This window comes from Kribbella sp. NPDC003557 (assembly GCF_040610805.1).
In the GTDB taxonomy this organism is placed as follows: domain Bacteria; phylum Actinomycetota; class Actinomycetes; order Propionibacteriales; family Kribbellaceae; genus Kribbella.
Window position 1 is genome coordinate 1 of sequence record NZ_JBEXMY010000008.1, and the last position, 56,177, is coordinate 56,177.

The following is a 56,177-nucleotide window of genomic DNA, read 5'->3' on the forward strand; positions in this document are numbered from 1 at the left end:
GCGCCGACGCCGGAGGCGTCGGCGCGGCGGGTGGTTGCGCGGGCGTTCGAGCTTGATGTGACGGATCTCGAGCGGACTGTGGAGGTGGTCTCGGGGCTCGAGCGAGTTGATGTGTTGGTGAGTGCTGCTGGTGTGGATGTCTGCGACACCGTGCCCAACACGTCACCGGACGAGTGGCGGGCGATTCTGGACGTCGACCTGACCGGGGTCTACAACTCGTGCCGGGCCGTGCTGCCGCGGTTCGTCGCGCAGGGCGGTGGGGCGATCGTGACGATCTCGTCCGCGATCGGCACGGTCGGCGAGCGGAACAGGTCGGCGTACTGCGCGGCGAAGGCCGGCGTCGAGAACCTGACCCGCGCGATGGCCCTCGACCACGGCCCGGCCGGCGTCCGCGCGAACTGCGTGGCGCCCGGCCTCATCGACACCCCGCTGATCCGCAACGGGAAGGTCGGCGGTGAGGACGACCCGGGCGCGATGCAGGCCATGGTCGAGCGGCACCACGCGCTCGGCCGGATCGGGCAGCCGTCGGAAGTGGCCGCCGCGATCGCGTTCCTGGCCAGCGACGACGCGTCGTTCATCACCGGCGCGGTCCTGCCGGTCGACGCGGGATGGACGGCGCAATGAACATCCTGGGCGGTTACCGCGTCCTCGACGTGTCGGTGGCGATGGCCGGTCCGCTGGCGGCGATGCGGCTCGGCGACCTCGGCGCGGACGTGGTCAAGGTCGAGCCGGTGACCGGCGAATGGCAGCGGCACACGTCCGCGGGCGGCGCCGCCGGCAACGAGGTCAACGCGTCGTTCCTCTCGCTGAACCGCAACAAGCGCAGCCTCGCCGTCGACCTCAAGTCCGACGAGGGCCGCGAGCTCCTGTACGAGCTGGTACGCACCGCGGATGTGTTCCTGCAGAACTACCGGCCCGGCGTCGCCGCCCGCCTCGGCGTCGACTACGACACGCTGCGCGCACTGAAGCCCTCACTGGTCTACGTCTCCATCTCCGGGTACGGCGAGAGCGGTCCGTACGCCGAGTGGCCCGGACAGGACCTGCTGGTGCAGGCGATGAGTGGTGCGCTGTTCAGCGCCGGCCGCCCGGACGAGCCACCCGTTGCCGCGCCGTACTTCCTGGCCGACGCGGTCACGGCGTACAGCGCGTTCGAAGGCGTACTGGCCGCGCTGCTGCACCGGGAGCGGACAGGGGAGGGTCAGCTCGTCCAGGTGAATATGCTGGACGCGGTGATCGCCCTGCAGATGCAGGAGCTGTCGGTGCACACCGTCGGCGGCGTGCCGCAGACGCGCTCCGAGGAGGTGCACGCGCACAGCTACATCCGTGCGCCGTACGGGATCTTCACCACGGCCGACGGATACATCTCACTGGCCTTCGCGAACCTCCCGGTGCTGGCCGAGGTGTTGGACGCACCACAGCTGGCCGGGCTGGACGCAGAGCGCGACGGGTTCGCCCGTCGCGACGAGATCGCGGCCGCAGTGTCAGCGGCGCTGCGACGGGAGTCGACCGAGCACTGGATGCTCAAGCTGCGTGAGCGTGGCGTGTGGTGCGGCCCGGTTCTGTCGTACGACGACCTGCGCACGGATCCCCAGGTGCTGCACAACGAGTCGTTCGTGACGTACGAGCACCCGACCGAGGGGACCGTGACGACACCGGGGTTCCCGTACCGCTTCAGCCGGACACCTGCCGAAGTACACCGGGCGGCTCCGCTGGTTGGTGAGCACACTGAGGAGCTGTTGGCTGAGCTCGGTGTCTCGCCGGCGCGGCGGCAGGCGCTGCTGGATTCGGGTGCGGTGGTCGCGCCGTGACCGTGGCGTTGCGCGGTCTGACCTGGGACCATCCGCGGGGCTATCGGCCGCTGGAGGTCTTCTCGCACCCTGACGTCGTGGTGGAGTGGGACCGGCAGCCGTTGTCCGGTTTCGAGTCGACGCCGTTGGTGGAACTCGCGGATCGCTATGACCTCCTGGTGATCGACCACCCCGGCCTGGGCGCCGCAATCGAGGCGGGTGCGGTACTGCCCGTCGAGGACGTCTTCGCGCCCGACGACCTGGCTCTGTGGGAGTCGCGTGCCGTCCCGCCCACCTGGTCCAGCTATCAGCTGGAAGGGCATGGGTGGGCGCTCCCGCTGGACGCGGCTACGCAGACGTGTGTCTACCGGGCCGACCGACTGCCTACGCCACCAAAGAGTTGGTCAGACGTCCTGCAGCTGTCTGAGCCTGTGGTGCTGTGCGTCGCAGGTCCACACGCCGGGCTGATGTTGCTGGGGCTCGCGGGAGATCGCGCAGGGGAGACCCTGCTCGACCGGCAGCGCGCGGTCGCGGCGTTGGAGTTGCTGCGTGCTGTGTGGAGGCGGAGCGATCAGACGGCGGCTGGGCTTGATCCGATCGGGGTCCATGAGTTGCTTGTGGCCGGGGAGGCGGACTGTTGCCCGCTCGTCTACAGCTACGCGTACTACGGGCAGACACTGAGCTGGTCCGCTGCGCCTCGGCTGTTCGATGCAGACGGGCCGGGGAACGGCACGCTGGGTGGTACGGGGCTGGCGGTTACGCCTCGGGCTTACTCGAAGGTGCTGGCTGTGACCAAGTACGTGCGCGGGCTGCTCGACGTGAAAACGCAAGTCGAGTTGGCGGCCGTGGGAGGGCAGTCGGCGACCGCCGCGGTGTGGGAGTCGCCTGACGTGGACCAGGCGTGGAACGGGCACTACTCGGCCACGCTCGAGACCGTGCGCGCGTCGTACGTCCGGCCGCGGTTCGACGGCTGGATCGGGTTCCAGGACGAGCTGGCCGAGCGGGTGCGGGAGCTGCTCGGCAACGACGACGACCTCGGCGCCGCGGTCGACCGGATCGAGGACGACTTCAAGAAGGTGCGCCATGGATGACGGCCGGATCCGCTTCGACCAGGACGGGTACGTCGGTGTGCTCACGCTCGACCGGCCCGCGAAGCTGAACGCGGCCACCCGGTCGATGAGCGCCGAGCTGCTCGAACTCATCCCGCGCATCGACGAGGACCCGTCGATCCGCGCGGTCGTGGTGACCGGCGCGGGTGAGCGCGCCTTCTCGGTCGGCAGCGACATCGGCGAGCTCGACCGGTACGACGGCCCGTGGCACTTCCGGAACCGGCGCGACTACTGCGACGCGCTGCGCTCGCTGCGGACGCCGGTGATCGCGGCGGTCAACGGGTACGCGTACGGCGGCGGGCTGGAGCTGGCGCTGTCGTGCGACATCCGGCTGGCCTCGTCGACCGCGAGCTTCGCGGCGGCCGAGATCAAGCTCGGCTGGATCGGCGGCGGGGGAGTGACGGCGCTGCTCGCGGCTTCGGTGCCGGCCGGCGACGCGGCGACGCTGCTGCTCACCGGCGATCCGATCGACGCCGTCGAGGCGCTGCGGATCGGGCTGGTCAGCAAGCTCCTGGCCCCGGACGACCTGTTGCCGGCAGCAACCGAGCTGGCGCACCGGATCGCCGCCCGCCCGCCGGTCGCGGCCGCCGCGGCCAAGGCGAACCTGCGGGCCGCTTGGTCGATGGGCCTGGAAGCCGCCATCCAGTACGAGCGCGAGTTGCAGGCGGTTGCCCTCGGCACCCAGGACGCCGCCGAAGGACGAGCGGCGTTCGCGGAACGCCGGACCGGAACCTTCGAAGGACGGTGAACCATGCCCGCTGAGATCGCACCGGGAATCCACCGGCTGGCGACCGACTACCCGCACGTGTGCGGCCTGCCGCTGTGGCTGCACGTCATCGACGCCGGCTCCGAGCTGGTGCTGCTGGACGCGGGGATCGCGTCGACCCCCGAGTCGACGACGGCGCCCGAGCTCGCCGGTATCGGCCTCGGGTTGTCCGACCTCACGCTGGTCGTCAACAGCCACGCGCACCCCGATCACATGGGCGGCAACGCTGTACTGCGTAAACACAGCGGGGCCCGGTTCGCGGCCCCCGCGCTGGAGGCAGCGTGGCTGGAGGACAACGAGCGGTTGCTGACCGAGCTGTGGGGCGCGGACCCGGACGCGCTGGACCTCTCGGAGGCCGAGCGGACCGAACTGCTCGACATGCTGGACGAACGGGTCCGCATCGACGTCCTGCTGCGCGACGGCGATCTTCTGCCCGGTGAGCGCCCGTTGCAGGTGATCACGACCAGCGGCCACAGTCCGGGGCACATCGCCGTACTCGACGAGACGTCGCGGACCCTGTTCACCTTCGACGACGTGCAGGGACGCGGCCGCCCGTACCTCGACAGCTCGGTCTGGCTCGCGCCGCTCTACACCGACGTCACGCGCTACACGAGTGGGTTGAGCCGGCTCCTCGAGCTCGACTTCGACGCCCTGGTGCCGTCGCACGGCGACGCGCTGGACGCGGCCGCCGGCCGGAAGCTGATCGAGGAGAGCCTCGAATGGGTCGCCGGCGTCGACGAGCTCACCGCCCGGCTGCTTCGCACGCGCGGTTCGCTGACTGTCCGTGACCTCGCGGAAGCCATCGGTACCGAGCTCGGGGCGTACGGCGGTCTCAACCTGCAGACCGTGCGGATGGCCCGCGCGCACCTCGAACACCTGGCCCGCCGCGGCGGCGCCGAGACCCGCTGGCACCACCGCACCTGACCGGTTTCCGCAAGACACTCCGACCGAAGCTGCGTGGCTCCCCAAGACACGACACAGTCGAACAAAGGAGAACGGAAAGCGTTCTCCAAGGTGGGGGGCTACGACCTGGGAGTGTCGCGTGGCTCAAACAGAACGAATCCCCAGCCGACCGACCACGGCCGGAGAACCGACAGGCTCCGGACCACCGGGCGCCGTTACGGACAGTAGATCCCCGGGGCGTCCGGCGGGGAAGCCGCTGACCTGGTGGGCGCGGGCCCGCCGGGACAAGATCCTGTTGCTGATGGCCCTGCCCGGGCTGGCGCTGCTGCTGGTGTTCCACTACCTGCCGCTGCTCGGGAACCTGATCGCGTTCCAGGAGTACCTGCCGTTCGTGCCGCTCGGCCGCAGCGCGTGGGTCGGGTGGGACAACTTCGCGGTGATCTTCAACGGCGACGCGGAGTTCCTCAACGCACTCAAGAACACGCTGCTGATCACGGTCGTCCAGGTGATCTTCGTGTTCCCGGCGCCGATCGCGCTGGCGCTGCTGCTGAACAGCCTGCTGTCCGAGCGGATCAAACGCGTCGTGCAGTCCGTGCTGTACCTGCCGCACTTCCTGTCCTGGGTGATCGTGATCGCGATCTTCCAGCAGATCCTCGGCGGCAGCGGGCTGATCAACAACTTCCTCCGCGAGCACGGGATGGGCACGATCGACTTCCTCGGCAACCCGGACGGCTTCATCGCGCTGCTCACCAGTCAGGTGATCTGGAAGGACACCGGGTGGGGGACGATCCTGTTCCTGGCCGCGCTCACGCAGATCGATCCGGGGCTGTACGAGGCGGCCCGCGTCGACGGCGCCTCGCGCTGGCGGCAGTTGTGGCACGTCACGGTGCCCGGGATCCGCGGCCTGATCATCCTGCTGCTGATCCTGCGGCTCGGTGACTCGCTGACCGTCGGTTTCGAGCAGATCATCCTGCAGCAGAACCTGGTCGGACGACCGGCGAGCGAGGTGCTCGACACCTACGTCTACAACAACGGTGTACTGGCCGGCCAATGGGGCGTCTCCGCCGCGGTCGGACTGGTGAAGGGCCTGGTCGGCGTCGCCCTGGTGATCGGCGCCAACAAGATCGCCCATATCTTCGGCGAAGCGGGGGTGTACAAGAAATGAGCACGCTGCAGAAGGGCATCGACGAAGGTCCCGGTACCGCGTCGCGGGCGGTGAAGGCCGTCGTACTGCTGGTGTGTTGTGCGGTCGTCATCATCCCGTTCATCGGCGTGATCTCGACCAGCATCGCCAGCCAGGAACACGTCACGAACTCCGGCGGTTTCGTGCTCTGGCCGGACGGGCTCAACCTGGACGCGTACGAGTCGATCTTCAACGGCGGCGTCGTCCAGCGGGCGTTGCTGGTCAGCATGGTGATCGCGACCGGCGGCACGCTGATCAGCCTGGCCGGGTCGACGATGCTGGCCTACGCACTCAGCCGGCCGGGGTCGTTCGGGCAGCGGCCGATCTTGCTGATCGTGCTGTTCAGCCTGCTGTTCAGCCCGGGCCTGATCCCGAACTACCTGGTGGTGAAGGAGTTCGGCCTGCTCGACTCGCTGCTGGCGCTGATCCTGCCGACGGCGATCAGTGGCTTCAACGTGATCGTGCTGCGCTCGTTCTTCATGGGCATCCCGGACTCGGTCCTCGACTCGGCCCGAATCGACGGCGCCGGCGACTTCCGGATCTTCTGGTCGATCGTGCTCCCGCTGTCCCGCGCGGTGCTCGCGGTCGTCGGGCTGTTCTACGCGGTCGGCTACTGGAACGCGTTCTTCAACGCGATGCTCTACATCAACGACACCGCGAAATGGCCGTTGCAGCTGGTCCTGCGGACGTACGTCATCAACAACACCGAGCTGAGCAGCGGTGACCTCGGCGGCGCGGCGGCCGACCAGTTGCCGCCGCAGGAGTCGATCCAGATGGCGATCCTGGTGGTGTCGCTGGTGCCGATCCTGATCGTGTACCCGTTCCTGCAGCGGCACTTCGCCAAGGGCATGCTGACCGGGGCGGTGAAGGGATGACGCTCAGCAGAAGGACGCTCCTCGGCGGATCGCTGGCCGCCGCGGCGGTCGGCATGACCGGCTGCTCGACCGTGACCCGGTCGACCGACATCGCGGCGCTGAACAAGCCGGTCGCGCTGCCGACGTACCGACGCTTCGACGGCCCCAAGCCGGACCTGCCACGCAGCCATCCGCTGATGCCGGACTGCTTCTACCGGTTCCCGGCGAACCCGACGAAGGCGACCAGCGGTACGCCGGGGGACGGGACCGACGTGGTCGGCTCGACCCTGACGTCGAACCCGATCCCGCCGACGGCCGACCGCAATCCGTACTGGCAGGAGCTGAACCGTCGGCTCGGGTCGCCGCTGGAGCTCACCATCACGGCGGCGACCGACTATCCGAACAAGTTCGCCACGGCGGTGGCCGGTGACACGCTGGGCGACCTGTTCAACGTGGACGGCGGGTTCGCGTACCTGCCGCAGTTCCTGGAGGCGCGGGCGCAGGACCTGACCGAGTACCTGTCCGGGGACGCGATCCTCGAGTACCCCTTCCTGGCGAACGCGCCGCAGGCGTCGTGGCGGGGCTGCGTGTTCTCCGGCGGGATCCGGGCGGTGCCGATCCAGCGCGGCGTGATGTCGTCGAACACGCTGCTGGTGCGGCAGGACCTGCTGGACCAGCTCGGGGTCGAGATCGGCTCGCCGACCGTCGACGAGCTGGTGAAGGTGGCCAAGGCGGTCACCGACGGCAAGAAGAACCGGTGGGGTTTCGCCGTACCGCCGACCGCGACGGTCAGTGCGATGCTCGGCCTGCCGAACGGGTGGGAGGTGCGCGACGGGAAGCTCGTGCACAGCCGGGAACTGCCGGAGCACAAGGAACTGCTCGCGATCACCCGGCAGATGGTGAAGGACGGCCTGATCCATCCGGACGGGGTCGCGAAGAACAACCAGAAGGTCTGGTTCACGCAGGGGTCGGCGGTGATGACACAGGACACGTACTCGTCGATCCAGAGCTTCTACCGGCGCGCGACGAACAAGAACTTCAGCATCACGATCCCGGTGCCGCGCGCCGACGACGGCAAGGTCGGGCGGGTCCTGCTCGGGTCGCCGAACAACTCGATCGCGGCGATCCGGCCGAGCTCACCGGAGCGGACGAAGGCGCTGCTGCGGATCCTGAACTGGTTCGCGGCGCCGTTCGGGACAGAGGAGTACCTGTTCCGGAAGTTCGGGTTGCCCGGGCGGCACTACACACTGAACGGCACCGACCCGCAGCTGACCAAGGACGGCGGGAGCGAGGTGTGCCTGGGTGAATTCCCGGTCCAGTACCTGGCCGACGGCCCGTACCCCGCGTACTTCCCCGGCCACCCCGAGGCGGTCGACACGGCGTACAACCACCTCAAAGCCGTCCTCCCGACAGCGATCCTGCCGCCGGCGTACGGCCTCTACTCACCCACCCAATCCACCAAGGGCAAGGTCCTCGACACCCGAATGGACGCCCTGACCAAGGACATCCAACTAGGCCGAGCAGACCTCTCCGCCTGGGACGAAGCCGTCACCAACTACCGAAAATCCGGAGCCGACGCCATCCGAGACGAACTGGAACAGGCCCTGGCCATCAAGGGCGACAAGTAGGTCCGTGCGCACCCGCCGGGGTCTGTGAACAAGCAATAGCCTGTTCACAGACCCCACCGGTTGTCGTAGCCCTGCTAGTTGCAGCGCAGCGCGTCGAGGTTCGGCGCCTCGCCCATGGCTTGGTTGCCGGCGTTGTTGGGGTGTAGGCCGTCTCCGCCGTCGTAGGGGGCGGCCAGGCGGGTGGGGTCGGCGGGGTCGCGGGTGGCGGCGTCGAAGTCGGCGACGGCGTCGAACTCGCCGCTGGTGCGGATGAAGGTGTTGACCGCCTGGCGGATCGCCTCCTTCTCCGGTGTGTACACGAACGAGCTGCCCATCGGCGTCAGCGTCCCGCCGACGATGCAGCGCCCGGACGCGTGCACCCGCGTGATCAGCTGCCGGTAGCCGGCGATCAGCTGTTCCGTCGTCGCCCCGGCGTAGATGTCGTTGATCCCCTCCAGCACCAGCACCGTCCGCACGCCGGGCTTGGTCAGCACGTCCTTGTCCAACCGGGCCAGCGCGCTCGCCCCGGCACTGCCCGCCTTCGCGACCCCGCCGAGCACCCGGTTCCCCGAGACGCCCTCGTTCGAGATCGCCAGCCGCCGCGGTTCCGGCAGCTGCGCGTACCGGGCGGCGAGGATGTCGGGCCACCGCTGGTCGGTGTCGATCGTCGTACCGACCGACGACGTGATCGAGTCGCCGAGCGTCGCGACGGTCTCCACCGGCTGCGACGCCTCGACGATCGCGGCGTTCAGGAAGAACCAGGCCGAGGACTCCGTCTGGTACGCCGTCGCGGACTCGTCGGCCGCGTGATCGCCGGACGTCGACTTGTAGCTGTGCTGCATCGCCCGGTTGTGCGCGGTGATCACGCCCGTCGTCCCGACCACGTGCAGGCTGACCGTCAGCTTGGTCAGCGCCGGCACCGCGCCCGGCAGCGGATCGCTGATCGCCATCGCACCGGGCGGGATCGTCACCGTCGTACTGCCGCCGAACGTCAGCCGCCGGCTGGACCCCGGCACCACGCTCGCGCCGCTGTCCTGCCGCCCGACGTACACCGAGTCCGACACCAGCGGCTGGTCCCCGTTCGCGTTGGAGATCCGGATCCGTAGGTCCTTCCCGCCGACGGATGTCCGCAGCACGTTCCGCACCGTCATGTCGCTCAACGTCCCGCCGGCGATGTCGTCGGCCGCACCCCAGGTCGTGACCAGCGCGCCGCGTCCACCCCCTTCGGTCGTCGCCTGGTCGCCGGGTGCGGCCGCCACCAGACCCGCCGCACCCACCGCCGTCACCAGCACACTCGCGCCCACCCGGCGCCATGAGGTAAATGTCATGCCCATCAAGTCACCCCTGAATAGAAATGCTTGCAATCGTTTGCACTGATTCTGTCGCCGAGCGGTCGGCAAACCGAGCCGAACGGTCGGTGGACGGCACCCGACGGACCGGTCCGGGGGCACCCGACCCGGGCGCACCGGCGGATTGCTCGGCCAGGGACAATGGGTGGCGATGACGCTGACTGAGAACGTTCCGGGGACGACCGAGCCCGACGACCTGTTCGACGCCTTCCAGGGATGGGTGACGGAGCAGGGGATCTCGTTGTACCCGGCGCAGGAAGAGGCGTTGATCGAGGTGATGACGGGGTCGAACGTGATCCTGTCGACGCCGACCGGGTCCGGGAAGAGTCTGGTGGCGACCGGTGCGCACTTCGCCGCGCTGGCGAACGGGCAGCGGACGTTCTACACCGCGCCGATCAAGGCGCTGGTGTCGGAGAAGTTCTTCGCGTTGTGTGACGTGTTCGGGGCGGACAAGGTCGGCATGCTGACCGGTGACGCCGCGGTCAACGCGGGCGCCCCGATCATCTGTTGCACGGCGGAGGTCCTGGCGAACATCGCGCTGCGCGAGGGCGCGGACGCGGACGTCGGCCAGGTGGTGATGGACGAGTTCCACTTCTACTCCGAGCCGGATCGCGGCTGGGCCTGGCAGGTGCCGCTGCTCGAGCTGCCGAAGGCGCAGTTCATCCTGATGTCCGCGACCCTCGGCGACGTCGAGCGGTTCAAGATCGACCTGTCCCGCCGGACCGCTCGCCCGACGGCGATCGTCGCGTCCGGCGAGCGCCCGGTCCCGCTGATCTACAAGTACGTCACCACCGCCCTGCACGAGACGCTCGAAGAGCTGCTCACCACCCACCAGGCCCCGGTGTATGTCGTGCACTTCACCCAGGCGGCCGCTCTCGAACGTGCCCAGGCGCTGATGAGCATCAACGTCTCCTCGAAGGAGGAGAAGGAGAAGATCAACGAGCTGATCGGGAACTTCCGGTTCAGCAAGGGTTTCGGCCGGACGCTGCAGCGGCTGGTGAAGCACGGCATCGGCGTGCACCACGCCGGCATGCTCCCGAAGTACCGCCGGCTCGTCGAGCAGCTCGCGCAGGCGGGGCTGCTGAAGGTCATCTGCGGCACCGACACTCTCGGCGTCGGCATCAACGTCCCGATCCGCACGGTCGTCCTCACCGCGCTCAGCAAGTACGACGGCCGCCGCCAGCGGATCCTGAAGGCGCGCGAGTTCCATCAGATCGCGGGCCGCGCCGGCCGCGCCGGGTACGACACGTCCGGCACCGTCGTCGTGCAGGCGCCGGACCACGTCGTGGAGAACGTCAAGGCTCTCGCGAAGGCCGGTGACGATCCGAAGAAGCAGCGCAAGGTGCAGCGGAAGAAGCCGCCGGAAGGTTTCGTCACCTGGGGCGAGGACACCTTCGACCGGCTGGTCGCGGCCGAGCCCGAGGCGCTCCGGTCGCGAATGCGGGTCAGCCACGCGATGCTGCTCAACGTCATCGCCCGCGACGGCAACGCGTTCGAGAGCATGCGGCGGCTGCTGCGCGACAACCACGAGGACAGCAAGGCGCAGGTCCGGCTGATCCGCCGCGCGATCCAGATCTACCGCACGCTCGTCACCGCGGGCGTGGTGGAGCGCCTCGACGAGCCGGACGAGAACGGCCGCCTCCTGCGGCTGACCGTCGACCTGCAGAAGGACTTCAGCCTCAACCAGCCGCTGTCCACCTTCGCCCTGGCGGCGCTGGACCTGCTCGACCCGGCCGACCCGTCGTACGCGCTGGACGTGGTCTCGATCATCGAGGCCACGCTGGAGGACCCGCGCGCGGTGCTCTGGGCGCAGGAGCACCACGCCCGGGGCGAGGCGGTCAACGCGATGAAGGCCGAGGGCATCGAGTACGAGGAGCGGATGGAGCTGCTCGAGGACGTCAGCTGGCCGAAGCCGCTCGCGGAGTTGCTCGAGGCAACGTTCGAGATGTACCGGCAGACGCATCCGTGGATCGCGGACACCGGGCTGTCGCCGAAGGCCGTGGTCCGGGACATGTTCGAGCGCGCGATGACGTTCGGCGAGTTCATCGGGTACTACGGTCTGGCTCGCTCCGAGGGCATCGTCCTGCGCTATCTCAGCGACGCCTACAAGGCGCTGCGGCAGACCGTGCCGCCGGACAAGGTGAACGAGGACCTGGAAGACCTGATCGAGTGGCTCGGCGAGGTGGTCCGCCAGACCGACTCCAGCCTGCTCGACGAGTGGGAGGAGCTGACCAACCCCACCGAGGAGGAGGCCGCCGAGCCGACACCGGCCGGCCCGCGCCGGATCACCTTGAACACCAGGGCGTTCCGGGTCCTGGTCCGCAACGCGATGTTCCGTCGCGTCGAGCTACTCGCCCTGCACCGCTGGGCCGAGCTCGGCCAGCTCGACAGCGAGGCCGGCTGGGACGCGGGCCGCTGGGCCGAGGCCGGTACGGCGTACTACGCCGAGCACGAGGTCGTCGGGACGGGCCCGGCCGCCCGCGGCCCGGCGCTGTTCATGGTCGAGGAGCACCCGGGCTATTGGGAGGTCCAGCAGATCATCGACGACCCGGAAGGCAACCACGACTGGCGCATCACCGCGAGCGTCGACCTGGCCGCCTCCGACGAGGCCGGCGAACTCGTCCTCGAACTGGCGTCGTTCAAGCCGTTGTAGGCCACTCCACGTCGACCTCGGTCTCGGCGTCGTAGTCGACACTCGCGACGTCGAAGCCGTACAGGCGGCGGACCTCGGCGAGGAACCACGCGGCGTCGGCGACCTCGGCGATGTTGGACGGGGTGGCCGACTCCCACTGGGTGCGGACGGCGGACTGGACGTCGTCGTTGAGTTCCCAGCGGTCGAGGCGGATGCGGCCCTCGTCGTCCAGGTCGAGCGGGGCCTCGCCGGTGAGCTGGTCCCACAGCGCGATCGACTGCTCGACCGGGGTCTGCAGGCCGGTCACCTTGTGCAGCAGGCTGACGTACAGGCCGATGCCGGGGATCGCGGACGACGCCTGGGTGACGGCGGCGCCGTTCACGGAGGTCATCGCCGTCACGCCGTCCGCGGCGAGCTTCAGCGCGGTCTGCTCCAGGTCCGCCTTGGCCGCGCCGATCGAGCCCTGGCGGTAGAGCGGCCCGGTCAGCTCGGAGCCGATGTAGGTGAGGGCGACGGTGTTGAAGCCGGGCTTGAGCAGGTCGCGGTCCCGCAGCGCGGTGATCCAGCGGGTCCAGTCCTCGCCGCCCATCACCTTCACGGTCTGCGCGATCTCGTCGTCGGTCGCGACCTCGATCCCGACCTCCTGCAGCACCGGCGCACCGTCGTCGAACGCGAGGCTCTTGGTGGTGTGCTCGGCGCCGATCGCCTTCAGCACGGACTGGTAGGTCTCGCCGGTGCGCGGGTCGGTACGCCGCGGCGCCGCGACGCTGTAGACCAGGTGATCGATCCCGCCGAGCTTCGCGGCGATCAGGTCGAGGACCTCGTCCTTGGTGGTGTCCGCGAACGCGTCGGCGTTCACGAACGTCCACGAGCGACCGAGCTCGGCGGCCAGCGCGGCGGTCTCGGCGGTCCGGTACCAGCCGGCGGTCGCCGTACGGCGGGCCGTGGCGGCCTTCTCGAAGCAGATGCCGATGCCGTCGATCCCGTACCGCGCGAGGCCGGCGATCGTGGTCGCGAGCCCGTACCCCGAGCTGGACCCGATCACGAGCGCCGTACGCCGCTCCGCAGGACGCTGCTCGACCTCCGCCGCCATGTCCCGCACGACCTGGGCACACCCGGCCGGGTGCGAGTCGAGAAACAGGAAACCCCGCCCAACCGGCTTCACCACGCGCTCAGTCATGCGGAGGAGCTTATTAGCTCCAGTACATCTCTGCGTCGTCAGGCTCGACGACGACGTCGGCGCCGAGGCGGCGGAGGTTGCCGGCGAAGTCGGTGTAGCCGCGGTGCACGTGGTGGGCGGCCGAGACGAGGGTCTCGCCCTCTGCGGCGAGGCCGGCCAGCACCAGCGCGGCCCCGGCGCGGATGTCCGAGGCGACCACGGGCGCGCCGGACAGCCGCGGCACGCCGCGGACCACGGCATGATGCCCGTCGGTCTGGATCTGGGCGCCCAGCCGGGTCAGCTCCTGCGCGAACGTGAACCGGCCCTCGAACAGGTTCTCGGTGACCATCGCGGCGCCGTCGCTGATCGCGTTCAGCGCGATCACGAACGCCTGCAGGTCGGTGGCGAAGCCGGGGTAGGGGAGCGTGACCACGTCCACCGGCTTCGGCCGGTCGTGCATCCGGACCCGGAAGCCGGGGTTCAGCACGGTGATCTCCGCGCCGGCCCGGTGCAGCTTGTCCAGCGGCAGCTCCAGGTGCTCGGCGTGCCCGTTGGCGATCGTCACGTCACCCTTGGTGATCGCGGCCGCGAACGCCCAGCTGCCGGACACGATCCGGTCCGGGACCACCACGTGCTCGACCGGGTTCAGCAGCCCGTCCACGCCGGTGATCTCGATCCGCGGCGAGCCGGCGCCGTCGATCTGCGCGCCCATCCCGACCAGCATCGCCGCGATGTCCTGGATCTCCGGCTCGCGGGCGGCGTTCTCGATGATCGTGGTCCCGCGGGCGAGCACCGCGGCCATCATGATCGTCTCGGTGGCGCCGACGCTCGGGAAGTCCAGCCAGACCTCGGCGCCGTGCAGGCCCTGCGGTGCCTCGGCGATCACGAAACCGTGCTCGATGTGCACCTTCGCGCCCATCGACTCCAGGCCGGCGACGTGCATGTTGAGGCCGCGGGAGCCGATGTTGTCGCCGCCCGGCAGCGCGACCTCCGCCTGGCCGCAGCGGGCCAGCAGCGGGCCGAGCACCGAGATCGACGCGCGCAGCTTGCGGACCAGGTCGTAGTCGCACTGGTGACCGATCGTGCCCGGTACGGCGATGGTGGCGAGCCGTTGCTCCGCGTCCACCGTCACCTCGCAACCGAGAGTGTCCAGCAGTTGCGCCATGAACGTGACGTCGAGAATGCCCGGCACCTGCCGCAGCGTCGTCGTACCTTCCGCCAGCAGTGCCGCCGCCATCAGCTTGAGCACACTGTTCTTCGCCCCGGCCACCTCGACAGCGCCCTCGAGCCGTGCCTCACCCGCGATCCGAAACCGTTCCACCGGTCGACTGTAGCGTTTGCCGGTCCGCGGCTTTGCGTAGAGTCCTGGCATGGCTGTGAACTTGACGCGGATCTACACCCGCACCGGTGACGCCGGCGAGACCCGTCTCGGCGACAACTCCACCACGTCGAAGACGGACCCGCGACTGGCGGCGTACGGCGAGGTCGACGAGGCGAATTCCGCGATCGGGGTGGCCATCGCGGCCGGGCACCTGAACAGCGCGATCGTCGTGCTGCTGACCCGGATCCAGAACGACCTGTTCGACGTCGGCGCGGACCTGTGCAACCCGGTCACGACCAACCCGGAGTATCCGCCGCTGCGGATCACCCAGGACTACGTCGACCGGCTGGAGAGCTGGTGCGACGACTACAACGGCCGGCTGACCAAGCTCCGCTCGTTCATCCTGCCCGGCGGCACCGAGGGCGCCGCGTACCTGAACGTCGCCCGCGCGGTCGTCCGCCGTGCCGAGCGGGCCGGCTGGGCCGCCGTCGAGACGCACGGCCCGTCGGTCAACCTACTCGCGATCACGTACCTGAACCGGCTGTCCGACCTGCTTTTCATCCTCGGCCGGGTCGCCAACCTGTCCTCCGGCGGCGACGTCCTCTGGGTCCCGGGCGGTGAGCGGGACTAGCTGATCTCCCAGCTGAACGGCATCCGGAGTACGCCGGCGGGCGGCAGGCCGAGAGCGGTGTAGAGACCGGCGGTCAGGCCGTCGAGCGTCAGCGGCGCCGCGCTGACTGCCAGATCGTCGGTCGTCGTCGGGGCCTTCAGCTGACTCAGCAGGTTGCGATGCGGGACCGAGGTCACGCCGATCTCCTCGCGGTCCAGACCGGCGCGGTTGCAGGCGAGTGTCAACGCGTGCTGGAAGCCGCCGAGCTCGTCGATGAGCTTGTGGCTGTGCGCGTCCGCACCGGTCCAGACCCGTCCGCGCGCCAGCGACTCCAGCCGCTCCTCGGGCAGGCCGCGGTCCTGGGCCGCCTTGGCGACGAAGTCCTTGTAGATCCGGTCGAGTGTCTCCTCCAGGCGCGCCCACTGCTCGTCGGTGAACTCCTCCTGCGCGGAGTACATCTCGGCGTTCGCCCCTTCGGACACCGCCTCCCGCGAGATGCCGATCCGTCCGAGTGCGTCGCGGACGACGCCCTTGCCGGTCAGGACCCCGATCGACCCGGTGATCGTGCCGGGCTGGGCCACGATCACGTCGGCCGGCATCGCGACGAAGTACCCGCCGGACGCGGCCACGCCGCCCATCGAGGCGATCACAGGGCGCCCGGTCGAGCGCAACCGCAGTACCTCGTTGCGGATCGCGTCCGACGCGACGTACGAACCGCCCGGGCTGTCCACGCGCAGCACGACGGCCTTCACACGCTCGTTGTCCGCCACGGCGCGCAGTGCGGCGCCGACGGTGTCGGAGCCGGAGCCGGGACCACCGAACGGGCTGTTCGAGTTGCGGCCGACCGAGATGCCGCCTGTCACGCGGACCACTGCCACCAGCGGCTTCTGCGGCCAGGGGAGCGCCTTGCGCACGTCTTCGAGGGTCCGCGGACCACGCCGGATGTACCGCTCGGCCAGCAGCCTGTCGTCGTACTGGAGCGTCTTCTCGAGCTCGTCATAGACATCCGAGCGGTAGCCGAGCCGGTCGACCAGTCCGGCATCCAGACCGGCCTGCGCGTCCAGGGGCGCGCTGTCGACGAGCTCCCGGACCCGTGCGGTGTCCAGACGCCGCCGGACGGCGATGCCCTCGACGATCTGCTCGTACGCCGACTCCGCGAGCCGCGACGCCATCTCGCGGGCCGGCGGGGTCATCTCCCGCTCGGTGAACGTGTCGGCAGCGGTCTTGTACTCACGCCGCTTGCCGAACTGCGGGATCACGCCCGCCTTGTCGAGCGCACCGCGGACGAAGACGGCCTGCACGGAGACACCGGTGACGGCAAGGTCGCCGGACGGCTGCACCCAGATCTCGTCGAAGGCTGTCGCCAGGTAGTACGGCACGGTGCCCTGGCCGGTCTCGCCGAACGACTCGGTCCAGGCGACGGCCGGCTTCCCCGACGTACGGAAGTCCGCCACCGCCTCACGCAGCTCCTGCACCTGCGCGAGCGACAACCGGTGCCCACCGAGGTGTGCGACCACCCCGACCACACTGTCGTCACGCGCCCCCTTCCGCAGCGCGCCCACCAGCTCGCGCAGTGTCGGCAGGTGCCGCGCGCGGAACGCGGCCACCGGGGAAGCGGGCGGCGTCTCGAGCACACCGCGGGTCAGATCCAGCTCAAGCAGAGTCCCCATACCCCGACCCTAGACCCCCGGCAAAGGCCGGCTACCGCACAGCGGTGGAAGGTGGGGTCGGCTCGTCGTCGGTCCAGCCGGACTCGAGGACGACGGTGGAGCCCGTCTTCGGCCCGCGGATCGTGGAGCTGAGCAGGCGCCCGGTGGCCGGGTCGATGATGTACGTCGCGCCGCTCCAGAACAGGCTGGTCCGCGTAGCACTCGGCTTGACGGCCGCGATGCTGACCTCGGTGCCGACGCGGCCGATCGGGTCCTTGATGCCGGTGCGGATCCGGGTCCCCGGCAGACCGGCGAGCACCCGCAGGGCCGCGCCGCGGAGCTTGGGCGGTGACGGCATCTCGAACAGCAGCCGCCCGGCGGCGGCGAACACGGCGTAGTCCCGGTCGGCGCCGGACAGGTCCTGCCCGGTCGTCCTGGTGAGCACCTGGGCGAGCAGTGCGGGGTCGGTCGGCAGCGCGGCGATCTGCTTGGCGCTCAACGGCTTCTCGCCCAGGAAGTAGCCGGGCGGCACGTCGCGGAACGACATCTTGTTCACCACCGGCTCGGTCTTCCGGGCCAGATCCACCCAGCCGAACCACGAGGCGACGCCCGGCTTCATCGGCATCCAGCTCTCGGTGATCGACCGCCGCGCGTACTTCCCGGTCGTCACCTGCAGGCTCCGCACCCGGAAGTACGTCCCGGACACCTTCTCGTCCTTCTCCTGCCGTACGGCGACCGCGATCAGCACCTCGGCCGCGGTGGCGAGCTTTGGCGCGGTCGTGGTCGTCGGCCCGCTCGGTACGTTCCCGTCGTCGCCACGCCCGACCAGCAGTGCCCCGCCCAGCCCCGCCACGGCCACCAACGCGGTGGTTGCCGTGATCGCAGTCCCGAGCCAGCCGGTCCGGACCATGGACACGCGCGGCTTGTGCATCAGCTCCTGCAACTGGCGGCGCGCGTCCTGCGCCGCCTCGGGAGTCGGCGGCTCCTGCTCCGGAAAGGCCTTCCGCAGTACGTCGAACTCGTTCACGACGCGTCCTCCGAAGGGTTCGTGACGGCTGCCCGTACCGCCCGGCGTGCACGGGACAGTCGCGAACACACTGTGCCGTACGCGATGCCCAGCGCGGCCGCGACCTCGTCGTACGTCAGCTGTCCGAGGGCGACCAGCAGCAACACCTCCCGGTCCTTCGCGTTCAGCTTCGCCAGCGCGGCGGCCAGCTCGCGGGACGCGCCCTGGGCCGTCACCTGCGCGGTCACCCGGTCCTCGTGTGCTGCCGCCGGTACGGGTGCCGGCAGCTTCGCCGCGGCGCGCCACGCCCGGACCTCGTCGCGCCGGTGCCGGCGGATGAGATTGGTCGCGATCCCGTACAGCCAGGCCCGGACCGCCCCGCTGCGCCGGTCGAACCGCTCCCGCTGCCGGAACGCGATCAGGAACGTCTCGGCCGCCAGGTCGTCGGCGACGTCGGTCCCCAGCCGGCGGGCGACGTAGGAGTGCACCTGGCCGAAGTACCGGTCGAAGATCACCGCGAACCGCTCCGGCTCGCGGACCGACGCCTCCAGCGCCCGGGCGTCGTCGGTGACGGGGACGGCATCGCGCCACGGTGGATTCTGGTACGGAAACGCGACCCCAGCTTCGGACGTCATGGTGGAGTGACGCCTGAGATCGCTCTCAGGTGGACACGCTGTCTCAGGGAGCGTCGAGGAGACCGCGGGCGGCGGCCTCGTCCTGCGGCCAGACGTACACCGTCCAGCCGTCGGTGGTGCGGGCCGCGGTCGCCTTGATGCCGAAGGTCCGCAGCCGGCTGACCAGCACGCGGGCCTCGTTGTAGTTCGCCACGGTGCGGATGTCGACGAGCAGGCCGAACGCGTCCCGCTCGGCCGGGCGGTGGTCGACGCGACGCACCAGCGACCCGCCCTTCGCCTTCGAGAACGCCCAGCGGCAGAGCAGGACCATCACACCGGCCAACGCGATGGCCACGACCGGGAAGAGGAAGTACTGCTCGGCGAACACGGACACCATTGTCGCGCGAAACAAAAGATCGCGAGGTCTTGGCAACCTTCCGTGTCTCCGGGGAGTCTTTACGAACACAAGCGCTGTCACGCGGCCGATGGACACCTCGGGGGCCGCCGGAAGAGCGGAGGGCACGGACATGCTCGCACCGACCCACAGCAAGCAGGACAACGTCGTACACCTGACCGGCATCCTGGACGTGCGCTCGGTGGGCGACGTCCGTCAAACTCTCAACGACCTGATCGACACCTCCGACGGCGACGTGATCGTCGACCTGGAGGAGGTCGACGCGGTCGACGCGACCGGCCTCGGACTGCTGGTCGCGACCCATCGCCGCACCCAGTCGCTCGGCCGGCAACTGGTCCTCTGGCACCCGATGCCGTCGGTGGTGCGCATCCTCGCGGTCACCCGCCTGCACCGCGTCCTCAACGTCGAGCGGACACCCCTGCCGATCAGCGCCTGAATGTGACCCACACCCCTGGTGACGCCAGTCACGAGGAGCGGACTCACAAGGGCACAGAGTCCTACTCTCGGGTACATGGCGACCGACAAGGATCGACCCTGGGTGATGCGGACGTACGCGGGCCACTCGTCCGCGGCGGAGTCCAACGCGCTGTTCCGCCGGAACCTCGCGAAGGGCCAGACCGGACTGTCGGTCGCGTTCGACCTGCCCACCCAGACCGGGTACGACGCGGACCACCCGCTCGCGAAGGGTGAGGTCGGCAAGGTCGGCGTACCGGTCGCGCACCTCGGCGACGTCCGGGCGTTGTTCGACCGGATCCCGCTGGCGCAGATGAACACGTCGATGACCATCAACGCGACCGCGATGTGGCTGCTCGCGCTCTACCAGGTGGCCGCGCAGGAGCAGGGCGCGTCGCCGGCCGAGCTGACCGGCACCACGCAGAACGACATCGTCAAGGAGTATCTGTCCCGCGGCACGTACGCGTTCCCGCCGGACGCCTCGCTGCGGCTGACCACCGACCTGATCGCCTACACGGTCGCGGACATGCCGAAGTGGAACCCGATCAACATCTGCAGCTACCACCTGCAGGAGGCCGGCGCGACGCCGGTGCAGGAGCTCGCGTTCGCGCTGTCCACCGCGATCGCCGTCCTCGACCGGGTCCGCGACGGCGGGCAGGTGCCGCCGGAGCGGTTCGGGGACGTGGTGCAGCGGATCTCGTTCTTCGTGAACGCCGGGGTGCGGTTCATCGAGGAGACGTGCAAGATGCGCGCCTTCGTCGAGCTGTGGGACTCGTTGACCTCACAGCGGTACGGCGTCACGGACCCGAAGGCGCGCCGGCTGCGCTACGGCGTCCAGGTGAACTCGCTCGGGCTGACCGAGGCGCAGCCGGAGAACAACGTGCAGCGGATCGTGCTCGAGATGCTCGGCGTGACGCTGTCGAAGAACGCGCGGGCCCGGGCCGTCCAGCTGCCGGCGTGGAACGAGGCGCTCGGGTTGCCGCGCCCGTGGGACCAGCAGTGGTCTTTGCGGATGCAGCAGGTGCTGGCCTACGAGTCCGACCTGCTCGAGTACGACGACATCTTCGACGGCTCGCACGTCATCGAGGCGAAGGTGTCCGAGCTGGTCGACGGGGCGCGCGAGGAGATCGACCGGGTCCAGGCGATGGGCGGCGCGGTCGCGGCCGTCGAGAGCGGGTACCTGAAGCAGGCGCTGGTCGCGTCGCACGCCGAGCGGCGGCAGCGGATCGAGTCCGGTGAGCAGGTCGTCGTCGGCGTGAACAAGTTCGAGAACACCGAGCCGTCCCCGCTGACCGCCGACCTGGACACCGCGATCCAGACAGTGGACCCCGCGGCCGAGGCAGCAGCGCTGGAGTCGCTGCGCACATGGCGCGCCGAACGGGACGCGACCGCCGTCGAGGCTGCTCTGTCGAAGCTGCGCGCGGCGGCCAAGACGACCGACAACCTGATGCCCGTCACGCTGGAGTGCGCTCGCGCCGGGGTGACGACCGGGGAGTGGGCCGGTGTGCTGCGCGAGATGTACGGCGAGTACCGGGCACCGACCGGGGTCAGCGGATCGGTCGGCGTGTCCGGTGGTGGCGCCGAGATCGCCGCTGTCCGGCAGAAGGTGGCCGGGACCTCCACGGAGCTCGGCGGCCGGCTCCGGCTGCTGGTCGGTAAGCCCGGTTTGGACGGCCACTCGAACGGCGCCGAGCAGGTCGCGGTCCGGGCCCGCGACGTCGGCTTCGAGGTCATCTACCAAGGCATCCGCCTCACCCCGGAGCAGATCGTCGCCGCCGCGGTCGCCGAGGACGTGCACTGCGTCGGCCTGTCGATCCTGTCCGGCTCCCATATGGAGCTGGTCCCGCAGGTCGTCGAGGGTCTGCGCGAGGCGGGCCTCGAGGACGTCCCGGTCGTGGTCGGCGGCATCGTCCCCGATGCCGACGCCAAGGCGCTGCGCGCCGCCGGAGTGGCCGCGGTCTACACGCCGAAGGACTACGACCTCACCGGCATGATGGCCGACGTCGTCGACGTGATCCGACACGCCAACAAGCTGTAGGAACTCCGCAGTTCCGTAACGCCACCGATGACTACTCGTTGTGAGTGGGTCCGAGCGATACGGGGCTGACAGGAAGATGCGCCATGCGCCGTGGTCACGCGGAGAATCTGGTCGGTGAGCTGTACGACGAGCTGGTCTACGTCGCTTTCCAGGCCACGCCTGTCCGGCTGGGCCGGCACCGGCGGGTGCTGGTCGCGCACGCCGTCGTCCAGCGGTTGCCGCGCCAGGTCGAGCGAGCTGTTGCCCAGGTCCCGCCGGCGGAGCTGTTCGGCCTCGTCGTCAAGGCGGCGCTGAGCGCGGGCGACGCCCGGCAACGGGTGCGCATCCGCGGCCTGCGGTTCTTCCCGATGACGGACGCGCCCGAGCCCCTCCAACTGGAGGAGGCGCTGCACCGCGAGCCGCCGGAGGTGCGGGTGGCCTGGGCGCTGCGACAGCGCGCCGGGCTCGACGACGACGCCGTACGGCGGATCCTGGCCGCGGCCGGTGTCGCCGACACGACCGCCGTCCTGTCGGCCGCCGGTCACGTCGCGTTGCCGCCGGAGCAGCTCTTCGACCCGTGTGCGGTCAAGCTGGCGCCGGAGTGGAACCGGTCGCGATCGCGGCTCGTGCTCGCGCTGCCGCTGATACTGATCGCGGGCTGTCTCGTCGCGTGGGGTGTGTCGCACGATCCGGCCGAGGTCACGTCGAGCCGCCCCACCGGGTCGAGTGTCGAGTCGCAGACGGTCACCGCCGGTTTCAGAGCCGCCCCGGCGAATCTGTGGCGGAGCACGTCGAAGCTCGACTTCGCCGCGTGGTCGCCGCGCGGGGAGCTTGCCGGCGACACCCAGATCCAGAGCCGTGTCTGGCAGTTCTGGCAGCAGGGCAAGCAGGTGACCACGGCACCGGGGACGTCACCAGTGGCTCCGGCCGAGCCGCCCGCCCTGCTGTACGCGGGTCGCGTGGCCGGCGCCGTCGTGGTGCTTGTGTACGACGGGACGCGGGTCGGACGCTACACGGAGGTCGGCGGAGCGCAGAGCCTGCGCCTGGACCGGGTGGACTCCGCGGACCTGATGACCTCGGCCGCGATCGCCGTCAGCCGGACCCCGCAGGGAACGCGGTACGTCCTGGCGCCGTGGATCGCAGCCGCCGCGGTGCGCGATCTCGCCGTACCCGCCGGCACCTCGCGTCCGCTGGAGGTCGCGGGTGGCTTGACGGCCGCGGTCCCGGGTGGCGGCGCCGGGTGCCGCAGCCGTTTCGTGCTCGAGTTGCGCAGCTCGCCCGCCGTCGCCGAGAAGCACGCGTTCGTGCTGGCCGATCTCGGCAACCTGGTTCCGGCGCACCTGACCTACATGCCGCTGCCCGCCGACGGCACCGCACGGTCACCGCGAGAGGTGCTGAGCACCGAGGCGCGGATCTCGTGGGCGCTGCACGCCTGCACACTCGACGGCTGGCACGACGCGGGCACGCGGCTGATCAACAACTGGGCGTTCGCCGAGCAGAAGCTGCCGACCGGCGGGACGGCGCGGTGGTCGTGTCTGCGCGTCGACGCCTGGTCCGGTCAGGGGCTGGCGACGGTGCGCCTCGAACCGCCGTCCGGCCCGGCCGTTCCGGTGGGCACCTCCGTCGGCACCAGCGCCTGCAGCCGCTTCTCCCAGAACATCGCCGCCGCGACCGTATGGCGGGCTCCGACCCGGCAGAGCTACGTCCTGGCCGCCGGCAGCCGCCACGTCACCGGCCTGGTGCTCCGGACGAACCGTGGCCGCCAGGCGGTCACCTCACCCGTCGCCGTCCCGCTCGTACGCGGTACGACCGTCACCGGACTGCAGGCCCGGCTCGCCAACGGCAAGACCTTCGAGGGCATGACCGGTCCGGCGACCGGACGCGCAGGCGGGAGCCGCTGACGAAGCTGCTGACGGAGCTGTTGACGGAGCTGTTGACCGAGCTGCTGGCGGAGCTGCCGATCGGAGCCCGAGAACACCTCCGGAATCCGGCCGCGGCGTGGTAGAAGAAGTGCATGAGCGCGAAGACCCGGCAACTGTCGAACGGAACTGAGATCCCGGTGCTCGGCCTCGGGGTCTGGCAGGTGGACGACGGCGAGGAGTGTGAGCGCGCCGTCCGGTGGGCGCTCGAGGCCGGCTACCGGCTGATCGACACGGCGCAGGCCTACCGCAACGAGGCCAGCGTCGGGAAGGCGATCCGGGACAGCGGCATCCCGCGCGAGGAGATCTTCCTGACCACGAAGTTCTACCCGGGCGGCAAGGACGCGCGGGTGGAGGCGGAGAAGAGCCTCGAACGGCTCGGCACCGACTACCTCGACCTGTACCTGATCCACTGGCCGCAGGGCGGGCCGACGTGGGCCTGGCCGGCGATGGAGGCCGCCGTCGACGCCGGGCTCACCAAGGGCATCGGCATCTCGAACTTCAGCGCCGCCGAGCTGGCCGAGCTGCAGAAGATCGCCCGGATCCAGCCGGTCGCGAACCAGGTCCTGTTCAGCCCGTTCGAGTACCGCAAGGGACTCGTCGAGGCCTGTGAGGAGGCCGGCGTCGTCGTGCAGGCGTACAGCCCGCTCGGCACCGGCCGGCACCTCGACGACCCGGTCATCGCGCGGATCGCCGACGCGACCGGCCGGACACCCGCGCAGGTCCTGATCCGCTGGGCGATCCAGAAGGGTCTCTCGGTGATCCCGAAGTCGATCCACCAGGACCGGATCGTCGAGAACTTCGACGTCTTCGGCTTCGAGCTGGACGACGCGCAGGTCGCCGGCCTGGACGCCCTCGACACCACGCACCTGACGGCGGACGCCCTGGCGCAGAGCGGCAAGTGGTGGTCCTGACGCCATGGTCCAGGAGGTACTGCGGGAGCCTGCCAAGGCAGCGATCTTCCTCGTCCTCGACGTGCGTCCTGGTTCCGAGAGCGTCGCGCGGGACGTGCTGGCGGACCTCGCCGGACTGACCCGCGCGGTCGGATTCCGGGTGCCGGACGACCAGCTCAGCTGTGTGGCCGGGATCGGCGCGTCCCTGTGGCGCCGGCTCTACTCCCTGCCGGCGCCGCGCGGCCTGCACCCGTTCCGCGGGGTGGCCGGCGCGCGGCACACCGCCCCGGCGACGCACGGCGACCTGCTACTCCACCTGCGCGCCCGGAGCCTCGACCTGTGCTTCGAGCTCGCCCGCCAGGTGATGGCCCGGCTCGCCGGCCACGTGAAGCTCCGCGACGAGGTGCACGGCTTCAAGTACTTCGACCAGCGCGACCTGCTCGGCTTCGTCGACGGCACCGAGAACCCGTCCGGCGCGGAGGCGGTCGCCGCCGTCACGATCGGCGCCGAGGATCCGGCGTACGCCGGGGGCAGCTACGTGATCGTGCAGAAGTACCTGCACGACCTCGACGCGTGGCAGGCCTTGCCGGTCGCCGAGCAGGAGCGGGTGATCGGCCGGGCGAAACTCAGCGACGTCGAGCTGCCCGCGGCCGACCAGCCCGCGAACTCGCACGTCGCGGTCACCACGATCGTCGACCCGGACGGCACCGAGCGGCAGATCGTCCGCGAGAACATGGCCTTCGGCGCGCCCGGATCCGCCGAGTTCGGCACCTACTTCATCGGGTACGCCGGGACCCCGGACGTGATCGAGCGGATGCTGCGCCGGATGTTCGTCGGCGAGCCGCCCGGCAACCACGACCGGATCCTCGACTTCTCGACCGCGGTCACCGGCAGCCTGTTCTTCGTGCCGCCCGCGGACTTCCTCGCATCCGCCGGCACCCGGCCGGCCACCACCAGCGCGGACGGCTCGCTGGGCATCGGCAGCCTGAAAAGGAGTCACGCATGACCAACAACCTGCACCGCGAACTCGCCCCGGTCTCGGACGCCGCGTGGGGCGAGATCGAGGAGGAGGCCCGGCGCACCTTCACCCGCGACATCGCCGGCCGCCGCGTCGTCGACCTCGTCGGCCCGGCCGGTCCGGGACTGTCCTCGGTCGGCACCGGCCACACCGAACCGGTCGAGGCACCGGGCGACGGCGTGCTCGCGCTCCGCCGGACCTCGCAGCCGATCATCGAGCTGCGGGTTCCGTTCACCGTCTCGCGGCAGGCCGTCGACGACGTGGAGCGCGGCGCGAAGGACTCGGACTGGCAACCGGTGAAGGACGCCGCGAAGCAGATCGCGTACGCCGAGGACCACCTGGTCTTCCACGGCTCCGGCGCCGCCGGAATCGTCGGCCTCGCGCCGAGCACCTCGAACCCGGTTCTCACGCTCCCGCCGGACCCGCGCGAGCTGCCGGACACGGTCGCCCAGGCCCTGCGCGCGCTCCGCCTGGCCGGGGTGAACGGTCCGTACAGCCTGCTGCTGTCCGCCGACACCTACACCGCGGTCGCGGAGACCACCGACCACGGCTACCCGATCCGCGAGCATCTGGCCCGGCTGATCGGCGACGGCGAGATCATCTGGGCGCCCGCTCTCGAGGGTGCCTTGCTGGTGTCGACCCGCGGCGGCGACTACGAGCTGCACCTCGGGCAGGACCTGTCGATCGGATACCTCTCCCACGACGCCGACACCGTGCAGCTGTACCTGCAGGAGTCGCTGACGTTCCTCGCGCTCACCGCGGAGTCCAGCGTCGTGGTCCGTTAGTTCGGCCCGTAGTTCCAGAAGTAGCCCTGGCGGCAGGTCTTCGGGTCGGGGTGCGGGTTGTCGCTCTGCCAGACGGAGAGTTTGCCGTTCGGGTCGAGGTAGCACGCCTTGCTGAGGGCCGCGGCCTCGCCGTCGGTCCTCGGGCTGGTGTACACGAGCTTGCCCGTCGCGTCGTACCCGCGGACGACGTACACGCGGCGGGCGGAGTCGGCGTGCGGGCCGCGGACCTGGAGGTACGGGACCGCGGTGTAGAAGTAGCCGTTCCGCAACACCGCCTCGACCGGCTCCTGGTTGCCGACAGCAACCGTGATGCGCTTGATGTGCGCGGCGTACGCGCCGGCGCCGATCATCCGGGGCTCGACCGCGCGGTACAGGTCCTGGTTGACGCCCTGCGGAAGGACCTGTTCGACGGCGCCCTTCGCGTCCAGCCCGCACGTGGTCCACAGACCGAACTGCTTGATGACCACCCAGGACGTCGTGTACGCGTCCGCCGGAGGGTTCGTGAACCGGAACCCGTCGAGGACCTGGTAGCGCACCGATTCCGGGGTATGCCCCGACAGTTGGCGAGTCTGCGCGCAGAGCTTCGCGAACCGCGCCTTGTCGGTCTCGTTCAAAGGTGCCACCGTCTGCGGCGGCTGCTTCGCGGGAGCCTGTCCGTCGTCACGGCGCAGTGCCGGTACGCCGAACGCGAGGCCGGCCGTCACGGCGAGGACGGCCGCCGCGGCCAGCAGCGGTACGACGCGGCCGCGCGGCTTGCGGGCCGCCTCGTGGGCGACGATCGCGGTCAGCTCGGCCCGCTGCCGTTCGCGGGTTTCCGGGCGCAGGTCCGGAGGAGAGGTGATCATGCCGGTGACTCCATCGGGGAAAGAAGATTGAGTTCGCGCAGGTGCTTACGGGCCCGCGACAGCCGGGACTTGACGGTGCCGAGCGGTACGTCGAGGGCGACCGCCGCGGCCTGCTGGTCGAGGCCCGCCCAGATGCAGAGCTCGACGATCTCGCGTTCGTGTTTCGGGAGGCGCCGCAGCGACTGCCGGGCCTGCTCGATCCGGCGGTCGTCGTCGAGCCGGCCGGCGACGTCGTCGGCGTGGTCGCGGACGTCGTGGACCAGCACATGCGCCGCCGCGAGCGCCCGGCGGTACCGGAGCTTGGCGCGCCACTCGTTCCGGACGGTGTAGTCGGCGGTGCGCAGCAGCCAGGGGAGTGCCGAGTCGCGGTCGAGGACCACGTCGGCGCGCCGCCGCCAGGCGTGCAGGAACACCGTGGAGGTGAGGTCCTCGGCATCGCTCCACGACCCGGTCCGCCGGTACAGGAATCCGTAGATCGCCTGCGCGTGCCGGTCGTACAGCTGCCCGAACGCCTCGGAATCGCCGTCCGCCGCGCGTTCCCACAGCGATCCGTCGGACGCCGCCGACGACGCCGCCACCTTCGGCCCGTCGTCCACTACCTGAACCCCCATCGACCCTCCGATCTCGCCTGACACCCCGTACGTGTCGGGCGCGCGGGAAAGGTTCCCGCCGCGGGTCGATCAGTCACGGTAGTTCGAACCGCTGTAGCGCAGGAGCGCGGGAGTCCACAGGCCCAGCGCGGCGACCAGCAGGACCAGCAGGACGGCGCTGACGAACGTCGTGATGTTGACGCCGTAGTGCTCGGCGAAGGCGCCCAGCGCGAGGGACGCGACCGGCATGATGCCGATCGCCAGCTCCTGGACGCCCAGCGCGCGACCGTGCAGGGACTCGTCGGTGGTCATCAGGAGCAGCGTCGTCTGGAGTACGCCGAACGCGGCGCTCATCACCCCGATCGCGGCGGTGAGGACGAACGCGACGACCCTGTCGTGGGACAGCGCGAACAGGGACCACAGCGTGCCCCAGATCGCCGTGCCGACGACGAACATGCCGCCCTTGCAACGGAAGTCGCCGAGCCAGGCGATCACCAGCGACCCGGTCAGGCCGCCGACGCCGGCGCAGGTGAGCAGCCAGCCGAGTCCCGCCGCGTCGAGGCCGAGCGACTCCTGGGCGAACACCGGCATGAAGGACTGGGCGACCGGCCACAGCAACGTGTTCGCGGCCAGCGTGACCAGCAGCACCGTCGAGGCGAGCCGGTTCCTGGCGATGTCCCGCAGCCCGCTGGTGACCATCCGGATCGCCGAGCCCGCGTGCGTGCCGGCCACGCGCCCGTAGCCGCGCAACGGCAGCAACGCGACCAGCGAGACGGCGTACCAGAAGGTCGAGACCCACAGGGCGGCCGGAGCGCCCAGCCCGGTGATCAGCAGCCCGCCGATCGCGGGGCCGATCACCTGCGTCATGTTGAGCGCCATCGAGTTCAGCGCGTTCGCGTTGCTGAGGTTCTGCCGGCCGACCAGGTCCATCACCAGGGAGGCGCGGGCCGGCTGCGACGGCGACTGCGCGAGCCCGATCGCGAGTCCGCCGACCACGAGCACCCAGTACGACGCCTTCCCGAGCGAGGCCAGGGTGGCGACGGTGCCGACGGCAACCAATGCCCAGGACGCCGCGATGATCAGCAGCCGCACCCGGTCGTGCCGGTCCGCGAACGCACCGGCGAACGGCCCCAGCAGCAACGGCGCCAGCCGCACCGCCGTGTAGACCGCGACCAGGAAGTCGGAGTGTGTCGTCTCCCATGCGAGCCACCCGAGCACGAGTGTCTGCGTCCACACACCGCCGAAGAAGAACAGGTTCGAGAACCAGAACAGCCGGAAGACGCGGTTGTCCCGCAGTGAGCCCAGCGTCCGATCGACCGCCGTACCGGTACTCACACCCGGAGTTCGCCGTCGCGGACGACGACCTGCCCGCCGGCGATCACGAGCTCGCGACGCGGTGCGCGCACCAGCACGTCCGGCGCGTTCTCGGCGTCGAGCAGCACGATGTCGGCCCGCGCGCCGACGGTGAGACCGTGGTTCTCGCGGTGCACGAACGCGGCGCCGTACGTCGTCGCGAGCTCGACGGCATACGTCAGGTCCTCGTCGGTGCGGAGCCCGTGCAGCCGGGCGAAACCGCGGGCCACCTGCAGCAGGTCGCCGTCGCCGTACGGCGACCACAGGTCGCGGATGCCGTCGGTGCCGAGGCCGAGTGCCACGCCCGCCGCGAGCATCTCGCGGAACGGCAACGGCGCCGAGGTCGGCGGGGCGACCGTCGTCCAGGAGATCCCGGCCGCGCCGAGTTGGTCGACCATCTCGGCCCGTCGCGCCGGCGGCAGCTCGCCGAGCGCGAACCCGTGCGACACGTTCACCTTGCCCTGCAGACCGGCCTGCACGGTGCGCTCGGCGATCAGCTCGTACTGGAAGCCGCCGAGGTCGCCGCGGTCGTGCAGGTGGATGTCGATCCCGACCTCGCGCCGGCCGGCGATCTCGAACAGCGCGTCCAGCTGGCCGACCGGGTCGCGGTCGATCGTGGCCGGGTCCAGGCCGCCGATGCTCGTCGCGCCTTCGGCCGCGGCCTGGTCGAGCAGGTCGAGGACGCCGGGCCGCCGCAGGACGCCGTCCTGCGGGAACGCCACGATCTCCACGTCGACCGCGCCGTCGAGCGCGGCCGCGGCCTCGCGCACGGTGGCGATCCCGCGCAGCCCGACCCCCAGGTCGACGTCGATGTGGGTGCGGGTGGCCGTCGTGCCGTGCCGGAGGAACTCACGCAGCACGGCCTTCGCGCCGCTCGCGCTCGGGATGCCGTACTTGTCGCGCTCGGCGCGCTCGTGGGCGATCCGGCCCTGCGTGGTCGGCTGCCCGCCGTACGAGACCCACGGCTGATCCCACCAGCTCTTGTCGACGTGCGCGTGCGCGTTCACGAACCCCGGCAGCGCGAGCAGCCCGTGCCCGTCGATCCGCTCGCCGGTCTGTGCGCCGCTCTGTGCACCGGTCCCGGTGGGGGAGAGGTCCGAGATGACGCCGTCGACGATCGTCACGTCGACCGGGTCGCCGCCCCACGGGCGCACGTCAGCAAGCAGCAAGGAGGTCATGCGACGAATGGTATACCAAAACTGTCGACCCTCTCACGCGGTCCCGCGGCTGCTCCGGAACAGGCTGCGGGACTGCGCGAGGTGCTCGGTGGCGAGCCGCCCGGCCGCGTCGATGTCGCGGTTGGCGATCGCGCTGAACAGCTCCCGGTGCTGCTCGGCGACCGCGATCAGGTCGTCGTGCTGGGTCAGCAGCCAGCGCATCCGGCTGCGCAGCGGGCGCTCGATCTCGACCAGCAGCTCGTTGGAGGCGAGCTCGGTCACGAGCTCGTGGAAGTCGGCCGCCTTCCGCCGTGCGGCGACGGCGTCCGCGGCCCGCGCCGCGGCGAACTGCTCGTCCAGCACGGCTTGCAGACGGTCGAGTCCTTCCCGGGTACGCCGTTGCGCGGCGAGCCGGAAGGTCAGCGGCTCGAAAGCCGACCGGACCTCGGTGAGGTCGGCGATGTCGGAGTCGGTGAACGTCCGCACCACCGCCCAGGACCGGGGCCGCAGCGTCACCAGTCCTTCGCCGACGAGCGCCTTCAAGGCCTCCCGCACCGGCACCCGGCTGACGTCCAGCGCGGCCGCCAGCTCCCGCTCGACCAGCCGCTCACCCGGCAGCCGCACCCCGTCCAGGATCTCCTCGCGCAGCTGTCGCGTCACCCGCCCGGTCTCGGATTCCCGACTCTCGCCCATCGACCTCTCCAGGGTTTGGTATGCCATCGTCCAGCATGCCGCACCGGCCGGTCACGGGGCGAATCAGGTGCCACCTCAGGTGTACTGTCCACGCAATGGAGGCACCGGAATCACTGACCTGGACCACATCCGCGCCGGGACGAACGGTCTCGGCGCCGTTCGTCATCTCGCAGCCGTACCTGAACTTCCGGATCAGCGGCGGCGACTACGAGTACAAGACCTGCCTGAACGTGGTCGTGAACGGCGAGATCGTCCGCACCGAGACCGGCCGCGGCACCGAACAGCCGCACCCGGCGTCGTTCGACCTCACCGACCGGCTCGGCCAGGAGGCGCACCTCGAGATCGTCTCGGAGGCCGGCCACAGCCACGTCGACGTGAGCGACATCGCGCTGAGCCCGGCGCCGGCGATCGACACGACGAAGCCCCCGCTGTACCGGGAAGCGCTGCGCCCGCAGTTGCACTTCACGGCCCGGCAATGGGCCATGCACCGGCTGAACCCGGTCGAGCGTGAAGAGGGCTGGCTGAACGACCTGAACGGCCTGGTCTTCCATGAGGGCGAGTACCACCTGTTCGCGCAGCGCTGGAACAAGTGCTGGATCCATGCCGTCAGCAACGACCTGGTGCACTGGACAGAACTCGAGCCGGCGTTCTTCGAGGAGGACCTCGACACCGGCGTGCAGTCGGGCAGTTGCGTCGTCGACGTCGGCAACACCTCGGGGCTCGCCGAGCCCGGCGGCGAGCCGGCGATGGTCGCCTTCTGGTCGCGCAACGACAACCGGTCGCAGTGCGCGTCGTACAGCCTCGACCGCGGGCGGACCTGGACGCACTACGCGGGCAACCCGATCATGGACCTGCCCGAGCGCGATCCGATGGTGTTCCGCGATCACCGGCGCTCGCAGTGGGTGATGGTGCTGTACGGCGACGACCGGTACCAGCTGCTGCGCTCCGGCGACCTGCTGCACTGGGAGGCGCTGGACAGCTCGATCGCGGACAGCTTCGAGTGCCCGGACTTCTTCGAGCTCCCGGTCGCCGGCTCGGACGAGTCGCGCTGGGTCCTCGTGCGCGGCGACGGCCGCTACTCGGTCGGCAGCTTCGACGGGAAGGCGTTCGTCGAGGAGACCTCGCAGTTGCAGGTCGACGGCGGGCCGCACTTCTACGCCACCCAGAGCTGGGCCGCCGATCCCGCCCCGCGCCGTGTCCAGGTCGCGTGGATGCGCGGCGGCCGCTACCCGAACATGCCGTTCAACCAGCAGGTGAGCATCCCCTGCGACCTGACCCTGCACCGTACCGCTGACGGCCTGCGGATGTTCCGCACCCCGGTGCCGGAGCTCGCAAGTCTGGAGCGCACCCGGCACACCTGGCCGTCCCGGGTGTTGTCGGTGGACAGTCCGTGGCGGATCGGTACGGCGTGGCCGTTGCTCCGCATCACCTGCGATGTGGCCGTGCCGGCGGACGGCGAGCTGGCGTTCGACATCTGCGGCACGCGCGTCACGGTGACGTCGGGCCGCATCGCCGTCCTCGACGGTGAACAGCCGACGATCACCCCGCTCACCAAGCTCGACATCCTGGTGGACACGACGTCCGTCGAGGTGTTCGCGAACGACGGTGAGGCCTCGCTGACGGCCTGCGTCCAGCCGGGGCACTTCGAGCTCACTCTGACCGCGTCCGGAGCCGATTGCGCGATCGAACGTCTCGACGTCGCCGAGCTCGAGGCGATCTGGCCGTAGCTGGTCAGCTCGCGCTCTTCTCCTTGACCAGGTCCTCGACGGCCTTCGGGATCGTGGTCTCGAAGTCGAGCAGCTTGGCCCACGTGAGCGTGATCGTGATGACGACCATCTCGTCGTACAGCGCCTTCACACCCTCCACCCAGGACGGGTACTGCTCGTCGGTCATGACCTTGTGGCCGGCGATCAGGTAGCCCTCGGGGACGCCCTGCACGGTGGTCACCTCGGCGGTGCCGCGGAGCAGCAGCACCTTGGGCGGGAAGGCGCCGGTGTCGATGGTGAGCGCGACCTTCGGGTTCTTCCGGAGCGCTGCGACCTTGGCGGCCTTCGGAGCGGTGGCGATCCGGAGCTGGTCGCCCTCGACCCAGAAGCCGATCGGCACGACCCGCGGGTCGCCGTCGAGGCCGTCGTAGGCGAAGCGGGCCGGCTCGGGGCCGTTCAGGAGCTGCTGGGCGTAGGGCTTGGCGAGGATCTCGGCGATCTGCTGCTTGTTCATGTCGGTTCCTGTCCGTGAGGTCGGTTCTCATCAGGGGGACGGAGCCGCCCGGTGGTTCTCGACATCGATAGGTTGGCGCATCGTGGAAAGTTTTGATCTCGGTCGCGGAACGGTCCGGCTCGCCGACGACGGGTCCGTCGCGCAGGTGCTGCATCCGGACGGTCGCAGCGTGTTGCTGGACGACGGCGTGGTGCACGACAGCCTGCACGCCTGGGGCAAGGGGTTCGTGATCACCGACCGTGGCGCGCACCGCTTCGACGCCCCCGCGTTCACCCGGTGGCGGAGCAGCGGCATCGACCTGATGTACCGGTTCGGCGACCTGGAGCTGCGCGTCGGCCGCCGGTTCGGCGAGCAGTGGACGGAGACCTACGAGCTGCGCAACACCGGCGCCGATCCGGTCGAGATCGGCTCGCTGGCGGTGAGTACGCCGTACCGCGACGTCTACACGTCGAGCCGCGAGAGTCTCACCGGCGCGGTGCACGCGCATGTCTGGACCGGCGGCGCGGACGCCTGGGTGTGGGCGGTGCCGATGGACGGCAGCGGCCCGGGGCTCGGCCTGCAGCTGAAGGAGGGCGAGCTCTGGGCGTACTCGGTCGAGTCCCGCGAGCCCGGCACGAGCAGCAACATCCGCGGCCACATCTACCTCCACGTCACCGACCACGCCCGCGCTCCGCACGCGATGGGCGGCCAGCCGACGAAGGTCCTGTACCCCGATCAGTCGTACCGCTGGACCTGGCAGCTGGCCTGGTACGACGACCTGCCCGCGTTCCACGCCGACCGCGCGCCGCTCATCGACGCCCCGCGTCTGGCTGCCGAGGTGGGTGAGACCCTCCAGCTCACCGGGATCGCTCCCAGCGAGCTGACCGGTGGCACGCCGGGAGTCCAGCACGTCGAGGCGACGGACGGCACTCGCACGGCACGGATCGCGGTCCTCTTCCACGAACCGCTCCGGACCGTCGCCGAGCGCCGTGCCCGCTTCATCCTCGACCGTCAGCGCCGGCCGGAGCTCGACGGCAGCCGCAAATATGCGTTCGTGCCGTACGACGACGACAGCGGCCTGACTGTTCTGTCGAGCGCGTGGCGCGACTGGTCCGACGCCCGCGAACGCGTCGGCATGGCGCTGCTCCTGCAGGAGGTCCGCGAGCGCGGCTGGGGCGACCGCGCCGAGCTGGACGAGGCGCTGACAGGGTACGAGCAGTTCGTCCGCGACCACCTGCTCGACGACCAGGGCACGATCCAGGACGACAGCATCCACCAGAACGCCGTCCGGCTGTACAACTTCCCGTGGTTCGCCCGCTTCCTGCTCGGGCAGGGCGATCGCGCCGGGGCGACCCGCATCCTCGACCGGTACTACGAACTCGGCGGCGACCACTTCCTCGCCTTCGACCTCGGCCCGCTGCTGAGCGAGCTCGGCCTGCACGACCACCTCGTCCGGCACGCGAAGACCTTCATCTCCTACGGCGACGAGCTGCCGCCGCACGAGGTCAACTACGAGCAGTCGATGGTCGCGCCGCTGCTCGAGCTGCTCGTCTCGGCGTACCGGGTCGCACCGGACGAGATCGACGGCGCCGAGCTGACCCGTCGTCTGCCGTGGCTGACCGCGTTCGCCGCCGACCAGCCGGACGTGCGGCTGCGGCACGTCCCGATCCGGCACTGGGACGGCTACTGGTTCGGCCGGCTGCGGTTGTGGGGCGACGTCTTCCCGCACTACTGGTCCGCGTTGAGCGCGGTCGTGTACGCCGCCTGGCCGCGCGAGCTCGTGACGCCCGAGCAGGCCGCCTGGCTGGACCGCGCGGAGGACGCGATTCTCCGCGCGAACCTCGTCAGCTTCGCCGCGGACGGATCGGCGACCTGCGCGTTCGTGTACCCGAGCTGCGTCAACGGCCAGCCCGCCCACGTCGCCGATCCGCTCGCGAACGACCAGGACTGGGCGCTCGTCTACGCGTTGCGACGACTAGCCCAGCCGGGGGAGTAGCTCCCGCAGCTGCGCCATCACGTAGTCGTGCACGCTCGTGCCGTACGAGATGCGGGTGGCGCCGGCCGCGGCGAGTTCGGCCGGCGTCGGGCCGCCGGTCTTCGCGTGGCCGTTGATCGGTCCGCCGACCGCCTCGGCCACCTGGGCCAGTTGGTCCAGCGGAGCGAGGATCGGGTAGACGCAGTCGACTCCGGCGCGGCGGTACTCGCGCCCGCGCCGTACGGCCTCACCCACCGGGTCGTCGACCGGGCGGATGAACGTGTCGACGCGCGCGTTGATCACCAGCTCGGCCCCGGCGGCGGCCCGCACCTCGGCCAGGTAGTCCGCCTGTCGCGCGACGTCGACCAGCGCGCCGCCGGCCGAGTCCTCGAGGTTGCAGCCGACCGCGCCGGTCTCCAGCAACCGCTCGGCGAACTCCTTGGGCGGCAGGCCGTACCCGGCCTCCATATCGGCCGTCACCGGTACGTCGACGGCGCGGGCGATCTGCGCGACCGCGGCGAACATCGTGTCCGGCGGGGTCAGCTGCCCGTCGTCGTACCCGAGCACGCGGGCGACCGCGCCGCTGCTGGTGGCCACGGCGGCGTAACCGGCCTCGGCGACCAGGCGCGCGCTCACCGGGTCCCACGCGTTGGGGAGGACTAGGGGAGCGTCGCCGGGCCGGACGTGGTGCAGGGCCCTGAACAGTTCGGCAGTCATCGATGCGACCTCACGGCTTGTAGTGACCGGGCTCCATCCTCCCGGTCACCCCCACCCGGGTCCACATGTTGATCGTGATGATCAACGCGATCAGCCGCGCCAGGTCCTTCTCGTCGAACGCCTCGGCCGCGACCTGGTACACGTCGTCCGGGACGTGGTCGACGCTGATCAGCGTGATCGCCTCGGTCAGCTGCAGCGCGGCCTTCTCCTGCTCGGTGTAGAACTTCTGCGCCTCGCGCCAGACCGGGAGCAGCGCGATCCGCTGCTGCTGGTCCTCGCCGAGCTCCCGCAGGTCGAGGGAGTGCATGTCCGTGCAGTACGCACAGCCGTTGATCTGCGAGGCCCGGATCCGCACCAGGTGCGCGAGCTTCGGGTCCAGCCCGGTGTCGGACACCCGGTCCAGCTCGATCATCGCCTGGTAGAAGTCGGGCGCCAGGTTGGCGAGCTTGACCCGCCGCGTCGTCGTTGTCATGTGCTCCAACCTATGACCGAATCGGCCCAGGTGTATGGTCCACTTCTATGGAGGATCCAGGGGCCAATTCGACCGGAGCCGACCTGCATCTGGAGCTCGGTGCGGCGCGCGGCCGGGGCGACCTGGTGCGGGCGCTGCACGAGTCGATCCGGAGCGGGCGGCTGGTGCCGGGCACCCGGCTGCCGTCGTCGCGCTCGCTGGCGAAGGATCTCGGGATCGCGCGGAACACGGTGGCCGACGCGTACGGGCAGCTGGTCGCGGAGGGATGGCTGACCGCGCGGCAGGGGTCCGGGACGGTGGTCGCGAACCGGGCCGCGGTCCCGCCGGGGCCGGCGGTTCTGTTGCCTGAGGCCCGGACCTTCCGGTACGACCTGACGCCGGGGGCGCCGGACGTGGCGACGTTCCCGCGCACCGAGTGGCTGGCGGCGGCCCGGAAGGCGCTGACCTCGGCGCCGAACGAGGCGTTCGGGCTGGGTGATCCGCGCGGCCGGATCGAGCTGCGGACGGTGCTCGCGGACTACCTCGCCAGGGCGCGCGGCGTCCGGGCCGACCCGGAGCGGATCCTGATCTGTTCGGGCTACGTGCAGGCGCTGAGCCTGCTGAGCGAGGTGGTCCGGAACCTCGGCGGGACGACGATGGCGGTCGAGGAGTTCGGGTACGGGCTGCATCGCGACGTCATCCGGGCCCGTGGGCTGGAGGCGGTCGCCGTGCCCGTCGACGAGCTGGGTGCGCAGACCTCGCAGCTGACCGGGCAGGGGGTGCTGCTGACGCCGGCCCACCAGATGCCGACGGGCGTGCCGCTCGCGCCGGAACGCCGTACGGCCGCGGTCGAGTGGGCGCGGGAGTCGGGGGCGGTGCTGATCGAGGACGACTACGACGGGGAGTTCCGGTACGACCGGCAGGCGGTCGGGGCGTTGCAGGCACTCGACCCGGAGCGCGTCGTCTACACCGGCACGGCGAGTAAGAGCCTCGCGCCCGGACTGCGGCTGGCGTGGATGGTGCTGCCGCAGCGCCTGATCGAGCCGGTCGTCGCCGCGAAGCGGACCGCCGACTACCAGACCGCGACCGTCGAACAGCTCGTCCTCGCGGAGTTCATCGCCTCCGGGCACTACGACCGGCACGTCCGGCGGTCCCGCCTGCATTACCGGCGCCGCCGCGACCGCCTGGTCGAGCTGCTCGCGGTCCGCGCACCAACCGTCGAGGTCGCCGGCATCTCGGCCGGACTGCACGTGCTGCTCGACGTGGCCGGTGATGCCGAGGACATCGTCACCCGGGCGGCCCGCCAGGGCCTCGGCCTCGCGTCGCTCTCGACGTACCACTTCGACCCGACGCCGGCCACCCGCCAGGCGGTGATCGTCGGCTACGGCACGCCGCCCGACCATGCGTACCCCGGCGCCCTCGATCTGCTCTGCCAGGTGCTCGGCGTGTGATAAATCCGGCGACGCCGGCCAGCGCCGCCGGAATACTGGTCGGCCATGGATGAGGTCGAGGTCGTCGTCGCGCATTCCGAGCGTGCGACGCTGCGCGTCGGGGACGTGTTCCTGAAGGTGGACTCCGATCCGGCGCGCCTCGACGCCGAGGTCGAGGCGATGACCCTCGCGCCGGTCCCGATCCCGGAGCTCCTGTGGCGCAAGCCGAACGTGCTGGCGATCGCCGCGGTCCCGGGCTCGACGCTCGGGCGTCTCGGCGGGCCGTCGACCGGGTCGCCCGCGGCCTGGGCCGCGGCGGGCGCCGCCATCCGGACGATGCACGAGGCGCCGCTGCCACCCCGGCAGGGCCAGGCCGGCCGGAGCATCGCGACGCTGACGGCCGAACTCGACACCGAGTGCGAGCTGCTCGTGAGCAAGGGCGTCCTGCCCGCCGACCTGGTCGCCCGCAACCGCGAGGTCGCCGAGGCCGCGCTCCGGCCGTGGGCCCCGGCGTTCACCCACGGCGACCTGCAGATCGCGCACCTCTTCCTCGATGGTGACGAGGTCACCGGCATCATCGACTGGTCCGAGGCGGGTCAGGGTGATGCCCTGTTCGACCTGGCCACCTTCACGCTGGGCCACGAGGACCACCTCGGCGACCTCCTCGCCGGGTACGGCGCCGACGTCGACCTCGACGTGATCCGGGCGTGGTGGTCGTTGCGGAGTCTGCTGATCGTGCGCTGGCTGATCGAGCACGGCTTCGATGCCTTCGCGCCGGGCTGCGAGGTCGACGTCCTCAAAGCACGGATGTGAGGCAGGTCTAGGTCACGCTCGCCGCGAGCGCCCGGATGTCGTCCGGGCCGACTCGACAGCAGCCGCCGACGTACGTCGCTCCTGCGGCCACCCACTCGCGGGCGAAGGTGTCCGGCCCGGTGCCGTCGCCGACCCAGTGCCGGGCGATCGGGTCCCACGCCCCGCCCCGGTTGGGGTAGGCGATCGCGGGCCTGCCGGTGGTGGCGACCGCGGTCCGGACGGCGGGCAGGACGTCGGCAGGCTTGCAACAGTTGATGCCGATAGCAACCACCTGGGTAACGGCCGGGATGCTGAAGGCTTCGGTGAGCGGCTGGCCGGCCCGGGTGCGGTCGCCGTCGATCGAGTACGAGAACCAGGCGGGGACGCCGAGATCGCGGATGAGCTCGACGAGCACCTCGGCCTCCTGGGTGTCCGGGATCGTTTCGACGGCGAGCAGGTCGGGGCCGGCGGCGGCCAGGAGTTCCAGGCGAGGACCGTGGAAGTCGCGCAGGACGGCCGAGCTGACGCCGTACCGGCCGCGGTACTCCGAGCCGTCGGCGAGCATCGCGCCGTACGGGCCGACGGAGGCGGCGACCAGCCGGCCGGGGAACTCGTCGCGGACCTCGCGGGCGATCCGGACCGAGCTCGCGATCAGGCGTTCGGCCTCGGTGCGGTCGACACCGGCGCGTTCGAAGCCGGCCAGGCTGGCCTGGTAGCTCGCCGTGGTCGCGACCATCGCGCCGGCCTCGTAGTAGGCGCGGTGCACCGCAGCGATCTCTGCCGGATCGTCCCGCAGCAGCCGGGCGGACCACAGCGCGTCGGACAGGTCGTGGCCGCGGTCCTCCAGCGCGTTGGACAGGCCGCCGTCCAGGATGACCGGCAGGTCAGACGCCTTGGACAAGTTCGAAGACCTCGTCCGCGCAGCCCCAGGAGACGGTGACGCCCGAGCCGCCGTGGCCGTAGCAGTGGATGATCGGCTCACCGGACCGGGTGCGGACGAGTTCGCACCGGATCGCCGGTCGCGCCGGCCGCAGCCCCACCCGCTGCCGGACGACTTTCGCCGTGCGGAGCTGGGGAACCAGCTCGGCCGCGCGCTCGAGGATCTCCGACGAGGTCGTCGGGTCGACCGTCAGGTTCCAGTCGCCGGGCTGGCTGGTGCCGCCGACGACCACGTCGTTCGGGCGTGGGATCACATACGTCATCTCGTCCGGCGAACGGTCCGCGATCAGCCACTCGGTGAGCCCGCACGGTTCGACCGTCAGCACCTGCCCGCGGATCGGCGTCACCGTCGGGTCGCTCGCGGTCAGCCGGGCGCCCAGCCCGGTGCAGTTCACGACCAGGTCGGCCCCGGTCGGCAGCGCGGACAGCGCCGCGCGGGTCAGTGTCCCGCCGGCCGCCTCGAGCCGTTTCACCAGCGCCGGCAGGTACGCCGGCATGTCGATCACCGGGGTCGTGAACGCCCACCCGTCCGCGAACCCGACCGGCGGCGACCCGACCCGGCTGAGATCGGGCAGGACATCGGCCCACCCCGGATCCGGCGTCCGCTCGACCAGGAACTCGCGCCCGTGCAGCAGTCGCACCGACGGCTCGACCTCCGCCAGCTTCGCGAACTCCTCGTACGACGTCCGCGACCAGCCGGCCACCCGGTCCTCCGGCGCCGACAGGTACGGGTACCAGATCGCGGCCGCCACCGACGACGTGGTCTCCAGCGGCAGGTCGCGAGCGAACACCGCCACCTCGTACCCGCCCTCGGCGAGCCTGATGGCGCAACTGAGCCCGATCACGCCCGCCCCGACAACGATCACGCGCATTCACACAGTGTTACGCACGCACGGACATCACACCACCCGGCGGCGAATCTGCAGCTCGACAGGAGGTGTCCGCCGGTCGGCGCGACTCTCAGGCGTGCGCCGGTCCGCGCCGACCGTTCAGTGGACGTATACGTACTGTCGAGCTGCCGCGCTCAGTGGAGGTTGACAGCCAGCGAGTAGAAGCGGGTGATCTGGGTGGCGCCGTTGTTGTCGTCCGACATCAGGTACAGCTGGCGCCGGCCGCCCGGGAGGTAGCCGCCGAGGGCGAGAGCCTCGACGTTGTCGAGCAACGGGTTCGGTTGCGGCTGCTTGGCGACCGCACCCGACGGCGGGCAGTCCACCAGGTCGAACAGCAGCTTCTTCCGCAGGAAGACCGATGACGGTACGTCGGCCAGCGAGGCCACCTTCGAGACATCGGCGGCCCGGCGCAGCGAGACGGTGAACACGCGGATCGTGTTGCCGACGCCCGGCGTGTACGTCCGCTCCATCGACACCAGCTCCGTCGGTCCCGCCGACGCGAGCTCGACGAGTGCGAGCCCCGGGTCGGGCTGGTAGGCGTACTGCGCCACGGGCCGGTACGCGTGGCCGGGCAGACCGGCGTACCGGATGATCCGGTTCCGCGTGCGGTTGCCGGTGTCGGTCCCGTCCGATGCGAGCGGCCCTTCCATCCCGGCGTACAGCGACAGGCCGTCGCGGCTCACCGCCAGAGACTCGAACGTCGCGTTGGCGGTAGCTTCCCCGGCCGGCGCGACCAGGAAACGGGCCGGCACCGGGAGCTCGCCGATCTGCTTCCCGTCCGACAAACGGAAGCGGCGGATGGACGGCTCGCGCTCCGACGTCGCCAGGATGGTCCGGTCGCCGCGCTCGACGACCAGCCCCTCACCGTCGAAGTCGCCGCCGTTGTACGGCGTGCCGTCCGGGCGCCGGAGAATCGTCATCCCGTCGACGCTCACCGACGTCGGCCTGCCGTTGACGTGCAGGTCGAAGACACGGGCCGGCGTGGTCCCGACGTTGTCCACGAGCGCGACCGCGCTGTGCGGCCCGGTCACGTTGAGCGCCGACAGGCCGGCCACCGGCTGCCCGCCGAACGTCGTCTTGTCCAGCGCGTCGCTGAACCCGAGGAGCGTGGCGTCCGGCGAGCACACCCCGCCGCCGCCGTCGTGCGTGTCCGGCATCGCCGACGCGGTGAGCGTCGTGGTGAGGGCGGTCAGGACGACAGCTGCGGCCAGCGGCTTCTGCCAACGCATTCCGGGCTCCTAGGGAGAGACGACAGCACCGGGGCAAACCTACTCGCTGACGCCGCGGCTCAGCAGGACGGTCGCGATGAAGGTCCGGTAAAGCCGCAGCGGATCGTCGTTGCGCAAGGCAACGACTCGCTCCTCGCGCCGCTCGACGCCGCGCAGCTCGCAGGCCAGCTCGGCGAAGGCCCGGGTGTGGAACCGGACGGTCAGCTCGGCCGGCAGCGTGATGCCCGGCAGCCGGATGTCGCTCACCCGGGCGAGCGCGCGGCGGGCACCGTCGTGGATCAGCTCGCGCGCGCGTTCAGGATGGACCGACAGCGCGGCGTTGTGCGACACCGAGTCCTTCACCACGACCGACTCGATGTCCGGGCAGAACGCCTGCGCCTCGTCGATCGTGACCCGGTCGCCGGAGATCAGCACGACCGGCACCCGGCAGGCGAGCGCCACCAGCGCGTTGATGCCGGCCTCGCCGGTGACCGTGCCGTTCAGCCGGACCTCGGCGATCGCCCGCGGGTTGTAGGTGTGGTGCAGCACGGACGACGTCGCCCCCGCCGACCCGTGGTAAGAGACGAAGAACGCGGCGTCGAACGACTCGTCGAGGCCTTGCATCATGTACAGCGGCTTGTGTTTCCCGGACAGGTAGCTCGCGCGTCCGTGCAGTTCGTCGGGGCGGAGGTTCTGCATCGTCGAGTGCGAGTCGTTCACCAGGAACTCGGTCCCGCCCGCGGCCAGCGCGCCGTCGATCGCGGCGTTCACCTCGGCCTGCAGCTGGCCCCGGTAGTACTCGTACTCCGTGGCGGGGCCGCGCGCCTGGCTCCAGTCGACGACTCCCGCCGTACCCTCCATGTCCGTTGACAAGAAGACCTTCATCTACCGCACCATACAAGGCCGTTTCGGGTCGAACTCCCAGTCCTCGATCAGGGACCGCATCGCGATCGCGTCGTCGCGGGCGCCGAGCCCGTGCTCCAGGTACAGCTCGTGAGCGGCGGCCAGTGCGTCCCGGTCGAGCTCGACCCCGAGCCCCGGCCGCGTCGGTACGGCGATCTCGCCGCCGGCGATCCGGAGCGGGTCCTTGGTCAGCGCCTGCCCGTCCTGCCAGATCCAGTGCGTGTCGAGCGCGGTGATCTCACCCGGTGCGGCCGCGCCGACATGGGTGAACATCGCCAGCGAGATGTCGAAGTGGTTGTTGGAGTGCGAGCCCCAGGTCAGCCCGAAGTCGTGGCACAGCTGCGCGACCCGCACCGATCCGGCCATCGTCCAGAAGTGCGGATCCGCCAGCGGGATGTCGACGGCGTCCGTGCGGATCGCGTGCGCCAGCTCGCGCCAGTCGGTCGCGATCATGTTCGTGGCCGTGCGCAGACCGGTCTGCCGCTTGAACTCGGCCATCGTCTCCCGCCCGGAGAACCCGGGCTCGGCGCCGCACGGGTCCTCGACGTACGCGAGGACGTCGTCCAGTCCCGAGCAGACCGCCACGGCTTCGCGGACCAGCCACGCGCCGTTCGGGTCGACGGTGATCCGCGCGGACGGGAACCGCTCGTGCAAGGCCCGGACCGCGTCGATCTCGACGTGCGGATCGAAGACGCCGCCTTTCAGCTTGAAGTCCGCGAACCCGTACCGCTCCTGCGCCGCGACGGCCAGCTCGACCACCGCATCAGCCGTCAACGCCGGCCTCCGCCGCAGCTGCAACCAGCTGTCCTCGCCGGCTTCGGTCCTGTAGGGCAGGTCGGTCTGTTCTACGTCGCCGACGTAGAACAAGTAACCCAGGACGGGGACTGCGGCGCGTTGCTGTCCTTCGCCGAGGAGTTCCGCGACAGGTACGCCGAGGTGCTGGCCGAGCAGGTCGAGCAGCGCGCACTCGAGCCCGGTCACGGCATGCACCGTCGTCCGGAGGTCGAAGGTCTGCAGCCCGCGGCCCTCGCTGTCGAGGCCTTGGAATCTCGTGGCGATGGACCGGAGGATGCTCCGATGGTGGGACAGCTCCTTGCCCACCACCAACTGAGCGGCTTCGCGGATCGTGCCGGCGATCTTCTCGCCGCCGGGGACCTCTCCGAGGCCGGTGTTGCCCGCGCCGTCGGTGACGATCACTACGTTGCGGGTGAAGAACGGACCGTGCGCGCCGCTCAGATTGAGCAGCATGCTGTCGTAGCCGGCGACCGGCACGACCTCGACCGACGTGACGGTCGGAGTCATCGGACCTTCCCGATCAACTCGGTGAGCTGGGCGAGCTCGTCCTGGGTGAGGTCCTGCAGCGGCGGCCGTACCGGTCCGGCGCCGCGGCCGATCGCGTTCACGCCGGCCTTCACGATCGACACGGCGTACCCCTTGGTCCGGTCGCGGATGTCCAGGTACGGCAGCACGAACTCGTTCAGCTTCCGGTACACCGAGACGCGGTCCTGGGCGATCACGTCGGCGTAGAAGCCGAGCGCGAACTCCGGCACGAAGTTGAAGATCGCCGAGGAGTACGTGCTGTACCCGAGCTGCAGCAGCGGCAGCGCGAACGTCTCGGCCGTCGGCAGCCCGCCGACGTACGTGAGCCGCTCGCCGACCCGCGCATAGGTCCGGGTCATCTGCTCGACGTTCCCGACGCCGTCCTTCAGGCAGACCAGGTTCGGGTTCCGGTCCGCGAGCTCGGCGACCGTCACATCGCTGAGGATCGCGTTCGCCCGGCTGTAGACCGTCACCCCGAGGCCCGTGCTGCGGCAGACCGCCGACACGTGCTCGATCAAACCACGCTGACCCGCCTCGGTCAGGTACGGCGGGAACAGCAGGATCCCGTCCGCGCCCGCCGCCTCTGCCGCGCGCGCCCCCGCCATCGCCGACGCGGTCCCGCCCGTCGCCGGCGCGATCACCGGGACCCGCCCGTTCACCTCGGAGACAGCCGTGCGGACGACCATGTCGATCTCCTCCGGCGTGAGGGAGAAGCCCTCGCCGGTACCGCCCGCGGCGAACAGACCTGCGACGTCGTACTGGCTCAGCCAGGACAGGTGCTCGCGGTACCCGGCCTCGTTGAAACCGAGGTCCGCGTGGAAGTGCGTGACGGGGAACGACAGCAGCCCGGTCTTCAGCTGCGCGGCGAGTTCCGCGGGGGAGTAGTGGGTCACGCCGGTCAGCGTAAGAACCGCGGTGGATACCTGTCCAAGATCGATTTTGGATCTAATGATGCTCTGGGAGCATCGTGAGGACGCGCTGCAGGACCGGGCTGATCGCGTCTCGGCGCCAGATCGCGTGCAGCTCGACCGGCCCGCCGGGGCCGTCCAGGTCGCAGTACGTCACGCCCTCGACGCCGAGGTGCCGGGCCGACGCGGGCACCAGCGCGACGCCGCGACCGGCCGCGACCAGCAGGATCACGGTGAGGATCTGCTGCACCCGCTGCTCGATCCGCGGGTGCGACTCGGCGAGGAACCGCACGGTCAGCTCGTGGAAGTACCGGGCCTGGGTGGGCGAGTAGCTGATCACCTGCTCGCCGCTGAAGTCGGCCGACGTGAGCGGCCGGCCGAGGGCGGCGAGCCGATGGTTGCCGGGGACAACGGCACACAAGGGTTCGCGGGACACGATGCGTGAGTCCAGGACGGCGGCGTCGAACGGCGGCCGCCCGAGCCCGAGATCCAGCTCGCCGCGCAGCAGGCCGTCGATCTGCGCCGGCGTGACCCGCTCGTGCAGGATCACGTCCACGTCCGGCAGCTCCTCGGACATCCGGCGCAGCAGCGGGCCGAGCGTCCGGATCGCCGACGTGGCGGTGAAGCCGAGCCGCAGCGTCCCGGCCGCGCCCTGGTCGACCCGGCGGGCGAGATCTCCCGCGGTCTCGACCAGCGCGAGCAGCCGGCGCGCCTCGGTCAGGAACGCCCGCCCGGCCTCGGTCAGCTCGACCTTGCGGTTGTCGCGCTCCAGCAGCCGGGCACCGACGGCCCGCTCGAGTTTCTGCACCTGCCGGCTGAGCGGCGGCTGGGTCATGTTCAGCCGCTCAGCGGCGCGCCCGAAGTGCAACTCCTCCGCGACGGCGACGAAGGCACTCAGCTGGTCGAGCGAGAACATGATGCACGAAAGGTATCACTCGGTGCGATATGGGCGTTGGAAACGCATGGCTAGACAGGCCAGCCGTTGGCGGAGAGGGCGTTCAGTACGGCGGTGCGCTGCGGGTTCAGCGGGACGTACAGAAGCGTCTTGCCGTCCGGCCCACGAAGGCGGACGTAACGCCTTCCGACTGTGCTCGAGGTGACGGCCGTCCGCTGCACGACCTGCGAGGCAAGCGTCCCGCGGGTAACCGTCACCCGGTCCGGCCGGACGGCGACGGTCAGCTTGACCCGCAACGCATGCCGAACAGACAGCCAGACCAGCCCCAACGCAAGCAGGACGCCAGGCCCCATCACCGCGAACATGATCGCAACCGGCGACCCACCCTCAAACGCCAACACCAACACCCCAGCAGCAACAACCCCCGCTACGCCCAGCCACCTGTTGGTGTTGAGGGAGCTGGGGGAGTTCGTCTCGGGCGTGGCAAGAGTGGGGGACCAGGGCCAGCCTTCGGCTTGGGTGGCTTGGTGGAGTTCGTCTGCGTCGAAGCGGGCGAGGGGGATTCGGCCGGTGGAGGTTATGCCGTCGAGTTGCAGGTACGGCCGGCCGCGGGACTCCACGATGCGCAGCACGCTGTCGTCGTTCCGTACGAGTTCCCATGACGAACCGGACGCACGCACCGCGGTGATCCCGTCCGGCCGGACCTCGATCCAGTCCGGATGCCGGCGCCCGGCGCGCGGTGCCGGTTTGCGGGCGTGAACGAGCTGGGGCATGCCGTGCAACGCTAGCCGGGATGCCGGGTCAACCGGTGCCGGGTACCCGACAGGTGCACGCGCATCGCCGCCCGCGCCGCCTCCGGATCCGACCGCGCGATCGCCGCGCCGATGTTCTCGTGCTCGTGCACCACCCGGGTCAGGTGCTCCGGATCCGACATCTCGTACGCCGGGTCGAGCCGGGTCCGCGGCAGCATGATCATCATCGGCCCGAGTTCGCCGACCAGGTCCGCGTAGAACCGGTTGCCCGAAGCAACAGCAACCTTGAGGTGGAACGCGAAGTCCGCCTCCACCGACCGGCCCGGATCGTCACCGACGCGCCGGAAGTCGTCCAGCGCCCGCTCGATGCCCTTCAGCTGATGGTCGGTCCGCCGTCCCGCGGCCAGCCCCGCCGCCTCGCTCTCGACGCCGATCCGGAAATCCATCAGGTCCAGCACGTCGCGGTGCGAGCGCACCTCGCGCAGCCCCGCCGTACGCTCCGGGACCTCGAGCACGAACGACCCGCGCCCCTGGAACGTCTCCACCAGCCCGGCCGCCTGCAGCCGCGACACCGCCTCGCGGACGACGGTCCGGCTGACACCGAACTCCTCGACCAGGCTGTTCTCCCCCGGCAGCTTCGCACCGGGCGCGATCCCGCCGTCGAGGATCCGCCGCTTCAGGTCCTCGACGATCTGGTCGGCCAAGCCGCTCACGAGAACTCGCAGCTGTCGACCGTCCAGCGGGCGCACTGCTCGGTGGTCGTGAAGCCGAGCCCTGGCCGGTCGGGGACCAGCATCCGGCCGTCGACCGTCTCCAGCCGCTCGTTGAACAGCGGGTTCAGCCACTCGAAGTGCTCGACCCAGGGCTCCCGCGGGTACGCCGCGGCGAGGTGCAGGTGGATCTCCATCGCGAAGTGCGGCGCGAGCTGGAGACCGTGGTGGTCGGCCAGCGTCGCGAGCTTGAGGAACGGCGTGATGCCGCCGATCCGGGGCGCGTCCGGCTGGATGATGTCGGCCGCGCGGGCCTCGATCAGCCGCACGTGCTCGCCGACGCTGGACAGCATCTCGCCGGTCGCTATCGGGGTGTCGAGCGCCGCCGCGAGCTCCGCGTGCCCGAGCGCGTCGTACGCGTCCAGCGGCTCCTCGATCCACACCAGCCCGAACTGCTCCAGCACCCGGCCGATCCGCAACGCCGTCGGCCGGTCCCACTGCTGGTTCGCGTCCACCATCAGCGGGACGTCGTCGCCGAGGTGTTCGCGCACCGCCCGGACGCGCTCGAGGTCGATCCGGCTGTCGGGCTGGCCGACCTTGATCTTGATCCCGCCGATGCCGTCGGCCAGCGACGTCGACGCACGCTCCTTCACCTCCCCGATCGGGGCGTGCAGGAAGCCGCCGGAGGTGTTGTACGCCCGGACCGAGTCACGGTGCGCGCCGAGCAGCTTGGCGAGCGGCAGGCCGGCTCGCTTGGCCTTCAGGTCCCACAGTGCGATGTCGATCGCGGCGATCGCCTGCGTCGCGACACCCGAGCGGCCGACCGAGGCGCCGGCCCAGAGCAGCTTGTCGGACAGCTTGGCGATGTCGGACGGGTCCTCGCCGATCAGGTTGGCCGCGATCTCCTTCGCATGTGCGTACTGCGCCGGTCCGCCGGCCCGCTTGGAGTAGCTGAACCCGAGACCGTGCTGGTCCTGCTCGGTCGCGATCTCGGCGAACAGGAACACCACATCGGTCATCGGCCGCTGCCGCCCGGTCAGCACCTTGGCGTCACTGATCGGCTGGTCGAGCGGGAGGACGACGGACTTGAGCTGCACGCGGCGGATGCGGTCCATGCCGGGTGATCATACAAGTAGCCGACTTGTCCTACAATGCCTTCGTTTGATGCGGTCGTAACACCAGGTGACTGCTCCGGAAACACAAGAAGGACAAGCTGCTGCGCGCCGACAGCGTGGTCGTGCACGCCCGCCTGCCGCCAGCTGGGGAAGGAAGCAGCCAATGGACGTCTCGGAGAAGCTGCTCCGGTCGTACGCGACGATCGACACCGACGACGACGGCCGGATCTGGTCCTGGGAATTGCTCAACACTCTCGGCCGGGCCGGGATCATGCCGGACGATCCGCGGGTCCGCGCGGCGCTGGACGGTGTCCGTGACGCCGCCGGCCGGCCCGCGATCACGCCGTACGCCCAGCCTGTGCAGCTCGATCTCGACACGTTCGCCGAGGTCGCGCGGCACGAGGTGATCCAGCGAGCGCTGACCGGTGATCTGGCCGTTCCCGCGGACGAGTTCGCGGCGTTCGCGCACGCCGTGGAGCGGATCCACACCGACCTGCTGGACGAGCGGTCCGGCGAGACCGCGGACTACATCCCGACCTTGCGGGACGCCGATCCGGAGAAGTTCGGGATCGCGATCTGCACCGCCGACGGCCAGGTGTTCTCGATCGGCGACACCGCGGCGGAGTTCAGCGTCCAGTCGACGTCGAAGCCGTTCAACTACGCGATCGCGCTGGAGCAGCTCGGCCCGGAGGAGGTGCACCGCTGGGTCGGCCAGGAACAGAGCGGCGGTCCGTTCAACGATCCGCTCCTGTCGCTGGGTGCGGACGGCCGGCCGCACAACCCGATGATCAACGCCGGGGCGATCGGGACGCTCGCCCTGGTCGACGCCGGCAAGGATCTGTCCGCCAGGTTCACCACCGTCCGGGACACGTGGGCCGCGATGACCGGCGAGCGTCCGCAGCTGCACGGGGCGACGTTCCTGGCCGAGCGCGAAACCGGGTTCGGGAACGTCATGTTCGCCAACGCGCTGGCGCGGAACGGGAAGCTGTACGGCGCGAGCCCGACCGACCGGCGTGCCCCCGAGGACGCCACCGAGCTCTACACCATGGGCTGCTCGCTCACCATGACCGCCGACAGCCTGGTGAAGGCCGGTGCCACGCTCGCGAACGGTGGAGTCGCGCCCTTGAGCGGCCGGCAGGTGTTCTCCGAGGAGACCGCCGCCCGCGTGCTGTCGATGATGGGCCACAGCGGGATGTACAACGACTCAGGGCAGTTCTCGAACGAGGTCGGGCTGCCGGCCAAGAGCGGGGTGTCCGGCAACGTCTTGATGGTCGTGCCGTCGAAGCGGATGGCCGTCGTGGTGTTCTCACCGCGTCTGGACGCGGTCGGCAACTCGGTGCGTGGGGTCGAGGTGTGCAAGCGGCTCGTCAACGAGTTCGGCCTGCATCCGTACCGGAGCATGGGCGCCGAGCGCGGCCGCGCCGCGGGCCAGCTGGTCGGTGCGCTCAACGGCGCCGACAGGCGAGCCGAGGCGGCCAGCGCGGCCGACCGCGCACTCGGCGGCCTGCCGAGGCCCGGATCCGCTCGCCCGAGCACCGCGCCGGGCACAGCGGCGGTCACGACGGCCGAGCAGCCCGCGGCGGTCTCCGTGACCCGACCCGGCGCCAAGCCTGTGCAGCAGCTCTGATCCCCAGGCCATCACAACCGAACGGCCCCCGGCACGCTGAGCGTGGCGGGGGCCGTGGTGTCGCAATTGTGATGACCTCGCGGTCGGCTACTCGACGGTGACCGACTTCGCCAGGTTGCGCGGCTTGTCGACGTCGTGGCCGAGGGCAACGGCCGCGTAGTACGCGATGATCTGCAGGGGGATGGTCAGCAGGATCGGGTCCAGCTCGGCCTCGTTCTTCGGCACCACGATCTTCGCCGCGACCCCGTCCGGTACGTCGACGCCCGGGTGCGTCACGACGTACAGCGGGCCGGAGCGGGCGCCGATCTCGTGCAGTGCGCCGATGTTGCGGTCGAGCAGCTCGTCGTCGGGGACGATCGCGACGCTCGGCACGTCCGGCGAGATCAGCGCGAGCGGGCCGTGCTTCAGCTCGGAGGTCTGGTACGCCTCGGCGTGCCGGTAGGAGATCTCCTTGAGCTTCTGCGCACCCTCGCGCGCGACCGGGTAGCCGCGGGTCCGGCCGACGAAGAAGAGCGATTCGTGCTGCGCGAGCCGGCCGGCGATCTTGGCCAGCTCCTCCTCCTGCGCGACGATCGCGGCGATGTGCTCCGGCAGCTTCTTCAGGCCGTCGATCAGCCGGCGGCCGTCGGCGGGGGAGACGTCCCGGATCCGGCCGAGGTGGATGCCGAGCATCGCGAACCCGACCGCCATGTTGGTCAGCGCCTTGGTCGACGCCACCGAGACCTCCGGGCCGGCGTGCAGGTAGACACCGCCGTCGACTTCACGCGCGATGCTCGAACCGACCGCGTTCACCAGGCCGATCACGCGGCCGCCCTTGCGCTTCAGCTCCTGCACCGCGACCAGCGTGTCCAGGGTCTCGCCGGACTGCGACACCGCGACGTACAGCGTGTCCCGCTCGACCACCGGGTTGCGGTACCGGAACTCCGAGGCCGGCTCGGCGTCGGCGGGGATCCGCGCGACCTCCTCGATGAACTGCGCGCCCATCTGGCCGGCGTAGTACGCCGAACCGCAGCCGAGGATCTTGACCCGCTTGATCTCCCGCGCCTCGCGGGCGTCCATGTTCAGGCCGCCGAGGTGCACGGTGTGGAAGCGCTCGTCCAGCCGGCCCCGGATGACCCGGCCGACCGCGTCCGGCTGCTCGTGGATCTCCTTCATCATGAAGTGCTCGTGCAGGCCGCGCTCGAACTCCTCGGCCTCCCACTCGACCGTCTTCGCGGTCTTGGTGGTCGGCGACGCGTCCTGGGTGAACGTGCGGTAGCCGTCGGCGCGCACGGTCGCGAGCTCGCCGTCGTCCAAATACACGACCTGGCGGGTGTAGCGGATCAGCGCGGCGGCGTCGGAGGCGATGTGCATCTCGCCGTCGCCGATGCCGAGGATCAGCGGGCTGCCGTTGCGGGCGACCACGATCCGGTCCGGGAAGTCGAGGTCGACGACCGCGATGCCGTAGGTGCCCTCGATCCGGCGCAGGCTGGCCAGCACCTTCTCCTCGAGGGTGTCGCCGTCTGCCTGCTCGATCAGGTGCGCGAGCACCTCGGTGTCGGTCTCGGAGCGCAGCTTGACGCCGGAGTCCTCCAGTTGCGCGCGGATCGCGGCGGCGTTGTCGAAGATGCCGTTGTGCACGACCGCGATCCGCTCGTTGCCGCTGGCGTGCGGGTGCGCGTTGTCCTTGCTCGGGCCGCCGTGGGTGGCCCACCGGGTGTGGCCGATGCCGAGCTTGCCGCCGAACCGCTTCGGCAGCGACGCCTCCAGCTCGCGGACCCGGCCGGCGTCCTTGTGCACCTTCAGCTCACTCGAGCCGAGAACGGCGACACCCGCCGAGTCGTAGCCGCGGTACTCCAAGCGGGCCAGTCCGTCCACCAGGATGGGCGCGGCCGGCTTGGTGCCGACGTACCCGACGATTCCGCACATGTGATGGTGCCCCTTCGTAGGTTCGGTTGAGCGGCCCGGTCAGCCGTAGACGATCCGTCGCAGCTGCCGGGCGGAGAGTTCGGGTGAGCGGACCGGCCAGTGCCGGAGCTCGGCGCCGAGGCGGGCGAAGATCTCGTCGTTGCGGGCGCCGTAGGTCTGCAGCTCACGGTGCCGGCGCCGGACGTACTCCTCGGTCGTCTCGGTGAAATAGGCCAGCACGTCGGCGACCACGCGCCGCGCGACATCCGCCGACAGTCCCGTCGTCCGGCTGACCTGCTCGGCCAGCTCGTCGACCGGCTCCACAGCCGCCGCCTCACTGATCACCCGTCAACCATGCAGTCTTTCCGGGGGCAACGCCAAGCATCTGCCCGAAATCGGGCAAATTCGCTGCTTTGTCAGGAGCTAGAACAGCCGGAGTACGTCGGACTCCATGCCGCGCAGGGCGTCGTAGTCGACGGTCAGGCACTCCAGGCCGCGGTCCGTGGCGAGGAACTGGGCCTGCGGCTTGATCAGCTGGGCGGCGAAGATGCCGCGGACCGGGGCGAGCAGCGGGTCGCGGTTGAGGAGTTCGACGTACCGGGTGAGCTGCTCGACGCCGTCGATCTCGCCGCGGCGCTTGATCTCGACCGCGACATGCTTGCCGTCGGCGTCGCGCAGCAGCAGGTCGACCGGGCCGATCGCGGTCGGGTACTCCCGGCGGACCAGCGTCCAGCCCTCGCCGAAGGTGTGCACGTGCTCGGCGAGCAGCTCCTGCAGGTGCGCCTCGACGCCGTCCTTGATCAGGCCGGGGTCGGTCCCGAGCTCGTACGCGGTGTCGCTGTGCACCTCCTCGAGGGTGATCCGCAGCTCCTCACCGGCCTTGTTGGTGACGCTCCAGACGTTGTCCTCCTCCGTCAGCTTGCACGGCGGGGACATCCAGTTCAGCGGCTTGTACGACCCGCCGTCGGCGTGGATCAGCACGGACCCGTCCGCCTTCACCATCAGCAAGCGCGGCGCCATCGGCAGATGAGCCGTCAGCCGCCCCGAGTAGTCCACAGAACACGTAGCAATCACCAAGCGCACGACAAAGCACCGTAGTGCACCGGCCGCGCGGAGTGGGAAGGTGGTGACCATGATGCCGAAGGTGAGTGACGCGGCGGTCGCGGCGTACGAGGAGGTCGCGGCCGGGCTGGAGGCGGGCGGCGTGGTCCGGGGCAGCATGTTCGGCATGCCGTGCCTGAAGATCGGCAAGAAGGTGCTCGCCGGGATGTACGGCGACGCGATGACCTTCAAACTCCCGCCGGAACCGCGGGAGCGGGCGCTCGCGCTGCCCGGCGTCGAGCAGTTCGACCCGGGGATGGGTCGGCCGATGAAGGAGTGGGTAAGGATCCCTCTGGACCAGTCGGCCGTCTGGCCGCAGTACGCCGCCGAGGCCTTGGAGTACGTCGCCGGATGAACCTCATGTGTCCCGCCCGCATCCTGCTGCTGCCCGGTGACGTCCAGGACGCGGCGGTCGGCGAGCGGGTCGCCCAGGTGTACGCCGGCCCGTTCGAGGCGGCCGCCGGGGCGCGGCTGGCCGACCGCCTCGGCGTGAAGCTCACCGTCGTACCCGAGCTGACCCAGCGCCCGGACGCCGAGCTGCAGGCGATCGCCGACCTGCACCGCGGCGAGACCGTGGTCGTTCTCGGGCTGGACCTCGGCTTCCGGCTGCCGGCGATCGTCGAGCACACCGGCGACGGCTGGACCCGGCTCGCCTCCGACAACGAGCTGACGCTGGCGTCGTACGAACAGGCCGCCGGCAAGTTCCGCGACTCGATTCCCAGCGAACCCAACAACCTGCTGATCGACCTGCTCGCCGAACGCCTGCCGTCCGGCGGGCGCGTGCTCGAGCTCGGCAGCGGCACCGGCAAGGACGCGATCGAGCTGGAGACCCGCGGGTACGTCGTCCGCCGCACCGACGCGACCCAGGCGTTCGTCGAGATGATGCGGTCCGACGGGTACGCCGCCGACCGGCTGAACGCGATCACCGACGACTTCGGCGGGCCGTACGGCGCGGTCTACGCGAGCGCGGTGTTCCTGCACTTCGACCGCGCCCAGCTCGACGGCGTACTGCGGAAGGCGCGGCGGGCCGCGCCGGTCCTCGCCTTCGCCACCCGCGAGGGCAAGGGGGAGGAGTGGTCGAACCGGCACCTCGACCTCCCGCGGCATTTCGTGCTGTGGCAGGAGGAGCCGCTGAGGGACCTGCTGGCCGCGACCGGATGGTCGGTGCAGCGGCTGGAGCGGGGCGAGTCGCGCATCGGGACGTGGTTCCAGGTCCTGGCGGTGCGGTCGTGATCCGCGCCGGCGTCGTCCTGCTGACCGAGGACGGGATCGCCGCGATCGAGCGGGTCCGCGACGGGCGGACGTACCACGTGCTGCCCGGCGGTCAGGTGGAGAGCGGCGAGAGCCCGGCCGAGGCCGCGCGCCGGGAGGTGCACGAGGAGCTCGGCCTGCTGGTCAAGATCCGGGCGGCGGTCGCGGTCGTGCAGTTCGGCGACAGTACTCAGCACTACTTCGTCGCGGACGTGATCGGCGGCGAGTTCGGGACCGGCGACGGGCCGGAGTTCGCGAATCCGCCGGATTCTGAACGGGGGAGCTATCGGGCCGTGTGGCTGCCGGTGACGGAGCTCGTCGCACGGGATCTCCGCCCGCGACCGATCGCGGCCGCGCTGGAGACCGCACCGGATCCGTGGTGGCTGCTCGAAGGGTGGATGCAGACCCCGGTGGTGCTGGAGGAGTCTCAGCCTCGCGGGTGAACCTGGTTGCTGGGACTTGTCGTGGGGGGTGTGAGGTTGGCCTCGGCGGTGACGCAGCTCATGGGCGGACCAGTGTTGGGACTGGCATAGTGCTGGGCATGGCTCGTGAATTGACGACGGTTGGTGTGGTGGGGCTCGGCACGATGGGGGCCGGGATTGCCGAGGTGTTCGCGCGTCACGGCCTGACGGTGGTCGGGGTCGAGCGGGACGACGAGGCCGTCGAGCGCGGTCGTGGGCACATCCAGCACTCGACCGACCGGGCCGTGAAGCGCGGCAAGCTGTCGGTCGAGGACCAGCAGGCGCTGTTCGACCGGGTCACGTTCGCCACCTCGCTGGAGGCGCTGGCCGGCTGCGACCTGGTGATCGAGGCCGTCGTCGAGCGGCTCGAGCTGAAGCGCGAGATCTTCGCCGCGCTGGACAAGATCGTCCGCGACGACGCGATCCTGGCGACCAACACCTCGTCGTTGTCGGTCACCGAGATCTCCGTCGCCACCCAGCGCCCGCGGCGCGTCGTCGGCATGCACTTCTTCAACCCGGCGCCGGTGCAGGAGTTCGTCGAGGTGATCAAGACCGTCGTCACCGAGCCGGACGTGGTCGAGGACGTGCAGGCCCTGGCCCGCCGGCTCGACAAGGTCCCGGTCGTCGCCGCCGACCGCGCCGGCTTCATCGCGAACGCGCTGCTGTTCGGCTACCTGAACCACGCCGTCTCGATGGTCGAGTCCCGCTACGCCACCCGCGAGGATGTCGACGCGGCGATGCGGCTCGGCTGCGGGTACCCGATGGGCCCGCTCGCGCTGCTGGACCTGATCGGCCTCGACACGGCGTACGAGATCCTCGACACGATGTACAAGCAGGGCCGCAACCGCCTGCACGCCCCGGCGCCGATCCTCAAGCAGATGGTCACCGCCGGGCTGCTCGGCCGGAAGACCGGGCGCGGCTTCTACACCTACGAGGCGCCCGACTCGCCGGTCGTGGTGGACGACGAGCACACCCCGCACCGCAACGGTGACGAGATCGCGGTCCGGCCGGTCCAGCAGGTCGGCGTGGTCGGCTCCGGCACGATGGCGGTCGGCATCGTCGAGGTCCTCGCCAAGGCCGGGTACGACGTCGTGTACGTCGCCCGCGGCACCGAGAAGGTCGACCGCGTCCGCGGCGTCCTGGAGCGCTCGCTGGAGAAGGGTGTGCAGCGCGGCAAGCTGTCCACCGAGGAGCGGGACGCGGCGCTGCGCCGGGTGACCGGTACGGCGAAGCTCGACGACCTGGCGGGCGTCGACCTGGTGATCGAGGCCGTGGTCGAGGAGCTCAGCGTCAAGCAGGCGCTGTTCGAGACGTTCGACGAGATCTGCAAGCCGGGCGCGATCCTGGCGACCACGACGTCGAGCCTTCCGGTGATCGACCTGGCGATGGCGACCAAGCGGCCGGGTGACGTGGTCGGGCTGCACTTCTTCAACCCGGCGCCGGTGATGCAGCTGGTCGAGGTCGTCAGCACGGTGAGCACGTCCGCCGACGTCGCCGACACGGTGGCCGCCGTGGCCGTTGCCGCAGGCAAGCACCCGGTACGCTGCGGCGACCGGGCCGGGTTCATCGTCAACGCGCTGCTGTTCCCGTACCTGAACGACGCGGTCCGGATGCTCGAGGCGCACTACGCCGGTGTCGACGACATCGACGCCGCGATGAAGCTCGGCTGCCGCCTCCCGATGGGCCCGTTCGCCCTGCTCGACGTGGTCGGCCTGGACGTCTCGCTGGCCATCCAGCGGACCCTCTACCTGGAGTTCCGCGAGCCCGGCTTCGCGCCGGCCCCGCTGCTCGAACACCTGGTCACCGCCGGCTACCTGGGCCGCAAGACCGGCCGCGGTTTCCGCGACTACTCCTGAACCCGGGGTAGCATCGCCCCTCACCTGACCGCGGGAGGGAGCCGGAGATGCCGGATGGTGAGGCGGGGCGCAAGCACATCACGGAGGCGCTCGGCGGCCGCGC

The 56,177-nt window shown here is 70.5% G+C and carries 54 protein-coding genes (1 of these 54 running past the window's edge); 26 read left to right on the plus strand and 28 right to left on the minus strand.

Going from position 1 to position 56,177, the window contains the following annotated elements; genetic code table 11:
• The 8 genes from ABZW60_RS31545 to ABZW60_RS31580 form a co-directional block, all read left to right on the plus strand.
• Window positions 1–624: SDR family oxidoreductase (locus ABZW60_RS31545; RefSeq protein WP_355483021.1), on the plus strand; the 624-nt coding region annotated here is incomplete at its 5' end.
• On the plus strand, window positions 621–1,808 hold the full coding sequence (locus ABZW60_RS31550) for a CoA transferase (protein ID WP_355483023.1): 1,188 nt from the start codon (window positions 621–623) through the stop codon (window positions 1,806–1,808). The genes ABZW60_RS31545 and ABZW60_RS31550, both read left to right, overlap by 4 nt.
• Window positions 1,805–2,878, plus strand: coding sequence for an extracellular solute-binding protein (locus ABZW60_RS31555; RefSeq protein ID WP_355483025.1), 1,074 nt, complete (start codon window positions 1,805–1,807; stop codon window positions 2,876–2,878). Before ABZW60_RS31550 ends, ABZW60_RS31555 begins: the two co-directional genes overlap by 4 nt.
• Entirely contained in the window at window positions 2,871–3,644 is a 774-nt protein-coding gene (locus tag ABZW60_RS31560) for an enoyl-CoA hydratase/isomerase family protein (RefSeq protein WP_355483027.1), read from the plus strand. The genes ABZW60_RS31555 and ABZW60_RS31560 overlap by 8 nt, the downstream gene beginning before the upstream one ends.
• Before the next feature lie 3 nt (window positions 3,645–3,647).
• Window positions 3,648–4,586 (plus strand): MBL fold metallo-hydrolase, encoded by a 939-nt coding sequence (locus ABZW60_RS31565; RefSeq protein ID WP_355483028.1) that lies wholly within the window; start codon window positions 3,648–3,650, stop codon window positions 4,584–4,586.
• A 280-nt stretch (window positions 4,587–4,866) separates the two neighbouring features.
• Window positions 4,867–5,730: an ABC transporter permease subunit gene (locus tag ABZW60_RS31570; protein ID WP_355483030.1), complete on the plus strand. Its 864-nt coding sequence runs from the start codon at window positions 4,867–4,869 to the stop codon at window positions 5,728–5,730.
• The gene (locus ABZW60_RS31575; RefSeq protein WP_355483032.1) at window positions 5,727–6,623 is read left to right on the plus strand and encodes a carbohydrate ABC transporter permease; all 897 of its coding nucleotides are present in this window, start codon (window positions 5,727–5,729) and stop codon (window positions 6,621–6,623) included. The genes ABZW60_RS31570 and ABZW60_RS31575 overlap by 4 nt, the downstream gene beginning before the upstream one ends.
• The gene (locus tag ABZW60_RS31580) at window positions 6,620–8,230 is read left to right on the plus strand and encodes a hypothetical protein (RefSeq protein ID WP_355483034.1); all 1,611 of its coding nucleotides are present in this window, start codon (window positions 6,620–6,622) and stop codon (window positions 8,228–8,230) included. Before ABZW60_RS31575 ends, ABZW60_RS31580 begins: the two co-directional genes overlap by 4 nt.
• A gap of 74 nt (window positions 8,231–8,304) precedes the next feature.
• Here the strand turns inward: ABZW60_RS31580 and ABZW60_RS31585 are convergent, their stop codons facing one another.
• Window positions 8,305–9,543, minus strand: a complete 1,239-nt coding sequence (locus ABZW60_RS31585; RefSeq protein WP_355483035.1) for an SGNH/GDSL hydrolase family protein — start codon at window positions 9,541–9,543, stop codon at window positions 8,305–8,307.
• 166 nt (window positions 9,544–9,709) lie between these two features.
• Between ABZW60_RS31585 and ABZW60_RS31590 the strand changes: the two genes are divergently transcribed.
• Window positions 9,710–12,211 (plus strand): DUF3516 domain-containing protein, encoded by a 2,502-nt coding sequence (locus ABZW60_RS31590; protein ID WP_355483037.1) that lies wholly within the window; start codon window positions 9,710–9,712, stop codon window positions 12,209–12,211.
• On the opposite strand, the gene fabV is transcribed toward ABZW60_RS31590, so the two are convergent.
• The gene (fabV, locus tag ABZW60_RS31595) at window positions 12,198–13,370 is read right to left on the minus strand and encodes an enoyl-[acyl-carrier-protein] reductase FabV (protein ID WP_355483039.1); all 1,173 of its coding nucleotides are present in this window, start codon (window positions 13,368–13,370) and stop codon (window positions 12,198–12,200) included. The two genes, ABZW60_RS31590 and fabV, sit on opposite strands and share 14 nt — an antisense overlap.
• A 13-nt stretch (window positions 13,371–13,383) precedes the next feature.
• Window positions 13,384–14,670, minus strand: coding sequence for a UDP-N-acetylglucosamine 1-carboxyvinyltransferase (gene murA / locus ABZW60_RS31600; protein WP_355483041.1), 1,287 nt, complete (start codon window positions 14,668–14,670; stop codon window positions 13,384–13,386).
• Between the two features lie 49 nt (window positions 14,671–14,719).
• Here murA and ABZW60_RS31605 point away from each other — a divergent pair, with 49 nt between their 5' ends.
• Window positions 14,720–15,301 carry a cob(I)yrinic acid a,c-diamide adenosyltransferase gene (locus ABZW60_RS31605; protein WP_355483043.1) on the plus strand — a complete coding sequence of 194 codons (582 nt, stop codon included), beginning with the start codon at window positions 14,720–14,722 and terminating at the stop codon, window positions 15,299–15,301.
• Here ABZW60_RS31605 and sppA read toward each other — a convergent pair.
• Genes sppA through ABZW60_RS31625 form a run of 4 tightly spaced genes read right to left on the minus strand, consistent with a single transcriptional unit; the run spans window position 15,298 to window position 18,946 of the window.
• Window positions 15,298–16,950, minus strand: a complete 1,653-nt coding sequence (gene sppA, locus ABZW60_RS31610; protein WP_355483045.1) for a signal peptide peptidase SppA — start codon at window positions 16,948–16,950, stop codon at window positions 15,298–15,300. The genes ABZW60_RS31605 and sppA overlap by 4 nt on opposite strands.
• A 31-nt stretch (window positions 16,951–16,981) precedes the next feature.
• The gene (locus ABZW60_RS31615; RefSeq protein WP_355483047.1) at window positions 16,982–17,956 is read right to left on the minus strand and encodes a CU044_5270 family protein; all 975 of its coding nucleotides are present in this window, start codon (window positions 17,954–17,956) and stop codon (window positions 16,982–16,984) included.
• Entirely contained in the window at window positions 17,953–18,570 is a 618-nt protein-coding gene (locus ABZW60_RS31620; RefSeq protein ID WP_355483049.1) for an RNA polymerase sigma factor, read from the minus strand. Before ABZW60_RS31620 ends, ABZW60_RS31615 begins: the two co-directional genes overlap by 4 nt.
• A 43-nt stretch (window positions 18,571–18,613) precedes the next feature.
• On the minus strand, window positions 18,614–18,946 hold the full coding sequence (locus ABZW60_RS31625; protein ID WP_355483051.1) for a hypothetical protein: 333 nt from the start codon (window positions 18,944–18,946) through the stop codon (window positions 18,614–18,616).
• A gap of 130 nt (window positions 18,947–19,076) precedes the next feature.
• Here ABZW60_RS31625 and ABZW60_RS31630 point away from each other — a divergent pair, with 130 nt between their 5' ends.
• From ABZW60_RS31630 to ABZW60_RS31655, 6 genes are all read left to right on the plus strand, one after another.
• Window positions 19,077–19,400, plus strand: coding sequence for an STAS domain-containing protein (locus ABZW60_RS31630; RefSeq protein WP_355483053.1), 324 nt, complete (start codon window positions 19,077–19,079; stop codon window positions 19,398–19,400).
• Window positions 19,401–19,475: 75 nt separating this feature from the next.
• On the plus strand, window positions 19,476–21,455 hold the full coding sequence (locus ABZW60_RS31635; protein WP_355483055.1) for a protein meaA: 1,980 nt from the start codon (window positions 19,476–19,478) through the stop codon (window positions 21,453–21,455).
• 83 nt (window positions 21,456–21,538) lie between these two features.
• On the plus strand, window positions 21,539–23,335 hold the full coding sequence (locus tag ABZW60_RS31640) for a hypothetical protein (RefSeq protein ID WP_355483057.1): 1,797 nt from the start codon (window positions 21,539–21,541) through the stop codon (window positions 23,333–23,335).
• 113 nt (window positions 23,336–23,448) lie between these two features.
• Window positions 23,449–24,267, plus strand: a complete 819-nt coding sequence (locus tag ABZW60_RS31645; protein ID WP_355483059.1) for an aldo/keto reductase — start codon at window positions 23,449–23,451, stop codon at window positions 24,265–24,267.
• Between the two features lie 4 nt (window positions 24,268–24,271).
• Entirely contained in the window at window positions 24,272–25,252 is a 981-nt protein-coding gene (locus ABZW60_RS31650) for a Dyp-type peroxidase (RefSeq protein ID WP_355483061.1), read from the plus strand.
• Window positions 25,249–26,049 (plus strand): family 1 encapsulin nanocompartment shell protein, encoded by an 801-nt coding sequence (locus ABZW60_RS31655; protein ID WP_355483063.1) that lies wholly within the window; start codon window positions 25,249–25,251, stop codon window positions 26,047–26,049. The genes ABZW60_RS31650 and ABZW60_RS31655 overlap by 4 nt, the downstream gene beginning before the upstream one ends.
• Here ABZW60_RS31655 and ABZW60_RS31660 read toward each other — a convergent pair.
• The 5 genes from ABZW60_RS31660 to ABZW60_RS31680 all read right to left on the minus strand — a co-directional run bounded on the left by ABZW60_RS31660 (window position 26,046) and on the right by ABZW60_RS31680 (window position 30,687).
• The gene (locus tag ABZW60_RS31660) at window positions 26,046–26,894 is read right to left on the minus strand and encodes a hypothetical protein (RefSeq protein ID WP_355483065.1); all 849 of its coding nucleotides are present in this window, start codon (window positions 26,892–26,894) and stop codon (window positions 26,046–26,048) included. The genes ABZW60_RS31655 and ABZW60_RS31660 overlap by 4 nt on opposite strands.
• Window positions 26,891–27,505, minus strand: a complete 615-nt coding sequence (locus ABZW60_RS31665) for a sigma-70 family RNA polymerase sigma factor (RefSeq protein ID WP_355483067.1) — start codon at window positions 27,503–27,505, stop codon at window positions 26,891–26,893. Before ABZW60_RS31665 ends, ABZW60_RS31660 begins: the two co-directional genes overlap by 4 nt.
• Before the next feature lie 69 nt (window positions 27,506–27,574).
• Entirely contained in the window at window positions 27,575–28,819 is a 1,245-nt protein-coding gene (locus ABZW60_RS31670; protein ID WP_355483069.1) for an MFS transporter, read from the minus strand.
• Window positions 28,816–30,015, minus strand: coding sequence for an amidohydrolase (locus ABZW60_RS31675; RefSeq protein WP_355483071.1), 1,200 nt, complete (start codon window positions 30,013–30,015; stop codon window positions 28,816–28,818). Before ABZW60_RS31675 ends, ABZW60_RS31670 begins: the two co-directional genes overlap by 4 nt.
• A 33-nt stretch (window positions 30,016–30,048) precedes the next feature.
• Window positions 30,049–30,687: a GntR family transcriptional regulator gene (locus tag ABZW60_RS31680; protein WP_355483073.1), complete on the minus strand. Its 639-nt coding sequence runs from the start codon at window positions 30,685–30,687 to the stop codon at window positions 30,049–30,051.
• A 95-nt stretch (window positions 30,688–30,782) separates the two neighbouring features.
• Here ABZW60_RS31680 and ABZW60_RS31685 point away from each other — a divergent pair, with 95 nt between their 5' ends.
• Complete coding sequence (locus ABZW60_RS31685; protein ID WP_355483075.1) at window positions 30,783–32,414, plus strand: glycoside hydrolase family 32 protein; 1,632 nt, start codon at window positions 30,783–30,785, stop codon at window positions 32,412–32,414.
• 4 nt (window positions 32,415–32,418) lie between these two features.
• Here the strand turns inward: ABZW60_RS31685 and ABZW60_RS31690 are convergent, their stop codons facing one another.
• A complete protein-coding gene (locus ABZW60_RS31690; protein WP_355483078.1) occupies window positions 32,419–32,907 on the minus strand; it encodes a pyridoxamine 5'-phosphate oxidase family protein in 489 nt (162 codons plus the stop codon).
• 82 nt (window positions 32,908–32,989) lie between these two features.
• Here ABZW60_RS31690 and ABZW60_RS31695 point away from each other — a divergent pair, with 82 nt between their 5' ends.
• The gene (locus ABZW60_RS31695) at window positions 32,990–34,882 is read left to right on the plus strand and encodes a hypothetical protein (protein WP_355483080.1); all 1,893 of its coding nucleotides are present in this window, start codon (window positions 32,990–32,992) and stop codon (window positions 34,880–34,882) included.
• Here the strand turns inward: ABZW60_RS31695 and ABZW60_RS31700 are convergent.
• Both ABZW60_RS31700 and ABZW60_RS31705 read right to left on the minus strand, forming a co-directional pair.
• Window positions 34,862–35,578: an isocitrate lyase/phosphoenolpyruvate mutase family protein gene (locus tag ABZW60_RS31700; protein WP_355483082.1), complete on the minus strand. Its 717-nt coding sequence runs from the start codon at window positions 35,576–35,578 to the stop codon at window positions 34,862–34,864. The genes ABZW60_RS31695 and ABZW60_RS31700 overlap by 21 nt on opposite strands.
• Before the next feature lie 10 nt (window positions 35,579–35,588).
• Entirely contained in the window at window positions 35,589–36,050 is a 462-nt protein-coding gene (locus tag ABZW60_RS31705; RefSeq protein ID WP_355483084.1) for a carboxymuconolactone decarboxylase family protein, read from the minus strand.
• Window positions 36,051–36,097: 47 nt separating this feature from the next.
• Here ABZW60_RS31705 and ABZW60_RS31710 point away from each other — a divergent pair, with 47 nt between their 5' ends.
• The gene (locus tag ABZW60_RS31710) at window positions 36,098–37,480 is read left to right on the plus strand and encodes a PLP-dependent aminotransferase family protein (protein ID WP_355483086.1); all 1,383 of its coding nucleotides are present in this window, start codon (window positions 36,098–36,100) and stop codon (window positions 37,478–37,480) included.
• Between the two features lie 45 nt (window positions 37,481–37,525).
• The gene (locus ABZW60_RS31715; RefSeq protein WP_355483088.1) at window positions 37,526–38,272 is read left to right on the plus strand and encodes a phosphotransferase; all 747 of its coding nucleotides are present in this window, start codon (window positions 37,526–37,528) and stop codon (window positions 38,270–38,272) included.
• 7 nt (window positions 38,273–38,279) lie between these two features.
• Here ABZW60_RS31715 and mmuM read toward each other — a convergent pair whose 3' ends face one another.
• From mmuM to ABZW60_RS31765, 10 genes are all read right to left on the minus strand, one after another.
• The gene (mmuM, locus tag ABZW60_RS31720; RefSeq protein WP_355483090.1) at window positions 38,280–39,152 is read right to left on the minus strand and encodes a homocysteine S-methyltransferase; all 873 of its coding nucleotides are present in this window, start codon (window positions 39,150–39,152) and stop codon (window positions 38,280–38,282) included.
• Window positions 39,136–40,062 carry an FAD-dependent oxidoreductase gene (locus ABZW60_RS31725; protein ID WP_355483091.1) on the minus strand — a complete coding sequence of 309 codons (927 nt, stop codon included), beginning with the start codon at window positions 40,060–40,062 and terminating at the stop codon, window positions 39,136–39,138. The genes mmuM and ABZW60_RS31725 overlap by 17 nt, the downstream gene beginning before the upstream one ends.
• Before the next feature lie 152 nt (window positions 40,063–40,214).
• Entirely contained in the window at window positions 40,215–41,309 is a 1,095-nt protein-coding gene (locus ABZW60_RS31730; RefSeq protein WP_355483093.1) for an esterase-like activity of phytase family protein, read from the minus strand.
• A 39-nt stretch (window positions 41,310–41,348) separates the two neighbouring features.
• Entirely contained in the window at window positions 41,349–42,173 is an 825-nt protein-coding gene (locus ABZW60_RS31735; RefSeq protein WP_355483095.1) for a M55 family metallopeptidase, read from the minus strand.
• A complete protein-coding gene (locus ABZW60_RS31740; protein WP_355483097.1) occupies window positions 42,174–43,493 on the minus strand; it encodes an enolase C-terminal domain-like protein in 1,320 nt (439 codons plus the stop codon). It abuts the gene before it with no gap.
• On the minus strand, window positions 43,490–44,404 hold the full coding sequence (gene kdgD, locus ABZW60_RS31745; RefSeq protein ID WP_355483099.1) for a 5-dehydro-4-deoxyglucarate dehydratase: 915 nt from the start codon (window positions 44,402–44,404) through the stop codon (window positions 43,490–43,492). Before kdgD ends, ABZW60_RS31740 begins: the two co-directional genes overlap by 4 nt.
• A gap of 52 nt (window positions 44,405–44,456) precedes the next feature.
• Window positions 44,457–45,335, minus strand: a complete 879-nt coding sequence (locus ABZW60_RS31750) for a LysR family transcriptional regulator (RefSeq protein WP_355483101.1) — start codon at window positions 45,333–45,335, stop codon at window positions 44,457–44,459.
• Between the two features lie 50 nt (window positions 45,336–45,385).
• Window positions 45,386–46,087: a hypothetical protein gene (locus ABZW60_RS31755; RefSeq protein WP_355483103.1), complete on the minus strand. Its 702-nt coding sequence runs from the start codon at window positions 46,085–46,087 to the stop codon at window positions 45,386–45,388.
• A gap of 11 nt (window positions 46,088–46,098) precedes the next feature.
• Window positions 46,099–46,779: a FadR/GntR family transcriptional regulator gene (locus ABZW60_RS31760; RefSeq protein ID WP_355483105.1), complete on the minus strand. Its 681-nt coding sequence runs from the start codon at window positions 46,777–46,779 to the stop codon at window positions 46,099–46,101.
• On the minus strand, window positions 46,776–47,891 hold the full coding sequence (locus tag ABZW60_RS31765) for a mandelate racemase/muconate lactonizing enzyme family protein (RefSeq protein WP_355483106.1): 1,116 nt from the start codon (window positions 47,889–47,891) through the stop codon (window positions 46,776–46,778). Before ABZW60_RS31765 ends, ABZW60_RS31760 begins: the two co-directional genes overlap by 4 nt.
• Window positions 47,892–48,054: 163 nt before the next feature.
• Between ABZW60_RS31765 and glsA the strand changes: the two genes are divergently transcribed.
• Window positions 48,055–49,518 (plus strand): glutaminase A, encoded by a 1,464-nt coding sequence (gene glsA / locus ABZW60_RS31770; RefSeq protein WP_355483108.1) that lies wholly within the window; start codon window positions 48,055–48,057, stop codon window positions 49,516–49,518.
• An 87-nt stretch (window positions 49,519–49,605) separates the two neighbouring features.
• Here glsA and glmS read toward each other — a convergent pair whose 3' ends face one another.
• From glmS to nucS, 3 genes are all read right to left on the minus strand, one after another.
• Window positions 49,606–51,426, minus strand: a complete 1,821-nt coding sequence (gene glmS, locus ABZW60_RS31775) for a glutamine--fructose-6-phosphate transaminase (isomerizing) (RefSeq protein ID WP_355483110.1) — start codon at window positions 51,424–51,426, stop codon at window positions 49,606–49,608.
• Window positions 51,427–51,465: 39 nt separating this feature from the next.
• Window positions 51,466–51,747 (minus strand): hypothetical protein, encoded by a 282-nt coding sequence (locus tag ABZW60_RS31780; RefSeq protein ID WP_355483761.1) that lies wholly within the window; start codon window positions 51,745–51,747, stop codon window positions 51,466–51,468.
• 81 nt (window positions 51,748–51,828) lie between these two features.
• Complete coding sequence (nucS, locus tag ABZW60_RS31785) at window positions 51,829–52,488, minus strand: endonuclease NucS (protein ID WP_355483112.1); 660 nt, start codon at window positions 52,486–52,488, stop codon at window positions 51,829–51,831.
• Window positions 52,489–52,537: 49 nt separating this feature from the next.
• Here nucS and ABZW60_RS31790 point away from each other — a divergent pair, with 49 nt between their 5' ends.
• From ABZW60_RS31790 to ABZW60_RS31810, 5 genes are all read left to right on the plus strand, one after another.
• Complete coding sequence (locus ABZW60_RS31790) at window positions 52,538–52,861, plus strand: hypothetical protein (RefSeq protein ID WP_355483114.1); 324 nt, start codon at window positions 52,538–52,540, stop codon at window positions 52,859–52,861.
• Entirely contained in the window at window positions 52,858–53,739 is an 882-nt protein-coding gene (locus ABZW60_RS31795; RefSeq protein WP_355483116.1) for a class I SAM-dependent methyltransferase, read from the plus strand. Before ABZW60_RS31790 ends, ABZW60_RS31795 begins: the two co-directional genes overlap by 4 nt.
• Window positions 53,736–54,200, plus strand: coding sequence for an NUDIX domain-containing protein (locus ABZW60_RS31800; RefSeq protein WP_355483118.1), 465 nt, complete (start codon window positions 53,736–53,738; stop codon window positions 54,198–54,200). The genes ABZW60_RS31795 and ABZW60_RS31800 overlap by 4 nt, the downstream gene beginning before the upstream one ends.
• A 98-nt stretch (window positions 54,201–54,298) precedes the next feature.
• Window positions 54,299–56,074, plus strand: coding sequence for a 3-hydroxybutyryl-CoA dehydrogenase (locus ABZW60_RS31805; protein ID WP_355483120.1), 1,776 nt, complete (start codon window positions 54,299–54,301; stop codon window positions 56,072–56,074).
• 47 nt (window positions 56,075–56,121) lie between these two features.
• Window positions 56,122–56,177 carry the start of a hypothetical protein gene (locus ABZW60_RS31810; protein ID WP_355483122.1) on the plus strand. The gene runs 250 nt beyond the window's last position, so the window shows 56 of its 306 coding nt (coding positions 1–56); it begins with the start codon at window positions 56,122–56,124; the stop codon falls past the right edge of the window.

Excerpts from the sequence above, each read along its gene's own strand:
- ABZW60_RS31635 (WP_355483055.1), top strand. The coding sequence starts at position 19,476 with ATGGCGACCGACAAGGATCGACCCTGGGTGATGCGGACGTACGCGGGC.
- ABZW60_RS31565 (WP_355483028.1), top strand. The coding sequence starts at position 3,648 with ATGCCCGCTGAGATCGCACCGGGAATCCACCGGCTGGCGACCGACTAC.
- sppA (WP_355483045.1), bottom strand. The coding sequence starts at position 16,950 with ATGGGGACTCTGCTTGAGCTGGATCTGACCCGCGGTGTGCTCGAGACG.
- ABZW60_RS31550 (WP_355483023.1), top strand. The coding sequence starts at position 621 with ATGAACATCCTGGGCGGTTACCGCGTCCTCGACGTGTCGGTGGCGATG.
- ABZW60_RS31605 (WP_355483043.1), top strand. The coding sequence starts at position 14,720 with ATGGCTGTGAACTTGACGCGGATCTACACCCGCACCGGTGACGCCGGC.
- ABZW60_RS31560 (WP_355483027.1), top strand. The coding sequence starts at position 2,871 with ATGGATGACGGCCGGATCCGCTTCGACCAGGACGGGTACGTCGGTGTG.
- glmS (WP_355483110.1), bottom strand. The coding sequence starts at position 51,426 with ATGTGCGGAATCGTCGGGTACGTCGGCACCAAGCCGGCCGCGCCCATC.
- ABZW60_RS31715 (WP_355483088.1), top strand. The coding sequence starts at position 37,526 with ATGGATGAGGTCGAGGTCGTCGTCGCGCATTCCGAGCGTGCGACGCTG.
- ABZW60_RS31570 (WP_355483030.1), top strand. The coding sequence starts at position 4,867 with ATGGCCCTGCCCGGGCTGGCGCTGCTGCTGGTGTTCCACTACCTGCCG.
- ABZW60_RS31580 (WP_355483034.1), top strand. The coding sequence starts at position 6,620 with ATGACGCTCAGCAGAAGGACGCTCCTCGGCGGATCGCTGGCCGCCGCG.
- ABZW60_RS31740 (WP_355483097.1), bottom strand. The coding sequence starts at position 43,493 with ATGACTCCGACCGTCACGTCGGTCGAGGTCGTGCCGGTCGCCGGCTAC.
- ABZW60_RS31725 (WP_355483091.1), bottom strand. The coding sequence starts at position 40,062 with ATGCGCGTGATCGTTGTCGGGGCGGGCGTGATCGGGCTCAGTTGCGCC.
- ABZW60_RS31735 (WP_355483095.1), bottom strand. The coding sequence starts at position 42,173 with ATGAAGGTCTTCTTGTCAACGGACATGGAGGGTACGGCGGGAGTCGTC.
- ABZW60_RS31700 (WP_355483082.1), bottom strand. The coding sequence starts at position 35,578 with ATGACTGCCGAACTGTTCAGGGCCCTGCACCACGTCCGGCCCGGCGAC.
- ABZW60_RS31730 (WP_355483093.1), bottom strand. The coding sequence starts at position 41,309 with ATGCGTTGGCAGAAGCCGCTGGCCGCAGCTGTCGTCCTGACCGCCCTC.
- ABZW60_RS31685 (WP_355483075.1), top strand. The coding sequence starts at position 30,783 with ATGGAGGCACCGGAATCACTGACCTGGACCACATCCGCGCCGGGACGA.
- ABZW60_RS31625 (WP_355483051.1), bottom strand. The coding sequence starts at position 18,946 with ATGGTGTCCGTGTTCGCCGAGCAGTACTTCCTCTTCCCGGTCGTGGCC.
- ABZW60_RS31575 (WP_355483032.1), top strand. The coding sequence starts at position 5,727 with ATGAGCACGCTGCAGAAGGGCATCGACGAAGGTCCCGGTACCGCGTCG.
- ABZW60_RS31585 (WP_355483035.1), bottom strand. The coding sequence starts at position 9,543 with ATGGGCATGACATTTACCTCATGGCGCCGGGTGGGCGCGAGTGTGCTG.
- ABZW60_RS31710 (WP_355483086.1), top strand. The coding sequence starts at position 36,098 with ATGGAGGATCCAGGGGCCAATTCGACCGGAGCCGACCTGCATCTGGAG.
- ABZW60_RS31645 (WP_355483059.1), top strand. The coding sequence starts at position 23,449 with ATGAGCGCGAAGACCCGGCAACTGTCGAACGGAACTGAGATCCCGGTG.
- ABZW60_RS31675 (WP_355483071.1), bottom strand. The coding sequence starts at position 30,015 with ATGACCTCCTTGCTGCTTGCTGACGTGCGCCCGTGGGGCGGCGACCCG.
- ABZW60_RS31665 (WP_355483067.1), bottom strand. The coding sequence starts at position 27,505 with ATGGGGGTTCAGGTAGTGGACGACGGGCCGAAGGTGGCGGCGTCGTCG.
- ABZW60_RS31630 (WP_355483053.1), top strand. The coding sequence starts at position 19,077 with ATGCTCGCACCGACCCACAGCAAGCAGGACAACGTCGTACACCTGACC.
- fabV (WP_355483039.1), bottom strand. The coding sequence starts at position 13,370 with ATGACTGAGCGCGTGGTGAAGCCGGTTGGGCGGGGTTTCCTGTTTCTC.
- ABZW60_RS31765 (WP_355483106.1), bottom strand. The coding sequence starts at position 47,891 with ATGGACCGCATCCGCCGCGTGCAGCTCAAGTCCGTCGTCCTCCCGCTC.
- ABZW60_RS31620 (WP_355483049.1), bottom strand. The coding sequence starts at position 18,570 with ATGACGTCCGAAGCTGGGGTCGCGTTTCCGTACCAGAATCCACCGTGG.
- ABZW60_RS31680 (WP_355483073.1), bottom strand. The coding sequence starts at position 30,687 with ATGGGCGAGAGTCGGGAATCCGAGACCGGGCGGGTGACGCGACAGCTG.
- ABZW60_RS31705 (WP_355483084.1), bottom strand. The coding sequence starts at position 36,050 with ATGACAACGACGACGCGGCGGGTCAAGCTCGCCAACCTGGCGCCCGAC.
- ABZW60_RS31690 (WP_355483078.1), bottom strand. The coding sequence starts at position 32,907 with ATGAACAAGCAGCAGATCGCCGAGATCCTCGCCAAGCCCTACGCCCAG.
- ABZW60_RS31590 (WP_355483037.1), top strand. The coding sequence starts at position 9,710 with ATGACGCTGACTGAGAACGTTCCGGGGACGACCGAGCCCGACGACCTG.
- ABZW60_RS31755 (WP_355483103.1), bottom strand. The coding sequence starts at position 46,087 with ATGCCCCAGCTCGTTCACGCCCGCAAACCGGCACCGCGCGCCGGGCGC.
- ABZW60_RS31790 (WP_355483114.1), top strand. The coding sequence starts at position 52,538 with ATGATGCCGAAGGTGAGTGACGCGGCGGTCGCGGCGTACGAGGAGGTC.
- glsA (WP_355483108.1), top strand. The coding sequence starts at position 48,055 with ATGGACGTCTCGGAGAAGCTGCTCCGGTCGTACGCGACGATCGACACC.
- ABZW60_RS31655 (WP_355483063.1), top strand. The coding sequence starts at position 25,249 with ATGACCAACAACCTGCACCGCGAACTCGCCCCGGTCTCGGACGCCGCG.
- ABZW60_RS31640 (WP_355483057.1), top strand. The coding sequence starts at position 21,539 with ATGCGCCGTGGTCACGCGGAGAATCTGGTCGGTGAGCTGTACGACGAG.
- ABZW60_RS31660 (WP_355483065.1), bottom strand. The coding sequence starts at position 26,894 with ATGATCACCTCTCCTCCGGACCTGCGCCCGGAAACCCGCGAACGGCAG.
- ABZW60_RS31805 (WP_355483120.1), top strand. The coding sequence starts at position 54,299 with ATGGCTCGTGAATTGACGACGGTTGGTGTGGTGGGGCTCGGCACGATG.
- ABZW60_RS31650 (WP_355483061.1), top strand. The coding sequence starts at position 24,272 with ATGGTCCAGGAGGTACTGCGGGAGCCTGCCAAGGCAGCGATCTTCCTC.
- ABZW60_RS31750 (WP_355483101.1), bottom strand. The coding sequence starts at position 45,335 with ATGTTCTCGCTCGACCAGCTGAGTGCCTTCGTCGCCGTCGCGGAGGAG.
- ABZW60_RS31795 (WP_355483116.1), top strand. The coding sequence starts at position 52,858 with ATGAACCTCATGTGTCCCGCCCGCATCCTGCTGCTGCCCGGTGACGTC.